General features: G+C 58.0%; 53 protein-coding genes, 2 tRNA genes and 2 other RNA genes (2 of these 57 cut by a window edge). 26 read left to right on the top strand and 31 right to left on the bottom strand.

What is annotated here, in order from left to right; all coding sequences use genetic code 11:
- The 4 genes from ACJ8IN_RS00505 to sppA all read right to left on the bottom strand — a co-directional run.
- A protein-coding gene (locus ACJ8IN_RS00505; protein ID WP_308325781.1) for a glycoside hydrolase family 18 protein crosses the window boundary here: on the bottom strand, positions 1-641 show its 5' portion. 637 nt of this gene lie to the left of the window's left edge; only the first 641 of its 1,278 coding nucleotides appear in the window; it begins with the start codon at positions 639-641; the stop codon falls past the left edge of the window.
- Between the two features lie 230 nt (positions 642-871).
- A complete protein-coding gene (gene pncA / locus ACJ8IN_RS00500) occupies positions 872-1,504 on the bottom strand; it encodes a bifunctional nicotinamidase/pyrazinamidase (protein ID WP_197846321.1) in 633 nt (210 codons plus the stop codon).
- A gap of 22 nt (positions 1,505-1,526) precedes the next feature.
- Complete coding sequence (ansA, locus tag ACJ8IN_RS00495; protein ID WP_033638505.1) at positions 1,527-2,543, bottom strand: asparaginase; 1,017 nt, start codon at positions 2,541-2,543, stop codon at positions 1,527-1,529.
- 93 nt (positions 2,544-2,636) lie between these two features.
- A complete protein-coding gene (gene sppA / locus ACJ8IN_RS00490; protein WP_033634806.1) occupies positions 2,637-4,493 on the bottom strand; it encodes a signal peptide peptidase SppA in 1,857 nt (618 codons plus the stop codon).
- Positions 4,494-4,653: 160 nt separating this feature from the next.
- Between sppA and ACJ8IN_RS00485 the strand changes: the two genes are divergently transcribed.
- The 5 genes from ACJ8IN_RS00485 (at position 4,654) to ACJ8IN_RS00465 (ending at position 9,742) form a co-directional block, all read left to right on the top strand.
- Positions 4,654-5,205, top strand: coding sequence for an NAD(P)H nitroreductase (locus ACJ8IN_RS00485; protein WP_004932204.1), 552 nt, complete (start codon positions 4,654-4,656; stop codon positions 5,203-5,205).
- Positions 5,206-5,362: 157 nt separating this feature from the next.
- The gene (selD, locus tag ACJ8IN_RS00480) at positions 5,363-6,406 is read left to right on the top strand and encodes a selenide, water dikinase SelD (protein WP_060421347.1); all 1,044 of its coding nucleotides are present in this window, start codon (positions 5,363-5,365) and stop codon (positions 6,404-6,406) included.
- Complete coding sequence (gene mnmH / locus ACJ8IN_RS00475) at positions 6,406-7,524, top strand: tRNA 2-selenouridine(34) synthase MnmH (protein ID WP_308325780.1); 1,119 nt, start codon at positions 6,406-6,408, stop codon at positions 7,522-7,524. Before selD ends, mnmH begins: the two co-directional genes overlap by 1 nt.
- Positions 7,524-9,449, top strand: a complete 1,926-nt coding sequence (locus ACJ8IN_RS00470) for a DNA topoisomerase III (protein ID WP_308325779.1) — start codon at positions 7,524-7,526, stop codon at positions 9,447-9,449. The genes mnmH and ACJ8IN_RS00470 overlap by 1 nt, the downstream gene beginning before the upstream one ends.
- On the top strand, positions 9,446-9,742 hold the full coding sequence (locus ACJ8IN_RS00465) for a YnjH family protein (protein ID WP_041035422.1): 297 nt from the start codon (positions 9,446-9,448) through the stop codon (positions 9,740-9,742). The genes ACJ8IN_RS00470 and ACJ8IN_RS00465 overlap by 4 nt, the downstream gene beginning before the upstream one ends.
- A gap of 21 nt (positions 9,743-9,763) precedes the next feature.
- Here ACJ8IN_RS00465 and ACJ8IN_RS00460 read toward each other — a convergent pair whose 3' ends face one another.
- The 9 genes from ACJ8IN_RS00460 to ACJ8IN_RS00420 all read right to left on the bottom strand — a co-directional run bounded on the left by ACJ8IN_RS00460 (position 9,764) and on the right by ACJ8IN_RS00420 (position 14,162).
- Positions 9,764-10,165: a pyrimidine (deoxy)nucleoside triphosphate diphosphatase gene (locus tag ACJ8IN_RS00460; protein WP_197846345.1), complete on the bottom strand. Its 402-nt coding sequence runs from the start codon at positions 10,163-10,165 to the stop codon at positions 9,764-9,766.
- A gap of 44 nt (positions 10,166-10,209) precedes the next feature.
- Entirely contained in the window at positions 10,210-11,016 is an 807-nt protein-coding gene (gene xthA / locus ACJ8IN_RS00455; protein WP_164038906.1) for an exodeoxyribonuclease III, read from the bottom strand.
- A gap of 101 nt (positions 11,017-11,117) precedes the next feature.
- The gene (locus ACJ8IN_RS00450; protein ID WP_004932190.1) at positions 11,118-11,690 is read right to left on the bottom strand and encodes a TIGR00730 family Rossman fold protein; all 573 of its coding nucleotides are present in this window, start codon (positions 11,688-11,690) and stop codon (positions 11,118-11,120) included.
- Between the two features lie 185 nt (positions 11,691-11,875).
- A non-coding RNA gene (locus tag ACJ8IN_RS00445) (RtT sRNA) lies at positions 11,876-12,002 on the bottom strand.
- Between the two features lie 46 nt (positions 12,003-12,048).
- A non-coding RNA gene (locus tag ACJ8IN_RS00440) (RtT sRNA) lies at positions 12,049-12,175 on the bottom strand.
- Between the two features lie 47 nt (positions 12,176-12,222).
- A tRNA-Tyr gene (locus ACJ8IN_RS00435) sits at positions 12,223-12,307 on the bottom strand.
- Between the two features lie 213 nt (positions 12,308-12,520).
- Positions 12,521-12,605 (bottom strand) — tRNA-Tyr (locus ACJ8IN_RS00430).
- Between the two features lie 175 nt (positions 12,606-12,780).
- Positions 12,781-13,629 carry a formyltetrahydrofolate deformylase gene (gene purU, locus ACJ8IN_RS00425; protein WP_016927485.1) on the bottom strand — a complete coding sequence of 283 codons (849 nt, stop codon included), beginning with the start codon at positions 13,627-13,629 and terminating at the stop codon, positions 12,781-12,783.
- A 68-nt stretch (positions 13,630-13,697) separates the two neighbouring features.
- Positions 13,698-14,162 carry a YchJ family protein gene (locus ACJ8IN_RS00420; RefSeq protein WP_033634796.1) on the bottom strand — a complete coding sequence of 155 codons (465 nt, stop codon included), beginning with the start codon at positions 14,160-14,162 and terminating at the stop codon, positions 13,698-13,700.
- A gap of 118 nt (positions 14,163-14,280) precedes the next feature.
- On the opposite strand from ACJ8IN_RS00420, the gene rssA reads away from it, so the two are divergent.
- The 5 genes from rssA (at position 14,281) to ACJ8IN_RS00395 (ending at position 19,834) form a co-directional block, all read left to right on the top strand.
- On the top strand, positions 14,281-15,183 hold the full coding sequence (gene rssA, locus ACJ8IN_RS00415) for a patatin-like phospholipase RssA (protein ID WP_060421082.1): 903 nt from the start codon (positions 14,281-14,283) through the stop codon (positions 15,181-15,183).
- 103 nt (positions 15,184-15,286) lie between these two features.
- Complete coding sequence (rssB, locus tag ACJ8IN_RS00410) at positions 15,287-16,300, top strand: two-component system response regulator RssB (RefSeq protein WP_043147565.1); 1,014 nt, start codon at positions 15,287-15,289, stop codon at positions 16,298-16,300.
- 212 nt (positions 16,301-16,512) lie between these two features.
- The gene (gene galU, locus ACJ8IN_RS00405; protein ID WP_033634792.1) at positions 16,513-17,430 is read left to right on the top strand and encodes a UTP--glucose-1-phosphate uridylyltransferase GalU; all 918 of its coding nucleotides are present in this window, start codon (positions 16,513-16,515) and stop codon (positions 17,428-17,430) included.
- Positions 17,431-17,470: 40 nt separating this feature from the next.
- Positions 17,471-18,814 (top strand): UDP-glucose dehydrogenase family protein, encoded by a 1,344-nt coding sequence (locus tag ACJ8IN_RS00400; RefSeq protein ID WP_033634791.1) that lies wholly within the window; start codon positions 17,471-17,473, stop codon positions 18,812-18,814.
- Positions 18,815-18,823: 9 nt separating this feature from the next.
- The gene (locus ACJ8IN_RS00395) at positions 18,824-19,834 is read left to right on the top strand and encodes an NAD-dependent epimerase (protein ID WP_033634790.1); all 1,011 of its coding nucleotides are present in this window, start codon (positions 18,824-18,826) and stop codon (positions 19,832-19,834) included.
- Between the two features lie 186 nt (positions 19,835-20,020).
- Here ACJ8IN_RS00395 and hns read toward each other — a convergent pair whose 3' ends face one another.
- Entirely contained in the window at positions 20,021-20,428 is a 408-nt protein-coding gene (gene hns, locus ACJ8IN_RS00390; RefSeq protein ID WP_004932170.1) for a histone-like nucleoid-structuring protein H-NS, read from the bottom strand.
- Positions 20,429-21,128: 700 nt separating this feature from the next.
- Here hns and ACJ8IN_RS00385 point away from each other — a divergent pair.
- On the top strand, positions 21,129-21,713 hold the full coding sequence (locus tag ACJ8IN_RS00385) for a thymidine kinase (RefSeq protein WP_033634789.1): 585 nt from the start codon (positions 21,129-21,131) through the stop codon (positions 21,711-21,713).
- A 119-nt stretch (positions 21,714-21,832) separates the two neighbouring features.
- Here ACJ8IN_RS00385 and adhE read toward each other — a convergent pair whose 3' ends face one another.
- Positions 21,833-24,505 (bottom strand): bifunctional acetaldehyde-CoA/alcohol dehydrogenase, encoded by a 2,673-nt coding sequence (adhE, locus tag ACJ8IN_RS00380; RefSeq protein ID WP_038877249.1) that lies wholly within the window; start codon positions 24,503-24,505, stop codon positions 21,833-21,835.
- Positions 24,506-25,036: 531 nt separating this feature from the next.
- On the opposite strand from adhE, the gene ACJ8IN_RS00375 reads away from it, so the two are divergent.
- Positions 25,037-25,681: a YchE family NAAT transporter gene (locus ACJ8IN_RS00375; RefSeq protein ID WP_015378089.1), complete on the top strand. Its 645-nt coding sequence runs from the start codon at positions 25,037-25,039 to the stop codon at positions 25,679-25,681.
- A gap of 124 nt (positions 25,682-25,805) precedes the next feature.
- Here ACJ8IN_RS00375 and ACJ8IN_RS00370 read toward each other — a convergent pair whose 3' ends face one another.
- The gene (locus tag ACJ8IN_RS00370) at positions 25,806-26,045 is read right to left on the bottom strand and encodes a hypothetical protein (protein WP_154611585.1); all 240 of its coding nucleotides are present in this window, start codon (positions 26,043-26,045) and stop codon (positions 25,806-25,808) included.
- 332 nt (positions 26,046-26,377) lie between these two features.
- On the opposite strand from ACJ8IN_RS00370, the gene ACJ8IN_RS00365 reads away from it, so the two are divergent.
- The 6 genes from ACJ8IN_RS00365 to oppF all read left to right on the top strand — a co-directional run bounded on the left by ACJ8IN_RS00365 (position 26,378) and on the right by oppF (position 33,755).
- The gene (locus tag ACJ8IN_RS00365; protein ID WP_308325778.1) at positions 26,378-28,015 is read left to right on the top strand and encodes an ABC transporter substrate-binding protein; all 1,638 of its coding nucleotides are present in this window, start codon (positions 26,378-26,380) and stop codon (positions 28,013-28,015) included.
- Positions 28,016-28,164: 149 nt separating this feature from the next.
- A complete protein-coding gene (gene oppA / locus ACJ8IN_RS00360; protein WP_308325777.1) occupies positions 28,165-29,802 on the top strand; it encodes an oligopeptide ABC transporter substrate-binding protein OppA in 1,638 nt (545 codons plus the stop codon).
- 83 nt (positions 29,803-29,885) lie between these two features.
- On the top strand, positions 29,886-30,806 hold the full coding sequence (gene oppB, locus ACJ8IN_RS00355; protein ID WP_033654356.1) for an oligopeptide ABC transporter permease OppB: 921 nt from the start codon (positions 29,886-29,888) through the stop codon (positions 30,804-30,806).
- Positions 30,807-30,820: 14 nt separating this feature from the next.
- A complete protein-coding gene (gene oppC / locus ACJ8IN_RS00350) occupies positions 30,821-31,729 on the top strand; it encodes an oligopeptide ABC transporter permease OppC (protein ID WP_033634783.1) in 909 nt (302 codons plus the stop codon).
- Between the two features lie 11 nt (positions 31,730-31,740).
- Positions 31,741-32,757: an ABC transporter ATP-binding protein gene (locus tag ACJ8IN_RS00345; RefSeq protein WP_308325776.1), complete on the top strand. Its 1,017-nt coding sequence runs from the start codon at positions 31,741-31,743 to the stop codon at positions 32,755-32,757.
- Positions 32,754-33,755, top strand: a complete 1,002-nt coding sequence (gene oppF, locus ACJ8IN_RS00340; protein ID WP_025303071.1) for a murein tripeptide/oligopeptide ABC transporter ATP binding protein OppF — start codon at positions 32,754-32,756, stop codon at positions 33,753-33,755. The genes ACJ8IN_RS00345 and oppF overlap by 4 nt, the downstream gene beginning before the upstream one ends.
- Before the next feature lie 73 nt (positions 33,756-33,828).
- On the opposite strand, the gene ACJ8IN_RS00335 is transcribed toward oppF, so the two are convergent.
- Both ACJ8IN_RS00335 and cls read right to left on the bottom strand, forming a co-directional pair.
- Entirely contained in the window at positions 33,829-34,152 is a 324-nt protein-coding gene (locus ACJ8IN_RS00335; RefSeq protein ID WP_004932139.1) for an HI1450 family dsDNA-mimic protein, read from the bottom strand.
- 56 nt (positions 34,153-34,208) lie between these two features.
- Entirely contained in the window at positions 34,209-35,669 is a 1,461-nt protein-coding gene (gene cls, locus ACJ8IN_RS00330; RefSeq protein WP_033634781.1) for a cardiolipin synthase, read from the bottom strand.
- A gap of 242 nt (positions 35,670-35,911) precedes the next feature.
- On the opposite strand from cls, the gene ACJ8IN_RS00325 reads away from it, so the two are divergent.
- The gene (locus ACJ8IN_RS00325; protein WP_025159792.1) at positions 35,912-36,088 is read left to right on the top strand and encodes a YciY family protein; all 177 of its coding nucleotides are present in this window, start codon (positions 35,912-35,914) and stop codon (positions 36,086-36,088) included.
- 45 nt (positions 36,089-36,133) lie between these two features.
- On the opposite strand, the gene ACJ8IN_RS00320 is transcribed toward ACJ8IN_RS00325, so the two are convergent.
- Both ACJ8IN_RS00320 and smfY read right to left on the bottom strand, forming a co-directional pair.
- The gene (locus tag ACJ8IN_RS00320; protein WP_004932132.1) at positions 36,134-36,625 is read right to left on the bottom strand and encodes a Dps family protein; all 492 of its coding nucleotides are present in this window, start codon (positions 36,623-36,625) and stop codon (positions 36,134-36,136) included.
- A 200-nt stretch (positions 36,626-36,825) separates the two neighbouring features.
- Entirely contained in the window at positions 36,826-38,298 is a 1,473-nt protein-coding gene (gene smfY / locus ACJ8IN_RS00315; protein ID WP_033634780.1) for a multidrug efflux MFS transporter SmfY, read from the bottom strand.
- Positions 38,299-38,425: 127 nt separating this feature from the next.
- Here smfY and ACJ8IN_RS00310 point away from each other — a divergent pair, with 127 nt between their 5' ends.
- Positions 38,426-38,989, top strand: a complete 564-nt coding sequence (locus tag ACJ8IN_RS00310) for a TetR/AcrR family transcriptional regulator (protein WP_308325775.1) — start codon at positions 38,426-38,428, stop codon at positions 38,987-38,989.
- Positions 38,990-39,131: 142 nt separating this feature from the next.
- Here the strand turns inward: ACJ8IN_RS00310 and ACJ8IN_RS00305 are convergent, their stop codons facing one another.
- From ACJ8IN_RS00305 to ACJ8IN_RS00285, 5 genes are all read right to left on the bottom strand, one after another.
- Positions 39,132-40,139 (bottom strand): substrate-binding domain-containing protein, encoded by a 1,008-nt coding sequence (locus ACJ8IN_RS00305; RefSeq protein WP_033634778.1) that lies wholly within the window; start codon positions 40,137-40,139, stop codon positions 39,132-39,134.
- Positions 40,140-40,172: 33 nt separating this feature from the next.
- The gene (locus ACJ8IN_RS00300; RefSeq protein ID WP_369783701.1) at positions 40,173-41,150 is read right to left on the bottom strand and encodes an ABC transporter permease; all 978 of its coding nucleotides are present in this window, start codon (positions 41,148-41,150) and stop codon (positions 40,173-40,175) included.
- A 76-nt stretch (positions 41,151-41,226) separates the two neighbouring features.
- Positions 41,227-42,732 (bottom strand): sugar ABC transporter ATP-binding protein, encoded by a 1,506-nt coding sequence (locus ACJ8IN_RS00295; protein WP_094859895.1) that lies wholly within the window; start codon positions 42,730-42,732, stop codon positions 41,227-41,229.
- Positions 42,729-44,246, bottom strand: coding sequence for a xylulokinase (gene xylB, locus ACJ8IN_RS00290; protein WP_308325774.1), 1,518 nt, complete (start codon positions 44,244-44,246; stop codon positions 42,729-42,731). The genes ACJ8IN_RS00295 and xylB overlap by 4 nt, the downstream gene beginning before the upstream one ends.
- A 4-nt stretch (positions 44,247-44,250) precedes the next feature.
- Positions 44,251-45,285, bottom strand: coding sequence for an NAD(P)-dependent alcohol dehydrogenase (locus tag ACJ8IN_RS00285; protein ID WP_060421048.1), 1,035 nt, complete (start codon positions 45,283-45,285; stop codon positions 44,251-44,253).
- Positions 45,286-45,513: 228 nt separating this feature from the next.
- On the opposite strand from ACJ8IN_RS00285, the gene ACJ8IN_RS00280 reads away from it, so the two are divergent.
- From ACJ8IN_RS00280 to ACJ8IN_RS00270, 3 genes are all read left to right on the top strand, one after another.
- Positions 45,514-46,068, top strand: a complete 555-nt coding sequence (locus ACJ8IN_RS00280) for a D-lyxose/D-mannose family sugar isomerase (RefSeq protein WP_060421182.1) — start codon at positions 45,514-45,516, stop codon at positions 46,066-46,068.
- Positions 46,069-46,138: 70 nt separating this feature from the next.
- Complete coding sequence (locus tag ACJ8IN_RS00275; RefSeq protein ID WP_151265055.1) at positions 46,139-47,140, top strand: LacI family DNA-binding transcriptional regulator; 1,002 nt, start codon at positions 46,139-46,141, stop codon at positions 47,138-47,140.
- Positions 47,141-47,311: 171 nt separating this feature from the next.
- Positions 47,312-49,198: a hypothetical protein gene (locus ACJ8IN_RS00270; RefSeq protein ID WP_080431995.1), complete on the top strand. Its 1,887-nt coding sequence runs from the start codon at positions 47,312-47,314 to the stop codon at positions 49,196-49,198.
- A 213-nt stretch (positions 49,199-49,411) separates the two neighbouring features.
- On the opposite strand, the gene ACJ8IN_RS00265 is transcribed toward ACJ8IN_RS00270, so the two are convergent.
- Both ACJ8IN_RS00265 and ACJ8IN_RS00260 read right to left on the bottom strand, forming a co-directional pair.
- The gene (locus ACJ8IN_RS00265; RefSeq protein ID WP_308325773.1) at positions 49,412-50,362 is read right to left on the bottom strand and encodes an amidohydrolase family protein; all 951 of its coding nucleotides are present in this window, start codon (positions 50,360-50,362) and stop codon (positions 49,412-49,414) included.
- A 171-nt stretch (positions 50,363-50,533) separates the two neighbouring features.
- Complete coding sequence (locus ACJ8IN_RS00260) at positions 50,534-50,830, bottom strand: YciI family protein (protein ID WP_033634770.1); 297 nt, start codon at positions 50,828-50,830, stop codon at positions 50,534-50,536.
- Positions 50,831-51,005: 175 nt separating this feature from the next.
- Between ACJ8IN_RS00260 and ACJ8IN_RS00255 the strand changes: the two genes are divergently transcribed.
- Together ACJ8IN_RS00255 and tonB are read left to right on the top strand one after the other, a co-directional pair.
- Positions 51,006-51,659: an epoxyqueuosine reductase QueH gene (locus tag ACJ8IN_RS00255; RefSeq protein WP_033634769.1), complete on the top strand. Its 654-nt coding sequence runs from the start codon at positions 51,006-51,008 to the stop codon at positions 51,657-51,659.
- 236 nt (positions 51,660-51,895) lie between these two features.
- Positions 51,896-52,639, top strand: coding sequence for a TonB system transport protein TonB (tonB, locus tag ACJ8IN_RS00250; protein ID WP_016927510.1), 744 nt, complete (start codon positions 51,896-51,898; stop codon positions 52,637-52,639).
- A 67-nt stretch (positions 52,640-52,706) separates the two neighbouring features.
- Here tonB and yciA read toward each other — a convergent pair whose 3' ends face one another.
- Together yciA and ACJ8IN_RS00240 are read right to left on the bottom strand one after the other, a co-directional pair.
- Positions 52,707-53,135 carry an acyl-CoA thioester hydrolase YciA gene (yciA, locus tag ACJ8IN_RS00245; RefSeq protein ID WP_004932085.1) on the bottom strand — a complete coding sequence of 143 codons (429 nt, stop codon included), beginning with the start codon at positions 53,133-53,135 and terminating at the stop codon, positions 52,707-52,709.
- A 76-nt stretch (positions 53,136-53,211) separates the two neighbouring features.
- Positions 53,212-53,751, bottom strand: coding sequence for a septation protein A (locus ACJ8IN_RS00240; RefSeq protein WP_004932082.1), 540 nt, complete (start codon positions 53,749-53,751; stop codon positions 53,212-53,214).
- Positions 53,752-53,972: 221 nt separating this feature from the next.
- Between ACJ8IN_RS00240 and ACJ8IN_RS00235 the strand changes: the two genes are divergently transcribed.
- Complete coding sequence (locus tag ACJ8IN_RS00235; RefSeq protein WP_103772335.1) at positions 53,973-55,676, top strand: SulP family inorganic anion transporter; 1,704 nt, start codon at positions 53,973-53,975, stop codon at positions 55,674-55,676.
- A 52-nt stretch (positions 55,677-55,728) separates the two neighbouring features.
- Here the strand turns inward: ACJ8IN_RS00235 and ACJ8IN_RS00230 are convergent, their stop codons facing one another.
- Together ACJ8IN_RS00230 and ACJ8IN_RS00225 are read right to left on the bottom strand one after the other, a co-directional pair.
- The gene (locus tag ACJ8IN_RS00230; RefSeq protein WP_033647584.1) at positions 55,729-56,481 is read right to left on the bottom strand and encodes a YciC family protein; all 753 of its coding nucleotides are present in this window, start codon (positions 56,479-56,481) and stop codon (positions 55,729-55,731) included.
- 34 nt (positions 56,482-56,515) lie between these two features.
- Positions 56,516-56,648: the end of a YkgJ family cysteine cluster protein gene (locus ACJ8IN_RS00225; RefSeq protein WP_033634766.1), read on the bottom strand. It continues 308 nt past the right edge of the window; only the last 133 of its 441 coding nucleotides appear in the window; its start codon lies beyond the right edge, outside the window — the gene reads right to left on this strand; its stop codon occupies positions 56,516-56,518.

The raw sequence follows: 56,648 nt of genomic DNA, 5'->3' as shown, positions 1-56,648 counted from the left end.
CTTTTCACATCAACCCATTCCTGTGGGCTTTTGACGTTGGCCCCGACGGCGATGGTTAACAGCTTGCCTTTATCCAGCGCCTGATGAAGCTCTTTCAGCAGCAGGGTGAAGTTGTCGCGATCCGCTGGTTGGCTTTCCACCAGCCCCCAGGCGCCGTTCACCGGATATTCCCAGTCCAGATCGATGCCATCCAGCTGATACTGGGCGATCACCTGCAGCGCGGAGCGGATGAATATCGCCCGGTTTTCCGCAGTTGCCGCGGCACCGGAGAAACCGCGTGCGCCCCAGCCGCCGACCGACAGCAGCACTTTCAGCTCGGGGTTCTGTTTACGCAGTATCGGCAGCCGTTGCAGATCGGCCGTGACCTTCGGCGACAGGTAGATCTGGTGGCGGCGAGCGGGGTCTTTCAGCGCTGCATTGGCTTCGTCTTTCTCGCCGTTGTAGATCAGGCCGAACGAATAGTTGAGGTGGGTGATTTGCGTGACGTCCAGCTTGTCGATGTCGCCACCGGGGCCAGCGGTGACGTCGCCGCCGCCGTTGAAGTAGCCGACGGAGAGATAAGCCGCCTGGGCCGTGCCTGCGCCGGCCATAGCCAACTGCACCGCCGCCAGCAAAGGCAGCAGTTTTCGGGTTATTTTCATGTCTGTCTCCTTGGGTCGGCAAGGCCGACCGTACCGCCAGGGGCGGTCACAATAAAACCGGGCTCAGCGGGCCCCGGATGCGTATAACCGATTGACGCCAAAAGCGTCGCAGCCATAACAGCAAAAGCGCCTGCTGCTCACAAGCGGCTGGCGGAGAAGAAGGACGATATTGTGAGCGGCGTCGAAGTTTCGCCGCCGCTCGGAGAAGGCGCCGCTGGCGCCCGGGAGGGTTAGTGGGCGAGAAACTGTGACAGGGTAACTAATTGTGCGCCGGCGCGCGCCATGTCCTGCAGCGCCCGCTCGCTGTCGTCCGGCTGCAGATTCACGCCGCGGCAGCCGTCGACGATCACCTGCGTTGGATAGCCGGCAGCCAGCGCATCCAGCACGCTGAACTTCACGCAGTAGTCGGTCGCCAGGCCCATGATTGCCAGCCGCCGGACGCCCTGCGATTGCAGCCAGCCGTGCAGTTCGGTCTGCGCTCGGTGGCCGTTATCGAAGAATGCGCTGTAGCTGTCGATATCGGTATCCTGCCCTTTGCGAAAAACGGCATTGATATGTTGCCGCTGTAACTGGGGGTGAAAATCGGCGCCGTGGCTCCCTTGCACGCAGTGCACCGGCCACCACACCTGCGGCAGGCCTTCCAGCTCGCCGAGGGTGCCGACCTGCGCATGGGAGTTCACCGCAAAACTGCGGTGATTAGCGGGATGCCAGTCCTGGCTGGCCACCACCGGCTCGCCACGCGCCAGACAGGCGGCGATCGCCTGATTGGCCACCGGGATGACGGCGTCGCCCGCCGTGACCGCCAGCGCGCCGCCGGGGCAGAAATCGTTTTGCAGATCGATCAACAACAGGGCCGTTTTCATCGCCGCTCCAGAGTTCAGTAGGTTAACCGTTGATGCTCAGTTCGCCGCGCAGGTCTTGCTGCATCAGGGCGCGGATTTGTTCCGGCGTCAGCGGCTGGCTCAGCAGGTAGTGCAGCTTGGTCAGGGCGGCTTCCACCGTCATGTCGAAACCGCTGATCACCCCGGCGTGCGCCAGCGCGTTGCCGGTGGCGTAGCCTTCCATATTGACGCGCCCGGAGATGCACTGCGTCAGGTTCACCACCACGATGCCGCGTTCTGAGGCCGCGCGCAACTCGTCGATCAGCTCGGCCTTCTGCGGCGCGTTGCCGACGCCGTAGGAACGCAGGATCAGCGCTTTGACCGGCTGCAGCAGGAAGTTGCGCACCACCGCGCCGGAAATGCCCGGATAGATAGTGACCACGCCGATCGGCTGCGGCGTAATGTCGTGCACCCGCAGCGCGCCGTTGCATGGCGGGCTGTCGATGCCTTGCTGGCGGCGAATGTGAATACCGGCTTCCAGCAGCGGCGGCAGATTCGGGGAGGCGAAGGCGTCGAAGCCGTCGGCGTGCGCTTTGGTGGTGCGGTTGCCGCGGAACAGCTTGTTGTTGAAGAACAGGCTGACTTCATTCACCGGATGGTTGGCCGCCAGATACAGCGCGTTGAGCAGGTTGGTCTGGCCATCGGAACGCAGCTCCGCCAGCGGAATCTGCGAGCCGGTGACGATCACCGGTTTAGCCAGGTTTTCCAGCATGAAGGAGAGTGCCGACGCGGTGAACGCCATGGTGTCGGTGCCGTGCAGGATCACGAAGCCGTCGTAGCGATCGTAGTTCTGCTTGATGTCGTCGGCGATGTGCTGCCAGTCTTCCGGTGTCATATCCGAAGAGTCAATCAATGGCGCATATTCATGAATGGTGAAATCCGGCATTTCCGGGCGATGGAATTCGGGCATCAGCGCCAGCTGGCGCTGCAGGTGGCCGGAAACCGGGATATAGCCGTGATCGGAACGCTGCATGCCGATGGTGCCGCCGGTGTAGGCGACGTAAATGGATTTCTTTTGCATGGTCATGATTTTAACAAAGATAAGATGGGCTGAATTATAGGGGCATGGCGGCAGAAAAAAAGCCCGGCGATGGCCGGGCTGCAGAATTATTTGTTAGCGGACTTCTCCGCAGGTGAGACAGATCGCATAACGGTTTTGCGGATCGTTCAGGTTATTGAACAAGCCCGGCTGTTCTTTCACCGCGTTGGCGACCGAGGCCAGCGGAGCGGGCAGCATGGCCTGAATCGCCGCCGGCAGCATGGCGTGAACGGAAACGCCGAACTGGCTGAGCACCATATCGCTCAGGCTTGGGGTATCGACGAACCAGTTGAGCTGCCACTGCTGCAGCTTCGCCAGCTCGGCGGCTTTTTTCACCGCGTCGTCGAAATCGCCCAATTGATCGACCAGGCCGTTGGCCTTGGCGTCGCTGCCGAGCCAGACGTGGCCCTGGGCGATTTGGTCAACCTGCTGCGGGGTCATCTTGCGCGATTTGGCGACCAAATCGAGGAAGTTCTTATACCCGTTTTCGATGTTCAGCTGCATCATCTGCGAGAACTCCTGCGGCAGCGCCTTGGTGACCGCAATGTCGGCCAGCGGCGAGGTCGCCACGCCATCGGTGTGCACGCCCAGCGTATCTAGGGTTTTCTCGTAGGTGTTGATGATGCCGAAAATGCCGATGGAACCGGTCAGGGTGCTCGGGCTGGCGATGATGTAGTCGGCCGGCGTCGAAACCCAGTAGCCGCCCGACGCGGCCATGCCGCCCATCGAAACCACCACCGGTTTGCCGGCGGCGCGCACGGCGGCCAGTTCGGAACGGATCACTTCGGATGCGCTGACGCTGCCGCCCGGGCTGTTGACGCGGAACACCACGGCCTTGATGGCCGGATCCAGACGGGCCTGACGCAGTTCGGCGGCGGTGGTATCACCCCCGACGTTACCCGGCGTCTGCGGGCCGTCCATGATGGCGCCATTGGCGAAGACCACGGCGATCTTGCCGCCCTGATTGGCGTCCGGCTTCGGCTGATAGTCGTAGATGCTGATGGCGTTGAAATCGTTCGCCTGTTTATCCCAGCCGAAGGTCTTGACCAGCTGATTTTCGATCGCGGTGCGCGAGGCCAGCTCGTCCACCAGCTTATTGTCCAGCGCATAGCGAGCGGTGTCGCCACCGGCTGCCTGCAGGCCGCTCAGCACGCCGGCGGCGCCCGGGAACAGCTGCTGTGGCGTCAGCTGGCGGTTGGCCGCGACGGTTTCCAGATAGTTCTGCCACAGGCCGCCAATCCAGCGGCTGTCCGCTTCGCGCGCCGCCGGAGACATATCGTCGCGGATCAGCGGTTCCACCGCCGATTTATAGGTGCCGACGCGGAAGATATTGGTGGTGACCTTGAGCATGTCCAGCAACGACTTGTAATACAGGTTGTTGGTGGCGAAACCGTGCAGATCGACCGCGCCCTGCGGCGACAGATAGACCTTGTTGGCGTAGCTGGCCAGGAAGTATTGCGTCTGGTTGTAGCTGTCGCCGATGGCGAAGATCGGCTTGCCGCTGTCGCGGAACTCGCGCAGCGCCTTGCCGATATAGCGCAGCGACGGCTGATCGGCGCCGACGAAGTCATTCAGCTGCAACACCATGCCGGTAATGTTTTTATCGTCTTTGGCCTTGCGGATGCTATCGACCACGTCGAACAGCGAGTTTTCCTGCAGACGGCTGCTGGAGGCGCCCAACAGCTCGCGGCCCCATTGCCGCACCCGGTTGTTTACCGAGGGCTGATCGACCACCACGCCGCTTAAATCGACCAGCAGCGCACCGCGCGCCGGGGCCGTCGTGGTGGAGGAACTTTGGAAGGACAGATAGATGCCGACCCCAACCAGGATCAGCAAGACCAGGAACAGGTTAAGGATCAGTTCCCTGATAAAATTCAGCAGACGCCATGTCCACCGGAAAATGCCGGCAATAATTTGCCACAATGTGCGCATGTGCTCTCCAACAAGAGTCGAGAATGTTCCGCTATCCTAATGAGCGGCCGGGGAAATGTCAGCTTTAAATCGTGGCACACAGACGCTATCGCCGAGGCTGTAACTCGTCGTTTAGCTATGTTAACGTGGCCGGAATGAAAATTGTTATCAGGAGTTTACGATGGATGCTCTGGATCTTTTATTGAATCGCCGCTCGGCTTCGCGCCTGGCGGAACCGGCGCCGGCGGGGGAAGTGCGCCAAAATATCATCAACGCGGGCCTGCGTGCGCCCGATCACGGCGCGCTGCAGCCGTGGCGTTTCGTGATGATCGAAAATCAGGGTCTGGAGCGCTTCAGCCAGCTGCTGCAGGCGGCGGCGAAACAGGATCAACTGGACGAAGCGGCGATCGAAAAGGCCACCAAGGCGCCGTTCCGCGCGCCGCTGATCATCACCGTCATTGCGCACTGCACTGAAGAGACCAAGGTGCCGCGCTGGGAGCAGGTGGTTTCCGCCGGTTGCGCGGTGCAGGCGATGCAGATGGCGGCGCTGGCGCAGGGCTTTAACGGCATCTGGCGCACCGGCGCCTGGACCGAGCATGCGCTGGTGCGCGAAGCCTTCGGCTGCCGCGAGCAGGACGAGATCGTCGGTTTCCTCTATCTGGGCACGCCGCAGCTGAAGGCCGCCACCAAGGTGACCCCGCCGGACAGCACGCCTTTCGTCAGCTATTTCTGAGTTTTCTCCCGCGGGGCGCGGCGAAAATGCGCCAAACCCCGCAAAATCGCATGGTTTCTGAGCAGGCCGTTCGCTTATCGCTGGCGCGCTCTTATCAATCCCTTCGGCAAGCGCTACCCTATGTTATCTTGAGTGCCGTTACCGAAGGGAGTGGACTATGACATCGCCAGCGATCCGTTTAACCCAGTACAGCCATGGCGCTGGCTGCGGCTGCAAAATCTCACCGAAAGTTCTCGAAACCATCTTGCACAGCGAGCGGGAAAAGTTTGTCGATCCGCGCCTGCTGGTCGGCAATGAAACCCGCGACGACGCGGCGGTGTACGACATCGGCAACGGCGTCGGCATCATCAGCACCACTGACTTTTTCATGCCGATCGTCGACGATCCGTTCGATTTCGGCCGCATTGCGGCCGCCAACGCCATCAGCGACGTGTACGCCATGGGCGGCAAACCGATCATGGCGATCGCCATTCTCGGCTGGCCGATCGCCAAGCTGCCGCCGGAGGTGGCGCAGCAGGTGATCGACGGCGGCCGTTTCGCCTGCCAGCAGGCGGGGATCGCGCTGGCCGGCGGCCATTCCATCGATGCGCCGGAACCTATTTTCGGCCTGGCGGTCACCGGCGTGGTCAATACCGAGCGGGTGAAGAAAAACAGCGCGGCACAGGCCGGGGCGAAACTCTATCTGACCAAGCCGCTGGGCATCGGCGTGCTCACGACCGCCGAGAAACAAAGCAAACTGCGCACTGAGCATCAGGGCCTGGCGACCGAAGTGATGTGCCGCCTGAACAAGCCGGGCGCCGACTTTGCCGAGGTGGCGGGCGTCACGGCGATGACCGATATCACCGGCTTTGGCCTGCTGGGCCACCTGAGCGAGGTGTGCCAGGGCTCCGGTCTGCAGGCGACGGTCTGGTTCGATCGGGTGCCGAAGCTGCCGGACGTCGAAGCGTATATCGCCGAAGGTTGCGTGCCGGGCGGCACCGGGCGCAACTTCGACAGCTATGGCCATCTGGTGGGCGAGATGAGCGATTTGCAGCGCCAGCTGCTGTGCGATCCGCAAACCTCCGGCGGCTTGCTGTTGGCGGTATTGCCAGAGGCGGAAGCGCAGGTGCTGGCGATTGCCGGGCAGCACGGTATCACCCTCAACGCCATCGGTGAGCTGCATGTGGCATCGGCCGGTAAGCCGCTGATCGAGGTCGTGTAGTGTCCAACATCCAAGGAAGGCCGGACAGCGACGATTACCCACGCATTTTCCTGCAGGACGTGCCGCTGATTGACGTGCGCGCACCGATCGAATTTCAGCAGGGCGCCTTCGCACAGGCGGTGAATTTACCGCTGATGATCGACAGCGAACGCCAGGCGGTCGGCACCTGCTATAAGCAGCATGGGCAGCAGGCGGCGATCGCGCTCGGCCACAGCCTGGTGAACGGCAAACTGCGCGAACAGCGCACCGCCGCCTGGCTGGCGGCCTGCTCAGCGCGGCCCGAAGGCTATATTTACTGCTTCCGCGGCGGGCTGCGCTCGCAGCTGGTGCAGCAATGGCTGCACGAGGCCGGCGTGGATTATCCGCGTATCACTGGCGGTTATAAAGCGCTGCGCAATTATCTGCTCGGTGTACTGACGCAAAGCGCGCAATTGCCGATGGCCCTGGTGGGCGGTAATACCGGCAGCGGCAAGACGCTGCTGGTCAACGAACTGGCCGACGGCGTCGATCTGGAAGGCGCGGCGCGCCATCGCGGTTCATCTTTTGGCCGAACGCTGGCGGGGCAGAGCTCGCAGATAGATTTTGAGAATCGTCTGGCTGTGTTATTGCTGAAAAAACAGCATGGTGGCAGCCGCCGTTGGGTGCTGGAAGACGAAGGGCGGATCATCGGCAGCAACAATCTGCCGTTGCCGTTGTTCAACGGCATGCAGCAGGCGCCGGTGGCGGTGATCGACGATCCGTTCGATATTCGTCTGGCGCGTCTGCAGGCCGAATATATCGACGGTATGCGCGAACAGTTCGAACAGGCCTATGGCATGGAAGAGGGCTGGCGGCAGTACGACGACTATTTGCATCATGGCCTGTTCGCCATTCGCCGCCGTTTGGGCCTGGAGCGCTTCCAGCAGTTGACGCAGCGGCTGGAGGCGGCGCTGCGGGCGCAGCGCCTCAGCGGCGAGGGCGACGCGCACCGCGAGTGGTTGGCGCCTCTGTTGCAGCAGTACTACGATCCGATGTATTGCTATCAGTTGGAAAAGAAAGCCCAGCGGATCGTCTTCCGCGGGAACTATGCAGAAGTAAGAGAATTCTTGATGACGTTCAGCCAGAAAAACGGTGATTAATGCGACTGTTCATAGCCGAGAAACCGAGTTTGGCGCGCGCCATTGCCGACGTCTTGCCCAAGCCGCATCGCCGCGGCGACGGCTATATCGCCTGTGGCAACAACGACGTGGTGACCTGGTGCGTCGGCCATCTGTTGGAGCAGGCCCAGCCTGACGCCTATGACAGCCGCTATGCGCGCTGGTCGTTGGCGGATCTGCCAATCATCCCCGAAAAATGGCGCTTACAGCCACGCCCTTCGGTCAGCAAACAGCTCAACGCCATTAAAAAGCTGCTGCTCGAAGCCGATGAAGTGGTTCACGCCGGTGACCCGGATCGCGAGGGGCAACTGCTGGTGGATGAGGTGCTGGACTACCTGGATTTGACGGCGGAGAAGCGCCAGAACGTGCGCCGCTGTCTGATCAACGATCTCAATCCGCAGGCGGTGGAGCGTGCTGTCGGGCGTCTGCGCGACAACCGTGATTTCATTCCGTTGTGCGTGTCTGCGCTGGCGCGTTCGCGCGCCGACTGGCTGTACGGCATCAATATGACCCGCGCCTACACGCTGTTGGGCCGCAACGCCGGTTACGACGGCGTGCTGTCGGTGGGCAGGGTGCAGACCCCGGTGCTCGGATTGGTGGTGCGCCGCGATGAAGAGATCGAAAACTTTGTGCCAAAAGACTTCTTTGAGGTCAAGGCGCACATCGTCACGCCGAAAGAAGAACGCTTTGTGGCGCTGTGGCAACCCAGCGAGTCCTGCGAACCTTATCAGGATGAAGAGGGGCGTTTGCTGCACCGGCCGTTGGCGGAGCACGTGGTCAAGCGCATCGAGGGGCAGCCTGCCCTGGTCACGTCCTATAATGATAAACGGGAATCAGATACCGCGCCGCTGCCGTTCTCGCTCTCTACGCTGCAAATCGAGGCGGCCCGGCGCTATAACCTCAGCGCGCAACAGGTGCTGGACGTTTGCCAGCGGCTGTACGAAACCCACAAATTGATCACCTATCCGCGTTCCGACTGCCGCTATCTGCCGGAAGAACATTTCGCCGGCCGCCACGCGGTGCTGAACGCCATCAGCATGCACCAGCCTGAGCTGTATCCGCAGCCGGTGATCGACAGCGATCGCCGCAACCGCTGCTGGGACGATAAAAAGGTCGATGCGCACCACGCCATTATTCCCACCGCCCGCGCCGGCAAGGTGAATCTGACGCAGGATGAACGGAATGTGTATGGGCTGGTGGCGCGCCAGTACTTGATGCAGTTCTGCCCGGATGCGGTGTTCCGCAAATGCGTGATCGAGCTGGATATCGCCGGCGGCAAATTCATCGCCAAGGCGCGTTTCCTGGCGGAGGCCGGTTGGCGTACGCTGCTGGGCAGCAAGGAGCGCGACGAGGAAAACGAAGGCGCGCCGCTGCCGGTGGTGGCCAAGGACGATGAGCTGCTGTGCGAGCGCGGTGAAGTGGTGGAGCGCCAGACGCAGCCGCCGCGGCCGTTTACCGACGCCAGCCTGTTGTCGGCCATGACCGGCATCGCGCGTTTTGTACAAGATAAAGCGTTAAAGAAAATCCTGCGGGCGACCGATGGTTTAGGTACGGAAGCGACGCGAGCGGGGATCATCGAATTGCTGTTCAAACGGGCGTTTCTGTACAAGAAGGGGCGCTATATTCACTCCAGCGAAACCGGGCGCGCGTTGATTCACTCGCTGCCGGATCTTGCTGCGCGTCCTGATATGACGGCCAACTGGGAAGCCACGCTGACGCAAATCAGCGAGAAATCCTGCCGCTATCAGGACTTTATGCAGCCGTTGGTCGGCACGCTGCAAGAGCTGATTTATCAGGCCAAGCAGAGCCGGGCGAGCATGGCGTTTCGTGGGTTGCCGCCGCCGCCTTCCAGCGGGGGCAAAAAACGCAGGAAAAGCGCCGGCAAGGCGCAGGAGAAGAGTGAATGAAGCATGGACTCAGTGGGGTTTTAGCCGCCGCTGTCTTGGCGTTTTCCGGCCTGGCCGCCGCCAATCGCGGCGATGTGGACGTGGTGTTGCCGGTTTCGCCGGAGATTTGGGGCACGGCCAAAAGCGGCGTCAACCCGCCGCCGGCGCAGCCCTGCAACCGCTGTTGTGTCTACCAGAACCAGAATTATTCCGAAGGGGCGGTGCTCAAAGTCGAAGGGGAAGTGCTGCAGTGCGTGCGTGAGCCTAACACCATCGGCACCAATCCCTTGATTTGGGTGCGATTGAAGAAGTGACGATGTAACCTATCGCCGCGCTCAGCGCGCATCGCCTTGCGCGGCGATATAGTCCGCCAGCAGTGGAACGTCGGCGGGCGCCAGGGCGTATTCCTGCGCCTGTTGCGGCGTGACCCAGACCAGCGCCGAGTGGCAATGCAACTGCAATTCACCGGAGAACTCTGCGACTCGCCAGGCATGCAGCCGGATGAGGCGTTCGCCTTGCTGCCACTGATTGCTGCCCACATGGTCGCCGATACGGGCGCAAATCCCCAACTCTTCATCCAGCTCGCGCGCCAGCGCCTCTGGCTGGCTTTCGCCGGCTTCAACCTTGCCGCCGGGAAACTCCCACAGACCGGCCTGATCGCTGCCTGCGCCGCGCTGGGCCAGTAAAATGTGGCCGTTCTGTTCCAGAATAGCGGCTACCACGTCGATAATTTTCATTGGCTTCACAGAGTAAAACCCCGGCGAGCGCCGGGGTGATGGGTTTACAGCGTAAATTCCGCCCAGACCGGCGCATGGTCGGAAGGTTTTTCCATGCTGCGGGTTTGGTAATCGATGCCGGTGGCGATGCAGCGCGAAGCCAGAGGGGTGCTGGCCAGCAGCAGATCGATACGCAGGCCGCGGTTGTCGTCGAACCCTTTGGAACGGTAGTCGAACCACGAGAATTCGTCGCTGCGCCCCGGGTTGGCGTGGCGGTAGGTGTCCACCAGCCCCCAGTTCAGCAGGCGGTCCATCCATTCGCGCTCTTCCGGCAGGAAGGAACACTTGCCGGTGCGCAGCCAGCGTTTACGGCTGTCTTCGCCGATGCCAATGTCATAATCGCTCGGGCTGATGTTCATGTCACCCATGATCAATACCGGGGATTCCGCCGACAGCTGCTGCTCCAGGTAGTTTTGCAAATCCTGATAAAAGCGTGTTTTAGCCGGGAATTTGATCGGGTGGTCGCGGCTTTCACCTTGCGGGAAGTAGCCGTTGATCACCGTCAGCGTGCCCTGCGGCGTAGCCAGATCGGCCATGATGATGCGACGCTGCGCATCTTCTTCATCGGTCGGGAAACCGCGGCGCACGGCCAGAGGCTCCGCTTTGGTCAGCAGCGCTACGCCGTAATGGCCTTTTTGCCCGTGATAGAACACGTGATAGCCGTGCTGGCTGACTTCTTCCAGCGGGAACATGTCGTCGTGAACTTTCGTTTCTTGCAGGCCGATCACGTCGGGCTGGTGCTGTTCGATAATTGCCGCCAGCTGATGCGGACGCGCGCGCAGTCCATTGATATTAAAAGAGACAAACTTCATGAGCGGTGCCGTTTTCACGAGAAAAATGTGCTGTGATAGTAGCAGAGTTTGGCGGGAAATGTAACGCAGACAGCGGCGGGACCGCTGGTTGCGCAGCGGCTTTATTTCGCCCAGCGGTCGTAATTTTTGGGTTGATAGTCGTCAAACTGTTGCAGCAGCGTTTGCGCCGATTCACTGATGTGCAGGGTGCCGAGGTAGTCGTGGCGCATAAAGCCCTGATCGGCGACGTGCTCGAGGAACTGGCTCAGCGGGCGGTAGAAGCCGTTGACGTTGAGCAGGCCGACCGGTTTGTTGTGATAGCCGATTTGCCCCCAGGTCCAGATTTCAAACAGCTCTTCCAGCGTGCCGATGCCGCCGGGCAGGGCGATAAAACTGTCCGCCAGCGCCGCCATACGGGCTTTGCGCGTATGCATATCCGGCACCACTTCCAATTCAGTCAGGCCGCGATGCGCGGTTTCCGCTTCAACCAGGCGCTCGGGGATAATGCCGACAGCTTCACCGCCCGCCGCCAACACCGCGTCCGCCACGATCCCCATCAATCCTTTTTTGCCGCCGCCGTAGATTAAACGGCGCCCCTGTGCGGCCAGCAGCTGCCCCAGTTGACGAGCCTGCTCGGCATAAGCGGGATTGACGCCTTCGCTGGCGCCACAAAAAACGCAAATATTGTTTCGCATCCACCTGTTCCTTACTGCACTAAAGAAGCCAGTGGTATAGCGAATTGTCGGCCGGAGTTCAAGTTACGGCTGGGAGGCGGAAATAAAACGCTGGATGAGAGCGCCGTTCGACGGTGTGAGTTTTCCCGAAGCGCGAGTGATAGATGCGATGTGCTTTGATGAGGTTTGGGGGATTTTATAAAAGATGGTGGTGGGGGAAGGATGATTCGTCGCTGCACGACTCACCCTGCGGGCCGCGCTGAAGCGCGTTGTCTCACTGCGTGAGACTCGAACCTTATCGAAGCTTCTCATCCTTCCCCAGTGCGGAGCATTATGGGTGCGATGTGCTTTAAGTTTATTTGGGTTTTCTATAAAGAGATGGTGGTGGGGGAAGGATGATTCGTCGCTGCGCGACTCACCCTGCTGGCCGCGCTGAAGCGCGTTGTCTCACTGCGTGAGACTCGAACCTTGTCGAAGCTTCTCATCCTTCCCCAGTGCGGAGCATTATGGGTGCGATGTGCTTTAAGTTTATTTGGGATTTTCTATAAAGAGATGGTGGTGGGGGAAGGATTCGAACCTTCGAAGTCTGTGACGGCAGATTTACAGTCTGCTCCCTTTGGCCGCTCGGGAACCCCACCATGGTATTCATGGATTTACAAATTGTCGTTCCAGTTTTATCCGGAAGAAACCTGGCCGGTTTCTTTACTGCGTCCTCGCTCCTGGCGGAGAGAAGATGGTGGTGGGGGAAGGATTATTCGTCACTTCGTTCCTCACCCTTCGGGCCGCGCTAAAGCACGTTATCCTTCCCTTTCTGATTCGCTTTAACCCAATGCGTATCAGCAACGAAAAGATGGTGGTGGGGGAAGGATTCGAACCTTCGAAGTCAGTGACGGCAGATTTACAGTCTGCTCCCTTTGGCCGCTCGGGAACCCCACCATATACATGGCTATTTAACTGGCCTTGCTTGCGAGAGCGCTGTCTCGGTAAGCGGGGCGCATCATATCAAATGAAGCGGATGTGTAAAGCATTGAAATGCAGAAAATGAATCGTTTGCCGTTTTTTTATTCTTGGCGGTGCATCCCTGAACGAAATGCACCGATTTATTGAGCGATTACAGAATAACGGTGCGGTTGCCGTAGACGAAGACGCGCTGCGCCAGCACCTGATACAGCGCGCGGCTGAGCACATTTTTCTCCACGTCGCGGCCGGCGCGCATCATATCCTCGGCGGAATAGGTGTGATCGACGTGGATCACGTCCTGCATGATGATCGGGCCTTCGTCGAGATTGTCGTTAACGTAGTGGGCGGTGGCGCCGATGATTTTTACCCCGCGCTCATAGGCCTGGTGATAAGGGCGCGCGCCGATAAACGCCGGCAGGAACGAATGGTGAATGTTGATCACCTGATTCGGATAATGTTGCACGAAGGCCGGGGTCAGCACGCGCATATATTTGGCCAGCACCACGTAATCCGGCTGATATTGATCGATCTTGGCCGTCATTTCGCGGTCATGCTGTTCACGCGTCAAGCCTTCGTGGCTCACCAGATGGAAAGGAATATCGAAACGCTCCACCAGCGATTGCAGCGTGTCGTGGTTGCCGATCACGGCGGCGATTTCAACGTCGAGGCCGCCATAGGCGCTTTTCATCAACAGATCGCCCAGGCAGTGGGCCTCTTTGGTGACCAGCACCACGATGCGACGGCGCCCGGTGCTGTGCAGCTCACGCAACGAACCTTCCGGCAGCGCGCTGTCCAGATCGGCCAGCAGCGTGTTGTCGTTGAAAATGCCTTCCAGCTCGGTGCGCATGAAGAAACGCCCGGTGCGGTGATCGACGAACTCATTATTCTGCACGATATTGAGTTCGTGCTTGTAACAGATGTTGGTGATCTTGGCGATCAGCCCTTTGGCGTCCGGGCAGATGGTGCGTAACACTTTCCGTTGTACATTTTGGTGTGGCATGGGTTTGAGGATCCTGTCTGATACTGAACGGCCTGTCTGCGCAGGCGTAAACGTGAAGCGCCGGCCGGCTAGCGCCCGCAGCACTTCTTGTATTTTTTCCCTGAGCCACAGGGACACATCGCATTTCTGCCGGGCTGGGGTTTGGTGCCATCGATATAATACCAACGTTGATCGCGACGAAGGAAGCGCGAGCGCTCATGCATCGCCTGTGGTTCGCCGCTTTCGCCATCGATAAAGCGGGCGATGAATTCGACGAAGCCTTCATCCGGCTCATGACCGGCTTTCTCTTCCACGATCGTCAGGCCTAACCATTCGGTATTTTTAAAGCTGTCGACGATTGCATTGCGCCACGCTTCGGCGCCGCAGTCGGGGTGCCAGGTGGCGATCAGATAGTCGACGTTATGACTCACGTAGGCGGTGAAGCGTGAACGCATCAGCTGACCGGGCGTGGGCGCCGGCTGATTGCCGCTGATAAAAGGGGCGCAGCACGCGTTATACGCCTGTCCGCTGCCGCATGGGCATGATTCGGGCAAAATAACTCCTGAGAACACGAGGCAGAAAATGAATTTAGCGCATATGTTACCTAACAACATTCGTCAGTGACAATCTACCCTGAAAGCAGAGAACACCTTTCACCGCGAGGATGGCGCTATGCGGCAAATCAAGATCGGACTGGCGCTGGGGGCGGGCTCGGCCAAAGGCTGGGCGCACATCGGCGTGATTAATGCGATAAAGAAACTGGGGATTGAGGTTGATATCGTGGCCGGTTGCTCCGTCGGCGCGTTGGTGGGGGCGGCGTTCGCCAGCCACCGTCTGCCGGCGATGGAGCAGTGGGTGCGATCGTTCAGCTATTGGGACGTGATTCGCCTGATGGATTTTTCCTGGCACCGTGGCGGCCTGTTGCGCGGCGAGCGGGTGTTTAACGCCGTCGGACAGTTGTTGAAGATCAATGATATCGCCGAATGTGCGCTGAAGTTCGGCGCCGTGACGACCAATCTCAGCACCGGGCGTGAGCTGTGGCTGACCGAAGGCGATATTCATCAGGCGATACGCGCCTCCTGCAGCATGCCTGGGCTGTTGGCACCGGTGTGGGCCGACGGCTATTGGCTGGTGGATGGCGCGGTGGTCAATCCGGTGCCGGTGTCGCTTTGCCGCGCCATGGGCGCCGATATCGTCATCGCGGTCGATCTGCAGCATGACGCGCACCTGATGCAGCAGGATCTGTTCTCGATACGTATCGAGGAAGAAAGCCCGGACGATGCGCCAGCGGCCACCTGGCGCGGGCGTCTGCGGGAGCGCATCGGCAGAATGCGGCAGCGCAAACCGGCGACGGCGCCCACGGCGATGGAGGTCATGGGCACCTCGATTCAAATGCTGGAAAATCGCCTGAAACGCAACCGGATGGCGAGCGATCCGCCGGATGTGCTGATTCAACCTTTTTGCCCGCAAATCTCGACGCTGGATTTCCACCGCGCCGATGAAGCGATCGAAGCGGGATTGCTGGCGGTGGAAAAACAACTGGATCGGTTGTTGCCGTTGATAAAAAATAGATAATTCTCGGTTCTCGGTTGGCATTGCGCGGTCAGTCTGTTTCAGACGAGCATAAGTGACCTTTTTGAGCCACTATTACACTATGGAAAGGGACGAGGCTCGGCTGATGGCATTACCACTTACTCACAAGCGCATCTTGATCGTTGAGGACGAACAGGTTTTTCGTTCGGTGCTGGTCGGTTATTTGGCCTCGCTGGGCGCTGAAACCGGCGAGGCGACCAACGGTTTACAGGCGTTGAGTGCCGTCGATGACTTCAAGCCGGATCTGATTCTGTGCGATCTCGCGATGCCGGAAATGGGCGGTATCGAATTCGTTGAACACCTGCGTTTACAGGGGGTACAGATCCCGGTGCTGGTGATCTCGGCCACCGACAAGATGGCGGACATCGCCAAGGTGCTGCGGTTGGGCGTGCAGGATGTGCTGCTCAAGCCGCTGACCGATCTCAACCGCCTGCGTGAAGCGGTGCTGGCGTGCTTATACCCCAATATGTTCACCTCCCAGGCGATTGAAGAGGTTGAACTGTTTCAGGATTGGGACGCGCTGAGCAAAAATCCTTCCGAAGCCGTCAAACTGCTTAAACAATTGCAGCCGCCGGTACAGCAGACCATTGCGCATTGCCGGATCAACTATCGGCAGTTAACCACCGGCGAAAATCCCGGCCTGGTGCTGGATATCGCCGCCTTGTCAGAAAAGGATCTGGCATTCTATTGTCTGGACGTCACGCGCGCCGGCGATAATGGCGTATTGGCGGCTTTGTTGTTGCGCGCGTTATTTAATGGGCTGCTGCAAGATCATCTGGCTAATCAACAGCATCGTCTGCCGCAAATGTCGGCATTGTTAAAGCAGGTTAATCAATTATTGCGGCAGGGGAAATTAGACGGTCAATTCCCTCTGTTGTTGGGATATTATCACACCGAAAATAAAAACCTGATCCTGGTTTCCGCCGGGCTGCATGCCAACGTCAATACCGGTGACAATCAAATCCAGCTGAACAACGGCGTGCCGCTGGGGACGCTCGGAGCTACCTACATGAATCAGATCAGTCAGCGCTGTGCCGCCTGGCAGTGTCAGGTATGGGGCAGCGGGGGCCGATTGCGGCTGATGCTCAGCGCTGAATAACAGGCAGCGATCGGCGAGATCTTAAGCTATTCACTTATCGGTAATTAAACCGTTTATTTATTCTCCCGATTATCCGAACGGGTAATAGTCCTAAATGTTTTCTATTTGTGTTCCGGCTAATGCTCGGCGCGTATAAGCTGGTATACTCCGAAGGTTTTTTTATATCGAGCCAAGCTCATAAAATGAGCGTCTTAGCTTTAAGAGAGGAAATAATGCCTGCTGTAAATCGCAAAGTCAGAAAAGCCGTGATCCCGGTTGCAGGCTTGGGTACGCGGATGTTGCCGGCCACCAAAGCCATTCCGAAAGAAATGCTGCCGCTGGTTGATAAACCGCTGATCCAATACGTCGTCAATGAGTGCATTGCGGCGGGGATTAACGAGATTGTGCTGGTCACCCACTCCTCCAAGAACTCGATCGAAAACCATTTTGATACCAGTTTCGAACTCGAAGCGATGCTGGAAAAACGCGTCAAGCGCCAATTGCTGGATGAAGTGCAGTCGATCTGCCCGAAAGGCGTTACCGTGATGCAGGTTCGTCAGGGCAATGCCAAAGGCCTGGGGCACGCAATTATGTGTGCCTACCCGATGGTGGGCGATGAGCCGGTCGCGGTGGTGCTTCCTGACGTGATCCTCGACGAATACAGCGCCGATCCGAAAAAAGACAACCTGCACGAAATGCTGCAGCGCTTCGAAACCACCGGCGTTAGCCAAATCATGGTTGAACCCGTGCCGCATAAGGATGTCGGAAACTACGGCGTAGCCGACTGCAAGGGCGTCGATTTGCAACCGGGCGAAAGCGCGCCGATGGTCAGCGTGGTCGAGAAGCCGTCGCCGGATAAAGCGCCTTCCAACCTGGCGATTGTCGGGCGTTACGTATTGTCCGCCGATATTTGGCCGCTGTTGGCGAAAACGCCTCCAGGCGCCGGCGATGAAATTCAGCTGACTGACAGCATCGAAATGCTGATGCAGCAGGAAACGGTGGAAGCGTATCACCTGAAAGGCGTGAGCCATGACTGCGGTAACAAACTGGGTTACATGCAGGCTTTTGTAGAGTACGGCATGCGTCATGCCAGCCTGGGCAAAGAATTTTCTCAGTGGCTGCAACAGGTTGTTGCCGCTGACAAGAAGTAATTTGATCTTTCGTCTTAATTTGAAAAACTAGGATTTTCACATGAAAGTAACAGTTTTTGGTATTGGTTATGTGGGGCTGGTACAGGCCGCGGTGCTGGCTGAAGTTGGCCATGACGTTATGTGCATCGATGTTGATGAGCGAAAAGTCGAAAACCTGAAAAAAGGGAATATCCCGATTTTTGAGCCGGGCCTGGCGCCGCTGGTGCAGCAAAACTATGAGGCCGGACGCCTGCATTTCACCACCGATGCCAAAGCGGGCGTGGCGCACGGGAATATCCAGTTTATCGCCGTCGGCACGCCGCCGGATGAGGACGGCTCCGCCGATCTGAAATATGTCACCGCGGTGGCGCGCACCATCGCCGAGCACATGACCGATCGCAAAGTGGTGATCGACAAATCCACCGTGCCGGTCGGCACGGCGGACAAGGTGCGTCAGGTGATGGCGGAAACGCTGGCTAAGCGCGGCAGCAACGTGCCGTTCGACGTGGTGTCCAACCCTGAATTCCTGAAGGAAGGCGCTGCGGTGGCTGACTGCATGCGCCCTGAGCGCATCGTGATCGGTACCGATAATAAAGAGGTGATCGAACCTATTCGCGAGCTGTACGAGCCGTTTAACCGCAATCACGATCGTATGATCATGATGGATATCCGCAGCGCGGAGCTGACCAAATACGCCGCCAACTGCATGCTGGCGACCAAAATCAGCTTTATGAACGAAATGTCCAACCTGGCGGAAATGCTGGGTGCGGACATCGAGAAAGTGCGCCAGGGCATCGGTTCCGATTCACGCATCGGCTATCACTTCATCTACCCTGGCTGTGGCTACGGTGGCTCTTGCTTCCCGAAAGATGTGCAGGCCTTGATCCGCACGGCGGAGCAGATCGGTTACCAACCGAAGCTGTTGCAGGCGGTAGAGCAGGTCAACTACCAACAGAAAGACAAGCTGAGCAGCTTTATCAAAGACTATTTCGGCAGCGATTTGAAGGGCAAAACCTTCGCACTGTGGGGCCTGGCGTTCAAGCCGAATACCGATGACATGCGTGAAGCCTCCAGCCGCGTGCTGATGGAGCAACTGTGGGCTGCCGGCGCCACCGTTCAAGCCTACGATCCGGAAGCGATGAACGAAGTTCAGCGCATCTATGGCCAGCGTGACGATCTGAAACTGATGGGCACCAAAGAGGCTGCGTTGCACGGCGCCGATGCGCTGGTGATTTGCACCGAATGGCAGAATTTCCGCGCGCCGGACTTCGACGTGATCAAGGGTGCGTTGAAACAGCCGGTGATCTTCGATGGACGTAACCTGTACGATCCGGAGCGTTTGGCGAATCGTGGCTTTACCTACTATGCGATTGGCCGCGGCGCATCGATTAAACCGGTTATTTAAGGAGTGGCCATGAAATTCCTGGTTACAGGCGCCGCAGGGTTTATTGGTTATCACGTTGCAGAGCGTTTGTTGACCGCCGGGCATCAGGTTGTCGGCATCGATAACCTGAATGACTATTATGACGTGGGCCTGAAAACGGCCCGTCTGGACAGACTGGCGGATAAGCCGGGATTCCGCTTTATCAAGCTGGATTTGGCCGATCGCGAAGGCATGGCGGCATTGTTCGCCGAGCATCAGTTTCAGCGCGTCATTCATTTGGGCGCGCAAGCCGGCGTGCGTTATTCGCTGGTCAACCCGTTGGCTTATGCGGACGCCAACCTGATCGGCCATTTGAACGTGCTGGAAGGCTGCCGGCATAATAAGGTCGAGCATTTACTTTACGCGTCCTCCAGCTCTGTTTATGGCCTCAATCGCAAGCTGCCGTTTGCTACCGAAGATTCTGTCGACCACCCTGTGTCACTGTATGCGGCAACCAAAAAAGCCAATGAGCTGATGTCACACAGCTACTCTCATTTATACGGTCTTCCGACGACGGGGCTGCGCTTCTTTACCGTATATGGTCCCTGGGGGCGTCCGGATATGGCGCTGTTCAAGTTTACCAAGGCCATATTGGCGGGGGAGAGCATCGATGTATATAACCACGGTGAAATGCACCGTGACTTTACTTACATTGATGATATCACCGAGGCGATTGTGCGGCTGCAGGCGGTTATTCCGCAGGCAGATCCGTCATGGACCGTTGAACAGGGATCGCCGGCGACCAGTTCCGCGCCGTATCATGTTTATAATATCGGCAATAACTCCCCCGTTAAACTGATGGAATATATCACGGCATTGGAGCAGGCTTTGGGGGTAACGGCCCGCAAGAATATGCTGCCGATGCAACCTGGCGACGTGATGGATACCAGCGCGGATACCGCAGAGCTTTATCGTGACATTGGTTTTAAGCCGGAAACCAGCGTTGAAGAGGGTGTGAAGCGCTTTGTTGATTGGTATAAGGCATTCTACCAGGTTCAATAATTGAACGAGGGTAAATGCGATAAAGGGGCCTTAGGGCCCTTTTTTTTCACTGGGATTTCGTGCAAGGAGGAAAATGCGAATTAGGATATTTACTAAAAGAAAAGGGATGAGGCGGGATCACGGCTATAAGCTTTAAAATGAAAAGGCCCCCCGCAGGGGGCCTTTCAGATACGGACTGAATCGCTATTACAGCAGGAAATCATCCAGAGATTTACCTTGCTCTTCGATAGCTTTCTTAATCACCGCAGGGGTACGGCCTTGGCCGGTCCAGGTTTTCAGTTCGCCGTTTTCGTCTTTATATTGGTATTTAGCAGGACGTGCTGCACGTTTTGCTTTGCCGGCAGCCTTGTTGGCAGCCATGGTTTGCAGCAGTTCATTCGGATCGATACCGTCAGCAATCAGCATTTCGCGGTATTGCTGCAGTTTACGGGTGCGTTCTTCGATTTCTGCTTGAGCCTGGCTGTCTTCTTCGCGACGTTCGTTCACAACAACTTCCAGTTTCTCGAGCATTTCTTCCAGCGTTTCCAGTGTGCATTCTCTTGCCTGGGCGCGCAGAGTGCGGATGTTGTTCAAAATCTTTAATGCTTCGCTCATTGTCCTAGTCTCAAATTATATTGGTGGGGGGCGTCTCGATAATAATAGAGTGCTATTTTCCTTTCTGCAATAGCCAAATTGACTTGAATACTCAAATTTACCTTTTAAAAAACCGTTAATCGGATCTGTCCGACTAATATAGGAAGGGCTGTTAACTATTACCCTCACCGCACTTAAGTCAAAAATTCAGCAGGCATGCTTTAAAATGCGCGTGGCACAAGGCTTTCATCGATAAGTTATCGCTGTAATTTATATCAATATTACAATGGGTTCTGTGGGCTTAATCACGTCATGACCAGGCAGACATTGTAAACAATAGGGGTATCTGGGTAAAGATTGCGTCAGGAAACGTCGGGGGAGAACGAAGGTGATTAAATGCCCTGTATTGGCCTCACGTATAATAGGCAAGCACTCCGCCGCGGTTGCGGCGCCTGCCGAGGTGAAAGGGGGGATTATGCATTAATCGGCAAATGACCGGCTTAACCATTAGCAAGAATTAATAGTGATGACAGGCATACATTATCCTGTAAATAGCGGTAAAAAGAACGGGCCGACAGAAGGATATGTTTCGCTTGAAAGCGCATTATTACGGCGAACGCAATATTCGCTCGCTTTGGGCTGAGCCGGGGGGCGGGTTATGGTACACTCACCGTCCTAATCAACATTTGAATATTTCTTATACCATCGGAGTTGCGGGGCCATGGCTCAACTTTATTTTTATTACTCTGCGATGAATGCCGGCAAGTCCACCGCGCTGCTACAGTCTTCATATAACTATCAAGAACGTGGTATGCGCACGCTGGTGTTCACTGCGGAGATCGATCACCGCTTTGGGGTGGGCAAAGTCAGCTCGCGCATCGGTTTATCCTCGCAGGCCCAGCTCTATAACAACGACTCGATGCTGTACGCCATGATTCAGCAGGAGCATCAACAGCAGCCGGTGCATTGCGTGCTGCTGGATGAAAGCCAGTTTCTGACCAAGGCCCAGGTTGAGCAATTGTGCGATGTGGTGGACCAACTGGACATTCCCGTATTGTGCTACGGCCTGCGTACCGATTTTCTCGGTGAGCTGTTTATCGGCAGCCAATATTTGCTGGCCTGGGCTGATAAGCTGGTGGAATTGAAAACCATCTGCCACTGCGGGCGCAAAGCCAATATGGTGTTGCGGTTGGATGAAAACGGCCAGGCGATGCACGCCGGTGAGCAGGTGGTGATTGGCGGTAACGAGAGCTATGTCTCCGTCTGCCGCAAGCATTATAAAGAAGCGATTCACTCCCTGGAGTAGGGGAGAAAACGCCGCCAAAGCCCGCTGAAGCGTTTTGGTGACCTGAGTCGAAATGCAGCGCCTCGGGCGCAATAAAAAACCCGCCGTGTGGCGGGTTTTTTTATCGGTTCACGGAACCGTTATTTCTTGGGCTTCTTTACCGCGGTTTTGGCGGCAGCAGGAGCGGCAGCTTCCTCTTCTACCGCTTCGCTGAATTCGCGGCCGTAGAAGGTATCCAGCATGATTTGCTTCAGTTCGGCAATCAGCGGATAGCGCGGGTTGGCGCCGGTGCATTGGTCGTCGAACGCGTCTTCCGACAGCTTGTCGACTTTCGCCAGGAAGTCCGCCTCCTGCACACCCGCTTCACGGATGGAGGTTGGGATGCCCAACTCGGTTTTCAGCTCGTCCAGCCAGGCCAGCAGTTTCTCAATCTTCTGCGCGGTGCGGTCGCCCGGGGCGCTCAGGCCGAGGTGGTCGGCGATTTCAGCGTAGCGGCGGCGCGCCTGAGGGCGGTCGTACTGGCTGAAGGCCGTCTGCTTGGTCGGGTTATCGTTCGCATTGTAGCGAATAACGTTGGAAATCAGCATCGCGTTGGCCAGGCCGTGCGGAATGTGGAACTCCGAACCCAGCTTGTGCGCCATGGAGTGACAAACCCCAAGGAAGGCGTTGGCGAAAGCGATACCGGCGATGGTGGCGGCGTTGTGCACGCGTTCACGAGCAACCGGGTTTTTCGCGCCTTCTTTATAGCTGGCCGGCAGATACTCTTTCAACAGTTTCAGCGCCTGCAGCGCCTGGCCGTCGGAGTATTCGTTCGCCAGCACCGAGACGTAGGCTTCCAGCGCGTGGGTGACCGCATCCAGACCGCCGAAGGCACACAGGGATTTCGGCATGTTCATCACCAGGTTGGCGTCGACAATCGCCATGTCCGGGGTCAGCGCATAGTCGGCCAGCGGGTATTTCTGCCCGGTGGTGTCGTCGGTCACGACGGCGAATGGCGTGACTTCCGAACCGGTGCCTGAGGTGGTGGTGATAGCGATCATCTTCGCTTTCACGCCCATTTTCGGGAACTTGTAGATACGCTTGCGAATGTCCATGAAGCGCAGCGCCAGATCCTCGAAGTGGGTTTCAGGATGTTCGTACAGCACCCACATGATTTTCGCAGCGTCCATCGGCGAACCGCCGCCCAGCGCGATGATGACGTCCGGTTTGAAGGAGTTCATCTGCTCGGCACCTTTACGCACGATGCTCAGCGTCGGGTCGGCTTCCACTTCGAAGAACACTTCGGTTTCGATGCCGTGAGACTTCAGAACCTTGGTGATCTGGTCGGCATAGCCGTTGTTGAACAGGAAACGGTCGGTCACGATGAAGGCGCGTTTTGCCCCGTCGGTCGCCACTTCTTCCAGCGCGATAGGCAGCGAGCCACGGCGGAAGTAGATCGATTTCGGAAGTTTATGCCACAACATGTTTTCTGCTCGCTTCGCTACAGTTTTCTTGTTGATCAGGTGTTTAGGTCCGACGTTCTCAGAGATGGAGTTACCACCCCAGGAGCCGCAACCCAGCGTCAGCGAAGGCGCGAGTTTGAAGTTATACAGGTCGCCGATACCGCCCTGAGAAGCCGGGGTGTTGATCAGGATGCGAGCCGTTTTCATTTTATCGCCGAAGTAGGCGATGCGAGCCGTTTGGTTATCCTGGTCGGTGTACAGGCAGGAAGTGTGGCCGATACCGCCCATGGCGACCAGTTTTTCGGCTTTGGCGACGGCGTCTTCGAAGTCTTTGGCCCGGTACATCGCCAGCGTCGGCGACAGTTTTTCATGGGCGAAAGGTTCGGACTCGTCGACCAGCTTCACTTCGCCGATCAGCACTTTGGTGTTGGCCGGCACTTTGATGCCTGCCATCTCGGCGATTTTCGGTGCGGATTGCCCGACGATGGCCGCGTTCAGACCGCCGTTTTTCAGGATGATGTCCTGCACCGCTTTCAGTTCTTTACCCTGCAGCAGATAGCCGCCGTGGGAAGCGAAGCGTTCGCGTACCGCATCATAAATAGAGTCGACGACGATGACCGACTGTTCGGAAGCGCAGATAACGCCGCTGTCGAAGGTCTTGGACATCAGGATAGACGCGACCACGCGCTTGATGTCTGCGGTTTCGTCTACCACCACCGGCGTATTACCGGCGCCGACGCCGATGGCCGGTTTGCCGGAGCTGTAGGCGGCTTTCACCATGCCTGGGCCACCAGTGGCCAGGATCAGGTTGATGTCCGGGTGGTGCATCAGCTGGTTGGACAGCTCGACGGTCGGTTGGTCGATCCAACCGATGATGTCTTTCGGCGCGCCGGCGGCGATAGCGGCCTGCAGCACGATATCGGCGGCTTTATTGGTGGCATTTTTCGCACGCGGGTGCGGCGAGAAGATGATGCCGTTACGGGTTTTCAGGCTGATCAGCGCTTTGAAGATCGCGGTAGAAGTTGGGTTGGTGGTAGGGACGATACCGCAAATCAGGCCGATAGGCTCGGCGATGGTGATGGTACCGAAGGTGTCATCTTCAGACAGGATGCCACAGGTTTTTTCATCTTTATAGGCGTTGTAGATGTACTCGGAAGCGAAGTGGTTTTTGATCACTTTGTCTTCGACGATACCCATTCCGGATTCTTCCACGGCCATTTTGGCCAACGGGATACGGGCATCAGCAGCGGCGAGGGCGGCAGCGCGGAAAATTTTATCCACTTGCTCTTGAGTGAAGTTGGCATATTCGCGCTGGGCTTTTTTGACACGTGCGACAAGCTCGTTCAGTTCAGCGACATTCGTTACAGCCATAATGCTCTCCTGATAATGTTAAACTCTTTCAGTAAATAAGCCGTGCGAGCCACTAGTATAGTCATAACGGGAATAAACGGTGATTTGAATACCGGGGCTTTCCCGCGTTATTTCTTCGCATGCTGCTGATTTGCTTAAAGAGCTTCACCCTACGCCAACCGGAGGGGCAGGCAGTGAGGAGAAGGGAACCGGCTGGGCTGCCGCCGACTTTGTTCTACTCCCTGACTACGACTAAGAGCTTACCTACTGTTGGGTAGTCGATTTGTGATCTAAATCATGAAAAGTGCAAGCTGACACCTTTCAGCTTGCCGGTGTTGGGAATCATTCTTGATAACTGTGAGCGATGACTCTTTTTTCAACATAAAAAATCAAAAGGCCATACATCACTTTAACAAAGGGCATTTGTTTCGTTGCATAACTTGCTGACAGTCAAAAATGCTGCTTGGGCCGGATGGATTACCCGCGCCAATTCCATTACATTAGCGCGCATAGGCAGCACACCTTTTTTATAGCGATTAATGCGGAGCATCTGTGGGCCAATCTCTGTTGGATCTTTCCGGCTTTATCAAGTTCTTTGTCGGTCTGTTTGCGCTGGTCAACCCGGTGGGCATTTTGCCGGTGTTTATCAGCATGACCAGCTACCAGGCGGAAGCGGGGCGCAATAAAACCAACCTGACCGCCAACCTGTCGGTCGCCATCATTTTGTGGACGTCGCTGTTCCTGGGCGAAGGGATCCTGCGAATGTTCGGCATCTCTATCGATTCGTTCCGCATCGCCGGCGGTATTCTGGTGGTGACCATCGCCATGTCGATGATCAGCGGCAAGCTGGGGGAAGACAAGCAAAACAAACAGGAGAAATCGGAGAGCGCGATCCGCGAAAGCATCGGCGTGGTGCCGTTAGCGCTGCCGCTGATGGCGGGGCCGGGGGCGATCAGTTCCACCATCGTGTGGAGTTCCCGTTATCACAACTGGCAAAGCCTGCTCGGTTTTACGGTGGCGATCGCCTTGTTCGCCTTTTGTTGCTGGCTGTTGTTCCGCGCCGCGCCGCTGTTGGTGCGTTTGCTGGGGCAGACCGGCATCAACGTGATCACCCGTATCATGGGGCTGCTGTTGATGGCGCTCGGCATCGAGTTTATCGTTACCGGCATTAAGGCGATATTCCCCGGCCTGTTGTAATACCCTTTGTTTAGCCGCGTACCTTTCGCGTCGGCGCGGCTAAAATTAATTTTAAAGTTTAAATTATTTATTGGTTCGCATTATTATAGTGCACAGAGTGAATAAAAATTATGCCGTTGCACTCTTATGTTGCATAAATCTCATGTTGCTGCTCAAAAAAAACGCTGAGCGTTATTTCAAACACTTTTCCTCCCCCCTTTTCGCGCATTTTGCCCCCGTTCAACGGTAAAGCTGTTGTTAAATTAGTCACATCATTCTGTGGGGCTTGTCTCACTTTCATCCAGGTGTTATTAGTGATTAACCGCCCGTAGACAGGTGTTTGTTCTTTGAATGATTGGATTGTTAACTGAATGTTTCTTTTCACGGCAGTGAGATCGTGCTGACGGTTTCAATTGAAATGAATTCGGTTTTTTTGCCTTTAAAATCATATCAATGACATTGGTTTTTCTTGGCCTCGAACGCAGGGGTCGGATCGGGCTTCGTGCGATAAAAGAGAATTGCTTAACATTTTCGTAAAATTTATTGGCTATGGAATTTGGCTTCTGCTAATTTCCGAGCAACTTTCCCGTGGTCAATTAACTGAAATGCGCCATAAAAACGGGAATGATTTTTGCTGGTATCCGTTTATTTAGAATTCTTATAAACACTTCACAAACTTCGATAAGCGATGCTTGTCGGTGAAAAGGAGCCTCGATTATGCAGCAAACCCTGAAGCGTACTTCTTTGACCTTGTTGATTAGCGGCGCGCTGAGCGTCGGCGCCGTAAATAGCGGTTGGGCGGCGCAGGTGCCGGCCGGCGTTCAGTTGGCGCAGCAGCAGAATATTGTGATCAATAACGGCAGCGAAGTGGCTTCATTGGATCCGCATAAGGTCGAGGGCGTACCGGAAAGCAATATCATTCTTAACCTGCTGGAAGGGCTGGTGAGCACCGACGCCAACGGGCATGTGGTGCCGGCGGCGGCGGCGAGCTGGGAAAACCAGAATTATCAGCAATGGACTTTCCACCTGCGTCCCGGCGCGGTGTGGAGCGACGGCAGCCCGGTGACCGCGCAAGATTTCGTCTACAGCTGGCAGCGTCTGGCCGATCCGAAAATCGCCTCGCCCTACGCCAGCTACCTGCAATACACCAAAGTCGAGAATATCGACGACATCCTGACCGGTAAGAAGAGCCCGCAGACCCTCGGCGTCAAGGCGCTGGACGATCAAACGCTGCAGGTGACGCTGAGCGAGCCGGTGCCGTATTTCATCAGCATGCTGAGCCACACGTCGCTCAAACCGGTCAAGCGGGCGGTGGTGGAGAAATTCGGCGATAAATGGACGCTGCCCGTCAACTACGTCGGCAACGGCGCTTACCGCCTGAAAGAGTGGGTGGTGAACGAGCGCATCGTGCTGGAGCGCAGCCCGAGCTACTGGAACAACAAGCAGACGGTGATCAATCAGGCGACCTTCCTGCCGATTACCTCGGAAGTCAGCGACGTTAACCGCTTCCGCAGCGGCGAGATCGATATCACCAACAGCGCCATTCCGCCATACCTGTACGTCAAGATGAAGCGCGAAATGCCTGAACAGCTGCACGTTAACCCTTATCTGTGCACCTTCTATTACGAGCTCAATAACAAGCAGGCGCCGTTCACCGATGCGCGCGTGCGTACGGCGGTGAAGATGACGCTGGATCGCGACATCATCGCCAACAAGATCATGGGCCAGGGGCAGATCCCGGCCTACAGCTTCACGCCGACCTTCACGGAAGGCGCTAACTTCACGCAACCCGCGTGGGCCGGCTGGAGCCAGGAACAGCGCAACGCCGAAGCCAGGAAACTGCTGGCGGAAGCGGGCTACAGCGACGCCAAGCCGCTGAAATTCTCGCTGCTGTACAACACCTCCGATCAAAACAAACAGCAGGCGATCGCCGCCGCGTCGATGTGGAAGAAGAACCTGGGCGCTGAGGTCACGCTGCGCAACCAGGAATGGAAAACGTCGCTGGAGAGCCGCCATCAGGGGCAATACGACGTGGCGCGCGCCACCTGGTGCGGGGATTACAACGAGCCCAGCGCGTTCCTGAACCTGGTGCTGTCCAACAGCAGCATCAATACCGTGTTCTATAAGAGCCCGGCGTTCGACGCCATCATGGCCGCCACGCTGAAGGCGCCGGATGAGGCCGCGCGCGCCGCGCTCTATCAGCAGGCGGAAGCGCAGCTGGACAAAGACTCCGCGTTGGTCCCGGTTTATTACCGCGTCAGCGCGCGGTTGATCAAGCCGACGGTGGGCGGGTTCACCGGCAAAGATCCGCTGGACTATACCGACGTTAAAAATCTGTACATTATCAAGCAGTAAAAGGGGTATTCCTGGCGCTAGTTCGCTGAGGAATATAGGGAAGGCCGGCCGCCGCATTCGTTCCGCGGCGGCGGGAAAACAGAGTCCGCTTACGGGCAACGCAGGCTCCACGAAGAGCCTGTGATAATAAAAAACTGGAGTTGATAAGTATGACCAACATCACGAAGAAAACGCTCATTGCCGCCGGCGTCATCGCCGCGCTGGGCATCACAGCAACCACCTCCGCCTTTGCCGCCGAGGTTCCTGCAGGCGTGCAACTGGCCGACAAACAAGAAATCGTCAAAAACAACGGTTCCGAAGTGCAGTCGCTGGATCCGCACAAAATCGAGGGCGTGCCGGAAAACAACGTCACCCGCGATCTGATGGAAGGCCTGGCGAACAACAGCCCGGACGGTTCCATCGTGCCGGGCGTCGCGGAAAGCTGGGATAACAAGGATTTCAAAGTCTGGACCTTCCACCTGCGTAAAGACGCCAAATGGTCCAACGGCAAGCCGGTAACGGCGCAAGATTTCGTCTACAGCTGGCAGCGCGTGGTGGATCCGAAAACCGCGTCGCCTTACGCCAGCTACCTGCAATACGCCCACGTGGAAAACGTCGATGACGTCATCGCCGGTAAAAAAGACAAGTCGACGCTGGGCGTGAAGGCCATCGACGACCACACCTTCCAGGTGACCCTGAGCGAGTCGGTGCCTTATCTGGTTGAAATGACCCCGCACTACGCCATGAAGCCGGTTTACAAAGACGCGGTGGAGAAGTTTGGCGAGAAGTGGACGCTGCCGGCCAACTACGTCAGCAACGGCGCCTACAAACTGAAAGACTGGATTGTCAACGAACGCATCGTACTGGAACGCAACCCGGAATATTGGGATAACGCCAAAACCATCATCAATAAAGTGACGTTCCTGCCTATTTCGTCGGAAGTGACCGACGTTAACCGCTACCGCACCGGCGAAATCGACATGACCTACAACAACATGCCGATCGAACTGTTCCAGAAGCTGAAAAAAGAGATCCCGAAAGAGGTGCATGTCGATCCTTACCTGTGCACCTATTACTACGAAATCAACAACCAGAAGGCGCCGTTCACCGATGCGCGCGTGCGTGAAGCGCTGAAGCTGGGCATGGATCGCGACATCATCGTCAACAAGGTGAAAAACCAGGGCGATCTGCCGGCCTACAGCTTTACGCCGCCATACACCGACGGCGCCAAGCTGACCCCGCCGGAGTGGTTCGGCTGGACGCAGGAAAAACGCAACGAAGCGGCGAAGAAACTGCTGGCGGAAGCCGGCTACGGCCCGGGCAAACCGCTGACCTTCTCCCTGCTGTACAACACTTCAGACCTGCACAAGAAGCTGGCGATCGCCGCCGCCTCCATCTGGAAGAAAAACCTGGGCGTGGACGTGAAGCTGGTGAACCAGGAGTGGAAAACCTTCCTGGATACCCGCCATCAGGGCACCTATGACGTGGCGCGCGCCGGCTGGTGCGCCGACTACAACGAGCCGAGTTCGTTCCTGAACATGATGTTGTCCGACAGCAGCAGTAACACCCCGCACTACAAGAGCGCCGAGTTCGACAAGCTGATGGCCAACGTGCTGACCGCGAAGACCAAAGACGAGCGCGCCGATCTGTATCAGAAAGCGGAAGTTCAGCTGGATAAGGATTCCGCCATCGTTCCGCTGTATTACTACGTGAACGCCCGTTTGGTGAAACCTTACGTCGGTGGCTACACCGGCAAAGACCCGCTTGATAACGTGTACGACAAAAACCTGTACATCATCAAGCATTGATACGGTAAGAGCCGGCGGCGCAGGCCGCCGGCCCATGTTGAGAATAATAAGCCGTCATCAGGCTGTCGCACAGGGTTAGGGCAATGCTTAAATTTATACTTCGTCGCTTGCTGGAAGCGATCCCGACACTATTTATCCTTATCACCATCTCATTCTTCATGATGCGCCTGGCGCCCGGCAGTCCATTTACCGGGGAGCGCGCATTGCCGCCGGAAGTTATGGCGAATATCGAGGCCAAATATCATTTGAACGACCCGATCTGGAAACAGTACGGTCATTATCTGGCGCAGCTTGCGCAGGGAGACTTCGGCCCGTCCTTTAAATACAAGGACTATTCGGTCAACGATCTGGTCGCCGGCTCTTTCCCGGTGTCCGCCAAACTCGGCCTGGCCGCGTTTCTGCTGGCGGTGGTGCTGGGGGTGAGCGCAGGCGTGATTGCCGCGCTGAATCAGAACACCAAATGGGACTACACGGTGATGGGGTTCGCCATGACCGGGGTGGTGATACCCAGTTTCGTGGTGGCGCCGCTGTTGGTGCTGATCTTCGCCATCACGCTGAAATGGCTGCCGGGCGGTGGCTGGAACGGCGGCGCGCCTAAATTCATCATCCTGCCGATGGTGGCGCTGTCGCTGGCCTATATTGCCAGCATCGCCCGTATCACGCGCGGCTCGATGATTGAAGTGCTGCACTCCAACTTCATCCGCACCGCGCGCGCCAAAGGCTTGCCGATGCGTCGCATCATTTTCCGCCACGCGCTGAAGCCGGCGCTGCTGCCGGTGCTGTCCTACATGGGCCCGGCGTTCGTCGGTATCATCACCGGTTCGATGGTGATCGAAACCATCTACGGTCTGCCGGGGATCGGCCAGCTGTTCGTTAACGGCGCGCTGAACCGCGACTACTCCCTGGTATTGAGCCTGACCATTCTGGTGGGCGCACTGACCATTCTGTTCAACGCGATCGTCGATGTGCTGTATGCGGTCATCGATCCGAAAATCCGTTATTAATCTGGAGCACGCGAATGATGTTGACTAAAAAGAACAGCGAAGCTCTGGAACACTTCAGCGAGAAGCTGGAAGTGGAAGGACGCAGCCTGTGGCAAGACGCGCGCCGGCGCTTTATGCACAACCGTGCGGCGGTCAGCAGCCTGTTCATTCTGGTGTTGATCACGCTGTTTGTGGTGCTGGCGCCGATGCTGTCGCAATTTGCCTACGACGATACCGATTGGGCGATGATGTCCGCCGCGCCAAGCGTGGAATCGGGGCACTATTTCGGCACCGACTCCTCCGGGCGCGATCTGCTGGTGCGGGTGGCGATCGGCGGGCGCATCTCGCTGATGGTCGGCGTGGCGGCGGCGCTGGTGGCGGTGATCGTCGGCACCCTGTACGGCGCGATGTCCGGCTATCTGGGCGGCAAGGTCGACTCGGTGATGATGCGCCTGCTGGAGATCCTTAACTCCTTCCCGTTCATGTTCTTCGTGATCCTGCTGGTGACCTTTTTCGGCCAGAACATCCTGCTTATCTTCGTGGCGATCGGCATGGTGTCGTGGCTGGATATGGCGCGTATCGTGCGCGGCCAAACCCTCGGTCTCAAGCGTAAGGAGTTCATCGAGGCGGCGCTGGTGTGCGGCGTCTCCACGCGCAATATCGTGCTGCGGCATATCGTGCCGAACGTGCTCGGCGTGGTGGTGGTGTATGCCTCGTTGCTGGTGCCGAGCATGATCCTGTTCGAATCCTTCCTCAGCTTCCTGGGGCTGGGCACGCAGGAGCCGCTCAGCAGCTGGGGCGCATTGCTCAGCGACGGCGCCAACTCAATGGAAGTTTCACCGTGGTTGCTGCTGTTCCCGGCGGGTTTCCTGGTTGTCACTCTGTTCTGTTTCAACTTTATCGGCGATGGCCTGCGTGACGCCCTCGACCCGAAAGATCGTTAAGGAGTGCAATCATGAGCACCATTGAACATCCTCAACTGCAAACCGGCGCCGGGGTCAAAACGTCGCCGCTGCTGGACGTGAAAGACCTGCGCGTCACGTTCTCCACCCCGGACGGCGACGTGACGGCGGTGAACGATCTGAACTTCGACCTGCGCGCCGGCGAAACGCTGGGCATCGTCGGTGAGTCCGGTTCCGGCAAATCGCAGACCGCGTTCGCCCTGATGGGGTTGCTGGCCAGCAATGGCCGCATCGGCGGCTCGGCCAAATTCAACGGCCGCGAAATCCTCAATCTGCCGGAAAATCAGCTCAACAAGCTGCGGGCGGAAGAGATCTCGATGATCTTCCAGGACCCGATGACCTCGCTCAACCCTTATATGCGCGTTGGCGAACAGCTGATGGAAGTGCTGATGCTGCATAAGAAAATGAGCAAAAGCGAAGCCTTCGAAGAGTCGGTACGCATGCTCGACGCGGTGAAAATGCCGGAAGCGCGCAAGCGCATGCGCATGTATCCGCACGAGTTTTCCGGCGGCATGCGCCAGCGCGTGATGATCGCCATGGCGCTGCTGTGCCGGCCGAAGCTGCTGATCGCCGACGAGCCGACCACCGCGCTGGACGTGACCGTCCAGGCGCAGATCATGACGCTGCTCAACGAGCTGAAGCGCGAATTCAACACCGCGATCATCATGATCACCCACGACCTGGGCGTGGTGGCCGGCATCTGCAACAAGGTGCTGGTGATGTACGCCGGCCGCACCATGGAATACGGCAGCGCGCGCGAGGTGTTCTACCAGCCGAGCCATCCGTACTCCATCGGCCTGTTGAATGCGGTGCCGCGCCTTGACGCCGAAGGCGAAGCGTTGCTGACCATTCCCGGCAACCCGCCGAACCTGCTGCGGCTGCCGAAAGGCTGCCCGTTCCAGCCGCGCTGCCCGTACGCCATGGAACAGTGTGCGAGCGCTCCGCCGTTGGAGCAATTTGGGGAAGGGCGCCTGCGCGCCTGCTTTAAACCGGTGGAGGCGATGGTATGACAGCGGTAACCGACAAGAAAGTGCTGCTCGAAGTGGCCGATTTGAAAGTGCACTTCGACATTCATGACGACAAACAGTGGTTCTGGCAGCCGCCGAAAACCCTGAAAGCGGTCGATGGCGTCACGCTGCGGCTGTTCGAGGGGGAAACCCTGGGCGTGGTCGGCGAGTCCGGCTGCGGCAAATCCACCTTCGCGCGCGCCATCATCGGCCTGGTGAAGGCCACCAGCGGGCGCGTCGCCTGGCTGGGCAAAGATCTGCTGGGCATGAGCGACGCCGACTGGCGCAAAACCCGCAGCGATATCCAGATGATTTTCCAGGATCCGCTGGCTTCGCTCAACCCGCGCATGACCATCGGCGAGATCATCGCCGAGCCGCTGCGCACCTACTACCCGAAAATGCCGCGTCAGGAAGTGAAGGACAAGGTCAAGGCGATGATGCTGAAGGTCGGCCTGCTGCCTAACCTGATCAACCGCTACCCGCACGAGTTTTCCGGCGGCCAGTGCCAGCGTATCGGCATCGCGCGCGCGCTGATCCTCGAGCCGAAGCTGGTGATCTGCGACGAGCCGGTCTCCGCGCTGGACGTGTCGATTCAGGCGCAGGTGGTGAACCTGCTGCAGCAGCTGCAGCGCGAGATGGGGCTGTCATTGATCTTTATCGCCCACGACTTGGCGGTGGTGAAGCACATTTCCGATCGCGTGCTGGTGATGTATCTGGGCCATGCGGTGGAGCTGGGCACCTATGACGAGGTGTACCACAATCCGCAGCACCCGTACACCAAAGCGCTGATGTCGGCAGTGCCGATCCCGGATCCGGACAAGGAGAAGGAAAAGCAGATCCAGTTGCTGGAAGGGGAGCTGCCTTCGCCGATCAACCCGCCGACCGGCTGCGTGTTCCGCACCCGTTGCCCGATCGCCGGGCCGGAGTGCGCCAAGACGCGCCCGCTGCTGGAGGGCAGTTTCCGCCATGCGGTGTCCTGCCTGAAGGTCGATCCGCTGTAATCCGCCGCTAGCCGGCAACAAAAAGCCCCGCTGAATGAGCGGGGCTTTTTTTATCCGACATGCTATCGGCGAATCACTCTTTCCACAGAATGTGGCACAGCTTGTGGTCTTTCTCGCGGCAGATTAGCACGCGGGCGAACACGTCGTTGATCGGCTCGCCGTCGCTGTCCGCCAGACCGATCACTACCTCGGCGAAGAAGTCCGGGTTCAGATCGTAATCCACGTGCTCGCTCCAGTCTTCGGAGGGGTCGTACAGTTCGGCGCCGCCGCGCTCTTCAAACTGCAGGTTGAACAGCAGAATATCCGCCGGATCCAGATTGTCGCCGGCCAATTCGAGGAAGATGTCGTAGGCCTGTTCCAGCGTTTCGTCTTCGGTAAGGCGGTTATTCAAATCCATAAAAAAATCCTGATAACAAATGATTTGGCGCTATTAAAGCACGCTCGTCGCGGCTTTTACAGCAGCGGGCTGAAAAAGTAGAACAGGCGCTCGACCAGGCGATGCCAGAATGGCCGCTTCAGCCACTCTTTGGCGTTCAGCAGCTTGGAACGGGCGATGTAATCTTCCTGCACGCAGGCCAAATCGCTGCCGAAGCCGTCATCATCGATCACCAGCGTGATCTCGAAATTCAGCCACAGGCTGCGCATATCCAGATTGACGGTGCCGACCAGGCTGAGTTGCCCGTCCACCAGCACGCTCTTGGTATGCAGCAGGCCGCCTTCGAACTGATAGATCCTGACGCCGGCCTCCAGCAGCTCGGAGAAGAACGCGCGGCTGGCCCAGCGCACCATCATCGAATCGTTGTCGCGCGGCACGATGATGCTGACCTCGACGCCGCGCAGGGCGGCGGTACAGATGGCGTGCAGCAGATCGTCGCTCGGCACGAAGTACGGCGTGGTCATGATCAGCTGCTCGCGGGCGGAATAGACCGCGGTCAGCAGCGCCTGGTGGATCATCTCCTCGGGGAAGCCGGGGCCGGAGGCGATCACCTGAATGGTGTGGCCGCTCTCCTGTTCGAACGGCATGATGTTGACGTCCGGCGGCGGCGGCAGAATGCGCTTGCCGGTTTCAATCTCCCAGTCACAGGCATAGACGATGCCCATGGTGGTGGCTACCGGGCCTTCCATGCGCGCCATCAGGTCGATCCACTGGCCGACGCCCGCATCCTGCTTGAAGTAGCGCGGGTCGACCATGTTCATGCTGCCGGTATAGGCGATGTAGTTGTCGATCAGCACCACTTTGCGGTGCTGACGCAGATCCATGCGGCGCAGGAACACGCGCAGCAGGTTGACCTTCAGCGCTTCCACCACTTCGATGCCGGCATTGCGCATCATCGCCGGGTAGGGGCTGCGGAAAAATTGCAGGCTGCCGGCGGAGTCGAGCATCAGGCGGCAGTGTACGCCGCGCCGCGCGGCGGCCATCAGCGATTCGGCCACCTGATCGACCAGGCCGCCGGGCTGCCAGATATAGAACACCATTTCGATGTTGTGGCGCGCCAGCTCGATGTCGCGGATCAGCGCTTTCAGCGTGTCGTCGGTGGTGGTGAGCAGCTGCAGCTGGTTGCCCTTGACGCCGTCGATGCCCTGGCGGCGGTTGCACAGCTGGAACAGCGGTTCGGCGACTTCGCTGTATTCGGTGGCAAAGATGCGGCGGCTCTCTTTCAGCTCCTTCAGCCAGCGCGCGGTCGACGGCCACATGGCCTTGGCGCGCTCGGCCCGGCGCTTGCCCAGATGCAGCTCGCCGAACGATAAATAGGCCACGATGCCGAACAGCGGCAGAATGTAGATAACCAGCAGCCAAGCCATGGCAGAGGGAACCGCACGGCGTTTCATCAAAATGCGCATCGTCACGCCGGCGATCAGCAGCCAGTAGCCGAACACCATGAGCCAACTGATTACGGTATAAAATGTTGTCATAAAGGCGAAAAATCCCGTTCGCAAACCACCAATGATGAGTGTACGCACAGATCGGGCAAGGCGAAACCTTTTATCGGCGCTTATGTTACATAAATATGATGAAGTTAAGGCACTTGCTGAAAATGAAAGGGTAGCTTTTGCCCGCACGGCGTCCGCTGTGCCGCCGATAACGGCGGCTTGGATCACGGGCGGAAAGGGCTATAATGCCCGCGGTTGGCATTAGACGAACGAGTGACGGAATTATGAGACGCAGTAGAAATGAAGTGGGCCGCTGGCGCATGTTGCGGCAGAGCCAACGCCGCCGGCATCGCTGGCTGGAGCGCCAGTCGTGCAGCAATCGCCATATCATCCGGGTGCGGCGCCGCCTGGACGATCAGCATCGGCGCGCGCTGCTGTTTGCGGTATCCTGCGAGTGGTAAAACGAAAACAGTCCCGTAAGGGACTGTTTTGTTATGGCGCCAGGCTTATTTGCCCAGATAGGCGTTGAGCATCCAGACCTGTTTTTCCTGCTCTTTGATGTAATCGCTCATCAGCGACGCGGTGCCTTCGTCGCCGGCGTCCGCCGCCACCGTCAGCAGTTCACGCTGCTGTTGCAGCAAGATTGAATACCCTTCCAACAGGCCGCGCAGCGTGCCCTTATCATCGGTCACGTTGGTGTGTTCCTTGATGTCGGCGGTTTTCAGATAGTCGCTGAAAGCGTGACGCGGCTGCGAGCCCAGCGTCAGAATACGTTCCGCCAGCTCGTCCACCTTGGTCAGCAGATCGTTATATGTCTCTTCGAACTTCGCGTGCAGTTCAAAGAACTGCGGGCCGGTAATGTTCCAATGATAGCCGCGCACGTTCATATACAGCACCTGATAGTTCGCCAACAGCGCGTTCAGCGCTTCGGCGAGTTTTGCCGATTGTTTACTGTCGAGGCCGATATGGGTTTTCGCTGCTTTCTTTGCCGTTGCCATAATAATCTTCTCCTGATTATCTGTTCCGATAGTAGACAGAATCAATTTCCATAGGGGATACAGTAACCGGATTTATCGCAGGGTTAAATACGATAACAGGCATTATTGCCATCGTTCAAACCGATGACGACAAATCCGTCGAGCAAATTGCCGAATTAGTTTACGCAGGTTCCGCCGGCGAAAAAAGCCGCTTTTATCGGTTACTTGCGCAGCGCCAGTTTTACCGCCCCGGCGCCCAGCGCCATTAACAGCGCGGCGGCGATCAGTACCGTAATAAACGCGCGATCAAAGGCCAGACGCGCCAGCTGCGTCAGCTGCTGCGCGCGATCGGCCGCCATCCCGGCCGCCAGGCGCAGGGCTTCGTCGATGCTGTCGTATGCCAGCGGGTTGACCGGCAGCTCCGCCGGCAGCGCCAGGCTATGGCTGTAAACCGCCGTCATCAACCCGCCGAGCAGCGTCACGCCCAGCACGCCGCCCAGCTCGTAGGAGACGTCCTCGATCGACGCCGCCATGCCGGATTTTTCCTCCGGCGCGTTCAGCATGATGGCGGTGGAAGCGGCGGTGATCACGCCACCGAGGCCAAAACCCACCAGCGCCAGGCTGACCAATTGCAATGCCATGCCGCTCTGGTATAACGCGGCAAGACCGGCGATGCCGAGAGTGGTCAGGACAAAACCGCCGAGGATGATGCTGCGTTCGCCGTAGCGCGGCAACAGCAGGCCGGCTACGGGCCCCGCCAGCGCCGAGGCCAGCGGGATCGGCAAAATAAACAGCGCCGCCTGCAGCGGGCTGAGGCCGAGCACCAGCTGCAATCGCTGGCTGAGCACCAGTTCGATGCCGATCAGCGCCACCATCGACAGCAGCGCCACGCCGATGCCGCCGGCGAACAGCCGGTTGCGGAACAGAGAGAAATCGATCATCGGGTGGGCGCTGCGCTGCTGACGACGCACGAACAGGGCCAGGAACAACACGCCGATCAGGGCTGCCACAAGCAAGGCACTCACATCAGGCGTCGGCTTGCTCAGCTCCTTCAGCGCATAGATAGCGCCGACCAGACCAATCATGATCTGCACCGAGCCGACGATGTCCGAAGGGCGCGGGTTATCGCCACCGCAGCGCGGGATCAGTTTCCACGCCAGCGGCCAGACCAGCAGCACGACCGGCACATTGATCAGGAACACCGAACCCCACCAGAAATACTCCAGCAGCAGGCCGCCGACCACCGGGCCGATGGCCGCGCCGCCGGAGGCCACCGAGGCCCAGATGCCGATCGCCAGCGCGCGTTCGCGTTCGTCGGTAAAGACGTGGCGCACGATGGACAGCGTGGCGGGCATCATCATCGCCGCGCCAACGGCGAGGAACACCCGGGCGGCGATCAGCCACTCGGCGGTGGGCGAGAACGCGGCGCACAGCGACGCGACGGCAAACACCGGCAGTCCGGCGAGAAACAGCCGTTTATGGCCGATGCGATCGCTCAGCATGCCGGCGCCGGGCAACAGGCCGGCCACCACCAGCGGGTAGGCGTTGACGATCCAGAGTTTTTGCGAAGCGCTGGCGTCCAGCGCCTGGGTTAAGCGCGGCAGGGCGGTATATAACACCGTCATATCGATGACGATCAGGAACAGGGCGCTGGCGACCATCGTCAGGATCAACCAGCGGTTCTTGGCGTACATAAGTCATAATCCAGTTAAAGTGGGCCGCGCGGAGGCGCCGCCATTCGGGTAACCCACCGGCGATGCCGGGTGGTATACTGGTGATAATATATATCCATACGTTCGTATTGAAAAGAAGGGTTTCTTAATGGGACGTCAACGCAGCATCGATCGCGACAAGGTTTTGGACACCGCCGAAGAGATCGTCGCCACCCAGGGCGCCGCCGGCTTGACCATCGACGCCGTCGCCAAAGCGATGGGGATCTCCAAGGGCGGGGTGCAGTATTGCTTTGGCAGCAAAGACGCCCTGATTGATGCCATGTTCGATCGCTGGGGCAGTGCCTACGAGACGCTGTTCACGGCGATCGCCGGCGACGAGCCTTCGCCGCAGACCGCTGTGCGGGCGCATATGCTGGCCACCCACAGTTCGGATCAGACCGCCAGCGCCAAGGCCGCCGGGCTGATGGCGACGCTGATTCAAACGCCGGAGCATCTGGTGAGCACGCGCGAATGGTATCGCAGCCGCATCGCCGGGCTCGATTTGACCACCGAAGAGGGCAAGCGCGCGCGCCTGGCGTTTCTCGCCACCGAAGGCGCCTTTATGCTGCGTTATTTTGGTTTGATGGATATCGACCAGGCGGAATGGGAAACGATGTTCACCGATATGCAGGCGTTGATTTTAACTGAGGATGCCTATCGCACTGATAGCTAGTAAAGCCCGCAGTGAAGGGCGTATGGTTATCGAACAAGATATTCCCTCGAAGAACTTTTAAGCCAGCCACTCCGTGCTGGCTTTTTTTTTGTTTGCAGGCAAGCGCCCAAGCGGTGCCCCCTGGAGGCAGGGGGCGGGGGGATTATTTACGGGCGTCCAACAGCGATTGGGCGTTCTCTGCGGTGACGACGGTCCACGGAATGTAATAATGCTTCTGCGTGCCGCCTTCCCATTTCAGATCCTTGGCGTACTGTTTCCAGATATCCGACTGCGGCTGATAGCTTTCACCTTTCACGGCGCGCAGCGCGACGTCGATGGACCCCTGCATCTGGCCTTTGGCATCTTGCAGGATAGAGACCATTTCACCGGCCTGCACCGCATGAATCGCGTCGGAAACGCCGTCAACGCCGGCAATCGCGAAGTCCTTCACATTCAGGCCGGCGCCTTTAATCGCCTCGATAGCGCCCAGCGCCATCTCGTCGTTTTGGCCAATCACGCCGTTGATTTTGCCCCGATGTTTCTGCAGCCAGTTTTCCATCAGCGGCTGCGCTTCCGCGCGTGACCAGTTGGCCGTTTTGCGTTCAAGCACGGTGACCTGGCCGGCGCCGCACTCGGCTATCGCTTTATCATTGCCCTTGCCGCGCTGGATCTCGCCGCTGCCGCCTTTCGGGCCTTCGATAATCACCACGTTCACCTTATGGTTCTTGCAGTCGAGTTTGTCCAGTACGGCTTTGGCTTCCAGATATCCCCCCAACTCGTCGTTAGACACCACTTCAGACGTCATCGCGTCCGTGTTCAGGCGCGCGTTGGTGACCACCACCGGGATTTTGGCCTCGTTGGCATTGGTGACGATATCGATATTGGCCTCAAAATCCATAGGGTTGACGATAATGGCATCGGCGCGTGTCTGGATAGCGGTGGCGGCCTGATCGTTTTGCACCGATGCATCATAACGCCCATCGTAGAAGGTCAGCACGGCTTCGCCGCTTTTCACCGCCGGGTGTTCCTTCCCGAACCTTTCCATCAATTGCACGAACTCGGCTTTGTTGCCGTACATCAATACCGCGATTTTCACCGGGGCGGCCTGGGCTGCCGACAGGCTGCCCAGCATCAGGGCAGAGGCAAACAACGCTATCTTGGTCTTATTCATGGTTTTCTCCTGGTAGAGTTGGGTCTGATGTTATTAATCGCGCTGTTGCTTACGCGAGGGGTCGAGCAATACGGCAAGGACGATCAATGCGCCTTTGATAATTTGTTGGTAATACGACTGCACGCCGAGCAGATCGAGGCCGTTATTCATCACCCCGATAATCAGCACGCCGAAGAAGGTGCCGACCAGCGTACCGACGCCGCCGGCCATGCTGGTGCCGCCGATCACCACCGCTGCGATGGCGTCCAACTCATACCCTGCGCCGGCATTGGTCTGCGCCGAACCGGTGCGCGCCGTGAGGATCAGGCCGGCGATGCCGGCCAGCGCGCCGCACAGCGTATACACCAGTATTTTGATGCGGGTCACGTTAATCCCCGAGGTGCGCGCGCTCTTCGGGTTGCCGCCGACGGCGTAGATGTAGCGCCCGAAGAGGGTTTTATTCAGCACGAGCCAGGCGAGGGCGAACAGCACGATGAAGATGATGACGGGCACCGGAACGCCGCCGACATAGCCATTGCCTAACCAGCGGAAATCGCTGTTCAATTGCGATACCGGATTGCCGTTGGTGGTCAGCATGGTTAAACCGCGCGCCGCGGAGAGCATGCCCATGGTGACGATAAACGGCTGCAGCCGATAACGGGCTAACACGGTGCCGTTCATCAGGCCGCAGACGATGCCGATGCCCAGCGCCACAATCAGCGGCGCCATGACGGCGGTCGCGGTGTCGCCGATAGCCAATCCGCTGTTGTTGGTGGCGAAGCGAGCGGCGACGATCCCGCTTAACGCCAGCACCGAGCCCACGGAGAGATCGACGCCTGCCGTGATAATGACGAAGGTCATGCCGATCGCCAGAATGCCGTTGATCGAGACCTGGCGCAGGACGATCAGGGTGTTTTCATTGCTGAGAAAATAGTTGCTGCTCCAGGCCCCCTGAGCGACCTGATATTCGCCAATCAGCGCCACGATCAGGCACAGGGCGAAAAAGGCGATGATAATGCCGTATTTGTGCATACGGCGCTTATTGCGGGTGAAAAATGAAATTCCTGGTGATAAGGAGTGGGCGCTGCTCATTTTTTTTCTCTCTCTGTTAAACCGCAAGTTTCATCAGTGCTGCCTGGGTCGCATCGGCTGCCGAAAGCTCGCCGGCCAACTGCCCGTCACGAAACACCAATATGCGATCGCTCATGCCGATAATTTCCGAAAGCTCGGAGGAAACCATAATGATCCCTTTGTTTTGCAAGGCGAACTCCGACATAAATCGATAGATCTCTTTCTTGGCCCCGACGTCGATACCGCGCGTCGGCTCGTCGAGCAGCAAAACCTCCGGATCCAGCAGCGCCCAACGGCCCAGCACGACTTTTTGCTGGTTGCCGCCGCTCAGGTTGCCCACCGGCTGTTCGCCGTCGTGGGTTTTAACGTTGAAGCGCTGGATCATGTCGCGGGTTCGCGCCTGCTCCCGTTTCTCGCTGACAAACCCCATCCGGCTGATGGCGGCAAAAGAGGCGATATTGATGTTTTCACTGACGGAACGGCACAGCACCAGGCCGGTTTCCTTGCGATCTTCCGTCACGTAGGCAATACCGCTGTCGATGGCCTCGCGCGGAGAGTGGCGGTTCAGCGTCTTGTCGCCCAGGCGAATCGTGCCGCTGTCGGCATGCTGAATGCCGAAGATAAGATCGAGAAATTCACTGCGGCCCGATCCCACCAGCCCATAGATGCCCAGGATCTCACCGTGCTTCAGCTGCAGGCTGATATCTTTTATCTTGCTGCGCCAACACAGGTTATTGACCGCCAGCAAGACCTGTTCGCCGGGCTGGTTGAATTTGGCGAACTCGCTGTCGTACTCGCCGCCAATAATGTGTTCGATCAGCTGTTCACGGGTAATGTCGGCGATATAGCCTTCATGGATATAGGCGCCGTCGCGGAAAATGGTGTAGCTGTCCGCGATTTGGAATATCTCTGACAAACGGTGAGAGACGTAAATAATGCCTTTACCTTTTGCCGCCAGTTGCTGAAGCGTCTGAAAGATTTTCTGCGCATCCTCTTCGCCAATCGCCGAGGTGGGTTCATCCATGATGATGATGTCGGCATTGGCATGCGACAGCGCCTTGGCGATCTCGACCAGCTGCTGTTCGGCGACGCTCAGGTTGCGCATTTTTTCTCGGGCGTCGATCTTGAAATCGAGTTCTTTGAGCAGGCTGGTCGTGCGTTGATTGAGCGTTGCGAAATCGACGAACCCCAGGCGTCTCGGCTCGCGGCCCAGCCAAATGTTTTCGGCCACCGTCAGATCCGGGATCGCGCTCAGCTCCTGCTGCACGATGGCGATGCCGGCATTGAGGGCTTCCCGCGGATGATGAAATTCACAGCGTTGGCCATTGATAAAAATGTCGCCGCCGTCGGGTTGAATAAAGCCCATCAGAATGCTGAGAAAGGTGGATTTACCCGCGCCGTTGCCGCCGCACAGGGCATGGATGGATCCGCGCCGCAGGCAAAACTCCGCATTCTTGAGCGCCACGACCGGGCCGAAGGCTTTCCTGACGCCGCTGACCTCCAGCAGGTAGGCGGGCGTTGGCGTATGGGGATCTCGCGTCACAGTTGCACCTCCGGGTAGGTCTGCTGCAAGCGTTGCAGGTAGCGTTGATAAAGCGTCTCGTATTGCGCCTGCCTGCCGGCGTTTGGCGGCGTGCGCGTGGCCTCATCCAGCGCAACGAAGCGTTGGCACAGTTCGGCCAGCAATGCGGCGGCGTTCCGGCGCGGATCGTCGGCCAACATCGTCGCCCACATCGCCTGAATGGCGCCGCCTAGCGCCGCGGTCTCTTTGGCTTTCAGACAGACCACCGGGCATCCCATTACGTCCGCGACGATTTGTCGCCAGGCGGCGCTGCGGGCGCCGCCGCCGGTGAGGCGGATTTCGCGCGCTTCGATGCCCTGACGGCGAAACAGCTCGATGCCATAGCGCAACCCATACGTGGCGCTTTCGACCACCGCCAGGCAGAGATTGGCGCGGGTAAAGTTGTCGCTATCGAGGTTATGCAGGCTGGCGCGCGCGTGGGGCAATGGCGGAACGCGTTCGCCATTGAAGAATGGCAGCATCTCGACACCGCCTGCGCCGGGCGAAGCCTGCGCCAGCAAAGCGTTAAAGCCGGTAAGATCTTGGTTCAGCAGCGTTTGTACCGCGGTGGTGGCCGAGGTGACATTCATGGTGCAAATCAATGGCAGCCACCCGTTGGTGCTGGAGCAGAAGCCGGCAATCATGTCCGATTCCGCCGTGACGGGGGCGGCGGACCAGGCGAACAGCGTGCCGGAGGTGCCCAGGCTCAGGGTGAGGGTGCCGGCCTTGATGTTGCCGGAACCGATGGCCGCCATCATGTTGTCGCCGCCGCCGGTCGAGACCCGCACTGCCGGGCCGAGGCCGAGTTTTTCCGCCGCGGCGGGGCGCACCGTGCCGATGCAGCACTCCGCGCTTTTGAGCGGCGGCAGGGCTTGCCACAGGCGGCCGCTGTCGTCGATGAGATCGACGGCGGTTTTGCTCCAGCGACGGGTGCGCACATCGAACAACCCGGTGCCGGAAGCGTCGCCATATTCCGCTACGCGCTCCCCGGTCAGCCAGAAGTTCAAGTAGTCATGGGGCAACAACACGGTATGCAGTTGTGCCCACAACGCCGGATGGTGCGTCTTGAACCAAAGGATTTTTGACGCGGTATAGCCGGTGGCGATCCTCAGGCCAAGCGTTTCCAGCGAGCCGTTGGCTCCGCCGAGCTGTTGCAGGAGCCGTTCGTTTTCCTCAGCGGTTTCGGTATCGCACCACAGCTTGACGCTGTGCAGCACGTTGCCGTCTGCGTCCAGCGGCACAAACCCATGTTGTTGGCCCGAGACCCCCAGAGCGTGAATCTCCCGTGCATCAACGCCGGCGTGAGTCACGGCTTGGCGAAAAGCGATGACTAGCGCCTCAATCCACCAGTCGGCCTCCTGTTCGCGCCGGCCATTGGCTTGGCTGATGAGGCGGTGAGGGGCATTGCCCTCACCGAGGATCACGCCCTGTGTGCTGTCGACAATCACGACTTTCGTGCCTTGCGTACCGCAGTCTATGCCAGCATAGAGCGCCATAGGATCACTCCATCTCCAGCATGATTTTGATGTCTGAGGCATGTCCCGCCGCCGCGCGCTCGAAGGCCGCCACGCTGTCGGAGAACTTGTAGGTTTGGCTTATCAACGGCTGGACGCGCAGCTTGCCGCTGCTCAACAGCCGCAGCGTGCGTGGGTACATGTTGGCGTAGCGGAAAATGGTCTTGAAGGTAATTTCCTTGGCCTGCGCGGCGACGATATCCAGCGGCGCGGCATCGATCGGCATGCCGACCAGCACGGCGGTCGCCCCGGGCGCCGCATGTTCGGCCAGCGTAGCGATAGCCGGTTTCGCGCCGCTGCATTCAAACACGACATCGGCGCCATTGCCGCTGGTGAGGGCGGCCACTTTCCCCGCCAGGTCGCCGGTTTTGATATTGACGGCGTGCAGCCCCTCGTAACTGGCCGCAACGGCGAGTTTTTCGTCGAACAGATCGCAAATAATGACGTCCGAGCAGCCGCCCGCCAGCGCCGCGAGGGCGGTGACCACGCCGATCGGCCCGGCGCCGATCACCAGCGCGATATCGCCGGGTTTGATCCCGGCTTTGGTGGCCGCTTGCATGCCGATGGCTAAGGGTTCCACCATGGCGCCTTCAGCGAAACTGACGTTGTCCGGCAATTTGAACGTGAAGGCGGCAGGGTGGATGACGGTTGCGCGCAGGCAACCGTGCACCGGCGGCGTCGCCCAGAAGCGAACGGCTGGGTCAAGGTTGTAAATACCGGCGCGCGTCTGCGCCGAGTTGAGATCGGGAATGCCGGGCTCCATGCAAACGCGATCGCCGATGCTGAGGTGAGTGACGTTTTTACCTGTCGCGAGCACCACGCCGGAGGCTTCATGGCCGAGCACCATCGGGGCGTTAACCACGAACGGGCCAATGCGGCCATGTTGGTAATAGTGCACATCACTGCCGCAGATGCCCACGGAATGAATTTTTATCTGCACATCATCAGGGCCCAGCGTTTCGGCAAGCTGGACGTCCTCGATAGCGATTTCCCCCGCTTTGGCCAACACTAATGCTTTCATATTGCCTCCTGGTGAATCATTTTTATGGTAACGGTATCATTTCAATGCGGCGATATTGGGCCAAAGCGAGGGGGTAAACTGTGATCGATGTTGGAATTACTCGACGAGAGTTAATTTTGCTGGTGGGTTGTTATTCAATATGGGGATAGCGATCACAAAATCGGCGATGCAATGACGGTTTTAATATCAGCGTGCTGATATCGATACCGTTACTTTGCAGGGGAAATGATGAACAAACAACAAAGCGCCATAGCCGCTACGCTGGAATATTTGCGCAAGGCGGACATTATTCTGACTGAAGAAGAACAGCAACGTATTGAAATTGCGACATTTGGCCTGGCCGACTATCCCGTGTCAGGGCTGCAACTGCTGACCTATGTCAACTCGCCTCGCTATTGTGCGAAAGAGTTGGTGCTGTTTCCAGAGCAGACTTGCCCGGAACATTTGCATCCTCCTTTCGCCGGCACGCCGGGCAAGCAAGAGACGTTTCGCTGCCGTTGGGGCGAGGTGTTTCTGTTTGTCGATGATGAAAACCTGACGCTTAATGACGCCGGCGGTGAACCGGTATGCCGGGTGCCAGAGGGCGCGGAGCCTTGGTATGCCTGCAATCGCTATATCCTCTTGCGGCCGGGCGAGCAATACACCATCGCGCCCAATACCCGGCACTGGTTTCAGGCTGGAAAGCGGGGGGCGGTGGTGTCCGAGTTCTCTTCCGAGAGCCGTGACGAGCTGGATATCTTTACCGATCCCCGGATTAACCGCCTGGCGGGCGTAAACCATTAGCGCCACGATGAAAGTTCTGTCATGATGTTGTTAATGGTACAAAATGATACTCAAAGCTAAGGAGCTGCATTTGGCAGTGGGTCGAGGACGGAAAGCGACGCTGGCTAGCGTGGCCGCACAGGCAAACGTCAGTAAAATCACCGCGTCGCGGGCATTTTCACAGCCGGACAAGGTTCATCCGGAAACGCTGCGTCGCATTCGGGAGACCGCTGCCGAACTCGGTTATGTGGTCAATGCCGCGGCGCGCAACCTGCGGGCGAAAAGCAGCAGAACCATCGGTATCGTCAACCCTGATATGGCCAACCCGTTCTTTGGCGGCCTGACGCGGCTGATGACGCTTGAAGCGCAAAAAATGGGATACGACACCCTGGTGTTCGACTCCTATGAGTCTCAGGAAAGCGAAGACAGAATCATCGACAAACTGATTGGCTACAACGTCGATGCGATCATTCTCTCGGTCATTTCCAACGATCATCTGTACCAGCCTTCCTATCTAAAACGGTTGGAAACATTGAATATCCCGGTGGTTTTGATCGACCGGGAGCTGGATAATCGCCACTGCAGCGGGGTGTATATCGATAACCTGGACTGCGGCCTCCAGGCGGGGCGCTGGCTGCTGGAACAGAAGGCGCAGCGGGTGGTGGTGGTGTCCGGGCCGGAGAACTCCAATGTCGCACGGGACAGGGTCACAGGGCTGCAGGCGGCTCTGCAAGGGAAAGTGGCGTCGTTTGAAGTGCTGTATGCCGATTTCTTTATGGATGTCGCCTGGCAAGAGACGAGCCGTTGGTTGGCCAATAACCGCGCACCGGACTTTTTCGTCGGCTGCAATAACCAGATCTCCCTGGGCATTATCAAGGCCTGCATTGAACACCGGCTGCCGTTGATGCAGGACGTGTCGCTGTTCAGCATCGATGAGGTTTCACATGCTGAGATCTACGGTTTTCATTTCCCCTGCGTGTCGCATGATTTGCAAGAGATCGCCTGGCAAGCGTTGAATCTGGCGATCCGGCGCATTGCCGACCCCGATATCAAGCCGGGCAAGGTGGTGGTGCGGGGAAAACTCATCGCGTAGCGGCCTTTCTCTGCCTTTGTATGGGGATAACGGGAGCGAAAGGAAGCGTTATATCCAATTGACCGGTATGTTCGGTGGGTAATAGAACAACATCCCCGCTATTGATGCACGGTTCATTCGCTTATAGAGTCACATGGCTGTATGTATATACAGTAATTACATGAGGATAATATGATGAATACCTGCCCTGATATCGCTACGTTGCGAAACACTCTTCCTGGCGCGGTCGGCGAATTGATCGCCGTGACCGCATACTACGGCGATTGGAATGTCAGCAATCGTCAGCCCATCGGCGGCGGTATCTTCGTCGCCAAAGCACAATCTACACCGATGGATGACGGCGGGATGTTCATCCGCCCTAACGCCGCTTGGTTGTGGGTGCGCGTTCTGGACGTGGCCGGCACAGTGTCGCCTTATATGTTCGGCGCGAAAGGTGACGGTATTTCAGAGGATGCCACTGCCATTCAGGCTGCTCACGATTATGCCAGTTCACAGGCTGTCTCCAGCGGTTCTCGCATATTGAAAAACGGCAATCTGCAGTTCGGGAGCGGACAATTTAAATGTACGAAAACGCTGAAGCTGGATTTGAAAACCGTTGATTACGATTTTTCCGGCGCCTTGTTGGATTTTAGCGCCATGACACAAGGCAACAGCATCGACCGCAACGTCGCGATTCAATGGCAAAACAACGCCGGTTATACCCAGGGCAATCTCAGCGTGAAAAATTTGCGTATGATTGGACCTGGGGCCAATTCATTTGTCGATGGCATGACGTTTTCTACTTCGCTCTCGGCAAGCTATGGTCGCAATTCGCTGACCTTTATCGGCGGCGGGATCGAAGGTTTTGCCTATGGCATAACAGGCACCACCGATTTTTACTTCCTGCGCATGTACGGCTTTAGTTTCAATCACTGCGACATTTGCTATTACTTCCCCGACAATACTTCCAATTCCGGTGAAGAGATGAATTTCCATAGCTGCATTTTCGCTCAGAGTAATTGCGGGGTGAAATTACAGGGAGGGTACAGCTATTTCTTAAACTGTTCCTTCGATTACATTTACGGTAAAAACGGACCGCAAACCTCCTCCAGCCATGTCGGAAAGTATATGCATATCGAGGGTGGGCAACATATTTTCCGCGATTGTCACGTTGAAGGCTATGGCCCACAAAATTACATCCTGAACATACCGGATGCTAAACGTTGCAAGGTCAATATTATCGGCGGTCTGTTTACCTTCAAAGCCGGCGGTAGCCCAACGGCCTATCCGACAACCTCTAACCCATTCTATGTGGGGGATTTGGCGCGAGTGGTGTTTGATAAAGTCAATATCGGTCAGATGCAACAAGGTGGTGACACCAACGTCAGTGGTTGGATTGATGGCACGGGTTCTGTCTCTTTGCGTAATACGCAATTGCCTATCGCCTGGCCTTATCTGTTAACTCAGGTGCGAACCGATACCGCCGTAGAGGACAATTGGCTGGATGGCACGACGTATAGCAACGGTAGCGACAAATGGACTGAGGAAGTTTGGGTTCTGCCGCCGGGAGGTGTTAATACGGTACGCAAATCTCGCTACGGGTGGGGTACGGCTAACAGCACCAATTTTAGCCTTATTCGCCAGGCCGATTTCGTTTCATTGGGGCGCAACGCGGCCGCTGGTGATGGTGTGTTCCAAGCGGTGCTGGGAACCCTCAGCCTGAAAGGTTACGGCAGCGTTATTCACCATGTTCGCGCCAACACTTACGCGGGTGATGGGCAACGCTGCCAGGTCAAAATCTTATGGGCGAAACTGCGCGAATATGGTCCGCACCAGGACGTTGAACCCCAAATTCTCAAGCAGCAAACCGGTCACGTTTATACCTATCAATTTAGCGGCAATGAATCTGATCTGAAGAGCGTTATCATCCCAGGCCAAATGCAGGGCTATCCTACGCAGCCTCCCGCCTTCGAGCGAGCGCCGGACTGGGCTACGCACGCTTTCTTGCTTATTGACGTCACCGAAATGAAAAGCAACTTTGACCTGCGCATTACGGATGTTTATCTGCGACAGGTCTGACGCAGTTTCCCAACATTAACCTGTCACGGCATGTCGCACACCCCGTTATTACGAGGGGGTGTGCGACATTGACGCCGCAGCGCTTTACGCGGCTGTCGCTGGCGCTACGTGAAGCGCGACTTTTTAAAGAGCCGCATAAAAAACCCACTTGAGCTAACCGGAATCCGGGGCTGGAATGGAGTCTCCTGCCCGTTACTGAATGAGGACGGATCTTCAGTCCGCGCCCAGCCCAAACACCGCCGCCGCATTGCGATCCAAAATGGCGTTCACGTCTGCCTCCGGCAATCCCGCTCGGCGGATGTAGTCCACTGTGGTTTGAAACAGGTCGCCCGGCTGGAACGGGAAATCGGTGCCGAACAGCAGCCGCTCTGCGCCGAAGGTCGCCGCCGCCGCTTGCAATGCGGGCACCTGATCGTGGCCTACCGTGTCGTACCACATGCGCAGAGCGGCGCGGCTCGGCGGTTCCGGCGTATGCGGCGCTTCCCATGCGACGGTTTGGTCGAGACGCTCCAGCGTCATCGGCAGCAGGCCGCCCAGGTGCGGCACAATGATTTTCATCTCCGGAAAGCGTTGGGGGATGCCGTGGAGAATAAAGTGCATGGCGGAGACCGTGTCTTCGATCGGCGCGCCAATCGACCAGGTCAAAGCGTAATCGGCGATCAGCGGCGAATGCGCACCGCGGCCGGCGGGATGAATGGCCAGCACGCTGTGGCGGCGATTGAGTTCCTGATAGAGCGGCTCGAACAGCGGGTTGGCAATAGACAGCCCGAACACCGAGGTGGTGATGCAGGCGCCCAGCATATTGAGCTGGGTAAAGGCCCTTTCAAGCTCGAGCAACGCCGCGTCGATATGCGGCAGCGGCAAAGAAGCGATAGCCCGAAAGCGGGTGGGATAACGCGCTACCAGTTCCGCATATTCATCATTGATCCGGCGCGCGGCATCAACGGCCGCCTGTTCGTCTTCCAGATGCGGCGACAGCGGCGTCGCCGACAGGATTTGCATGTCGATGCCGGCGCTGTCCAGCAGGGCGAAGCGGGCGTCGAGTTCGCGCTCGGTGCGGCCGGCGCCCAGTTGCCGATAGGCGGCGACGTCGTGCACGCCATGCGCTTGCAAAAGATCCAGATACTCTGTGCTCCACAGGTGAGCGTGTACGTCGAGTCGCATCGGTCTATCTCCCGGCTTCGCGGCGATGCCGCGGGTTCAGGAGAGTATAGGCGGGCGACGCGACGCCTCCTGAAGGGAGAGCATTTTTTCTACCGACGGGTTAGGGTGAGAGCACGCATTGATCCGGGAACGGCGCGCGAACGGGCGTTCCCGGTATTGGGGGGCTGGAGATCAGAACACCTGCTTGAACGGTTTCACCGTCACGTCGGCATACACACCGGCGGCGATATAGGGATCCTGTTGCGCCCAGGCCTGGGCTTGCGCCAGCGACTCGAATTCGGCGATCACCGTCGAACCGGTAAAGCCGGCGGCGCCGGGATCGTTGCTGTCGATGGCCGGGTTAGGGCCGGCGACCACCAGGCGACCGGCGTCGCGCAGCGCCTGCAGGCGCGCCAGGTGTGCCGGACGCACCGCCAGACGATTTTCCAGCGAGTTGGGGACGTCTTGCGCGTAGATCAGATAAAGCATGTTTCACCTTTAAAATCATGGCTATAAAACGGTGCTACCAAGGTAGCGCAAAAGGCGCGGCAGGGGAACGGCGTAGGGCGAATTTCCCGGCGGATTGGCGCTTATGCCTTGAAGCCGCTACTTTTTATTCGTATAGTGCGGCGCGCTTAAACTGATATGCCATTGAGGTGAGGACATGACGGAACTGGTAAGGGAAAAACTCGATTTGCCGGCGGGCAAAAGCAAACTGCTGCTGCATTCGTGCTGCGCGCCCTGTTCCGGCGAGGTAATGGAAGCGATCCAGGCCTCCGGGATCGAGTACGCCATTTTCTTCTATAACCCCAATATTCATCCGCAAAAAGAGTATCTGCTGCGCAAGGAAGAGAACATCCGCTTCGCCGAAAAGCACGGGGTGCCGATCATCGATGCCGATTACGATACCGACAACTGGTTCGCCCGCGCCAAGGGGATGGAGAATGAGCCGGAGCGCGGTATCCGCTGCACCATGTGTTTCGACATGCGTTTCGAGCGCACGGCGCTGTATGCGCATGAGCACGGTTATGACACCATCTCCAGCTCGCTCGGCATTTCGCGCTGGAAGAACATGCAGCAGATCACCGACTGCGGCATTCGCGCGGCGGAAAAGTATCCTGACCTGGTGTACTGGGATTACAACTGGCGCAAGAAGGGCGGTTCGTCGCGCATGATAGAGATCAGCAAGCGCGAACGCTTCTATCAGCAGGAATACTGCGGCTGCGTCTATTCGCTGCGCGACACCAACCTGCACCGCAAGGCGCAAGGGCGGCCGCTGATCAAGCTGGGCGTGCTTTACTATGGCGATGAAGAATAACGCTTAATCACCGCAATCAACCCGCTACGGCGGGTTTTTTACTTTTTGACGCCAGGCGAAACGTTAATGAAGCGTGGTGTTCCGGCGATAAAAAAGCAACGGCCAGGTTAATATCCTTATGAGTTTGCTGGTTTTAGCCGCGCATACTGACGATTAAAGCGATAGTTTGCCTTTCGTTATTGAATATGATTGCTATTTGCATTTAAACTTGGCGAACCAGAGGAAACAGAATCATTATGCCGCTAAAAAAGATGTTCCTTAATCGCCGTATATCCGTGCCTTTCGTCTTGTCCGTAGGCCTGCACAGCGCCCTGGTGGCGGGATTGCTTTACGCTTCGGTAAAAGAAGTGGTGGAGCTGCCGAAGCCAGAGGACGCGCCGATCAGCGTCATGATGGTCAACACCGCCGCGATGGCTGAACCGCCACCGCCGGCGCCGGCCGAGCCGGAGCCGCCGCAGGTCGAACCTGAGCCGGAGCCAGAACCGGAGCCTATCGTGGAGCCGCCGCCGAAGGCGATCGTGAAGCCGGAGCCGGTCAAGCCGAAACCGAAGCCTAAGCCGAAGCCGAAGGTCGAAAAACAGGTCAAACCGGAGCCGAAGAAGGTCGAGCCGCGCGAGCCGTCGCCGTTCAACAACGATTCGCCGGCCAAGCCGATCGATAAAGCGCCGGTGAAACAGGCGCCTGCTGCGCCGGTGCAGGGCAACTCGCGCGAGGTCGGGCCAAGGCCGATCAGCCGCGCCAATCCGCTCTATCCGCCGCGGGCCCAGGCTTTGCAGATCGAAGGCAACGTGCGGGTACAGTTCGATATCGACAGCGACGGGCGCGTGAGCAACGTGCGCATCTTGTCGGCCGAGCCGCGCAACATGTTTGAGCGTGAAGTGAAGCAGGCGATGCGCAAGTGGCGCTATGAAGCCAAAGAAGCGAAAGATCGCACGGTCACTATCCGCTTCAAGCTGAACGGTACGACTGAATTGAACTGAGTTCGGTCAACACAAAAAGAAAGGGTCGCCTCGGCGACCCTTTTTGCATTTGCGGCGTAGCGTCAGTTTATTCTTCGAAGCCGACGCGGAAATTCATTTTGCCCTCAGGCAGCGCGCGCGAGTTGCCTTCCGCATCGACCGCCACATAGGTGAACACCGCTTCGGTCGCCCGGTAGCGCTGGCCGATCGGGGCGGAGGAGACTTTCTTGACCCACACTTCGATATTGATGGTGATCGAGCTGCGCCCGGTACGGATGCAGTGCGCATAGCAGCAAACCACATCACCTACCGCCACCGGTTTCAGGAAGGTCATGCCGTCCACGCGCACGGTCACCACGCGCCCTTCGGCGATCTCTTTTGCCTGGATGGCGCCGCCGATATCCATTTGCGACATCAGCCAGCCGCCGAAGATATCACCGTTGGCATTGGTATCGGCCGGCATCGCCAGCGTGCGCAGCACCAGCTCGCCGCTGGGTAAAGGTCGTTGTTGTGTCATAGCAGTCTGCTTTTAAAAGGAGGAAATAACATCATACTGCCCGCGACAAGCGCCGCAGGCATTAACAATTTTGTAACTATTTTTTCTGTTCTTCCGGCATGTGCCGGTAAATATAGATACCGCTGAGGAGGGTGAAGACCAGCGTCAGCACCGTCAGGCCAAAGACTTTGAAATTGACCCAGACGCTTTGCGGCAGCCAGAAGGCGACATAGATGTTCGCCAGGCCGCAGGCCAGGAAAAAGACCGCCCAGGCCAGGTTAAGGTTGCTCCACACTTTGTCCGGCAGCGTCAGCTCTTTGCCCAGCATGCGCTGAACCAGCGGTTTTTTGAGCACCCATTGGCTGATCAGCAGCGCCAGCGCGAACAGCGCGTAAATCACCGTGACCTTCCATTTGATGAACAAATCGTTGTGGAACACCAGCGTCAGGGTGCCGAACACCAGCACCATCAGGAAGGTGATCAACGTCATCTTCTCGACCTTGCGGTATTTAACCCAGGTGAACACCAGCGCCAGTGCGGTAGCGACGATCAACGCGCCGGAAGCGACGTAAATATCGTACAGCTTGTAAAAAGCGAAAAAGACAATTAACGGGAGGAAATCAAGAAACTGCTTCATAAATCAATCCATCATCTGTTCATCGGCCGACTATACCGGATTCGGCGAGCTCTGTGTACCGCCGGGCGCTGCCGATTATCGGCGTTTGGCCGGCGGATTTCTGCCGCGAAAGCAGGAATTTGCATAAACTTACGCGAGAAAGCGCGGGCGCATTGCCAGCGCGTGCCGCAGGCCGCATAGTAAGTAGCATAATAACCAGATAATTTACCGCGGAAAACAGCATGCAGTGGAAATCTCTCCAGGCCCTGACGCCGGGTTTGACGCATTTATTGGGCTATCAACGCAGTTGGCTCAAGCCGGATATTCGCGCCGGCCTTTCCGTCGCCGCCGTCGCCTTGCCGGTGGCCATCGCCTATGCCGAACTGGCCGGGGTCAGCCCGGTGGTGGGGCTCTATTCCTGTATTTTGCCGATGGTGGCCTATGCGCTGTTCGGATCGTCACGCCAGCTGATCGTCGGGCCCGACGCCGCCACCTGTGCGGTGATCGCCGCGGTGGTGACGCCGCTGGCGGCGGGCAATATGGAGCGCCATTGGCAACTGACCATCATGATGACCGCCATGATGGGCGGCTGGTGCCTGCTGGCCAGCCGGTTCAAGCTGGGGGCGCTGGCGGATCTGCTGTCGCGGCCGATCCTCAGCGGGTTGCTGAACGGGGTGGCGATCACCATTATGGTCGATCAGATCGGCAAGGTGTTGGGGTTCACGGTGCGCCCGGCGCAGCTGATCGAGCGCATCTACGCGCTGCCCGGCAACCTGCTGCACAGCGACTGGCTGACGATGGCGGTGTCGTTATTGACGCTGGTGACGCTGCTCGGATTTAAAAAATGGCGGCCTAACTGGCCGGCGCCGCTGTTCGCCATCGTGCTGGCGGCGTTCGTGACCTGGGCGGGCGGCCTGCAACAGCATGGCGTGGTGACGGTGGGCGGTTTCAGCGGCGTGTTGCCGATCGTCCAGTGGCCGGATTTCCAGCCCGGTTTACTGCGCGACATGGTGATCCCGGCGCTCAACCTGGCGGTGGTGAGTTTTGTCAGCATGATGCTCACCGCCCGCAGCTTTGCCGCCAAAAACGGTTATGAGGTGAACGCCGACGCCGAGTTTCGCGCGCTGGGGCTGGTGAATATCGTCTCTGCGCTGTCGCAAGGTTTCGCCATCAGCGGCGCAGACTCGCGCACCGCGGTGAATGACGCCAACGGCGGCAAGAGCCAGCTGGTGTCGATCATCGCCGCCGCGGTAATCGCCTTCGTCTTGCTGTTCCTGATGTCGCCGCTGCAGTTTATTCCGGTGGCGGGATTGGGGGTGGTGCTGATGTATGCGGCCTGGTCATTGCTGGACATCCGCGGCATCTGGATCTTGCGCCGTCGCAACGTGCAGGCGTTCCGCCTGGCGCTGTTTACCTTCCTCAGCGTGCTGCTGGTGGGGGTGATCAGCGGCATCGGGCTGGCGGTGTTGCTGGGGTTGATGCAGTTTCTGCGCACCGTCTTCCGGCCGACGGAACAGCTGCTGGGCGTCAACGACGAAGGCATGATCCACTCCATGGGCAACAACAATGGGGTGAAGGCGGTGCCCGGCGTCATGATGTATCGTTTCAATTCGCCCCTGACCTATTTCAACGTGGCGTACTTCAAACGCCGCATTCTCAATTTGGTCGACGGCACGCCGTTCCAGCCGCGTTGGGTGGTGGTGGACGCGGTGGCCAGTTTTACCCATGCCGATATCAGCGTGTTGGCGGCCATCGACGAACTGAAACGCGATCTGTTACAGCGTAACGTTAGGCTGGTGCTGGCGGGGCGTCGCACCGAACTGACGCGTTGGTTCCGCATCAACCGCTTAGGGCGCGACAAAGAGCTGATTTTGGTGCCGGATCTGTATCTGGCGCTGAAGCTGATTCAGAGTAAGGAGCAGGCGGAAACCGCCGTGATGGGGTAAACAAAAAAGGGGCGCGCCGAAGCGTGCCCCTTGATTTTCGCTGACGCCGGCGTTAGCCGCGCAGCAGCATATACAGGCGGAACAGGTAGATCAGCAGCAGGGCAGACACCAGGTTGCTCAACGCGGTCAACACCACGCTGGCGACGTTCGGCGTCAGCACCGACAGATGGCTCACCAAAAACAGCACCAGCAGTTTGGCCGCCAGCCACAGCATCATCGCCGGCACGATCACGCGCGCATTGGCGAAGGCCAGTTTGCTGCTCAGCTTGAGCGAAGCGAACACGCCTTTCTTGTCGACCGAGGCGATCACCGGCGCCAGCGCGAAGGCGATCGCCATCAGCACGCCCGGCACCACAAACAGCGTCAGGCCAAGCTGGATCAGCAGGGTGCAGATAAACAGCAGCAGCAGCAGGCGCGGCAAGTCGGGCGCCGAGGCGCCGAGCGCGCGCAGGGCGCTGGTGCGTTGCCCTTGCGACACCAGACGAATCAGCGTCAACATCCCGCCGACCAGCAGCACGTTGCCGACCAGCGCGGAGAAGGTGGCGGCCGCCGACACTTTCAGCAACACCATCTGCTGTTCCGGCGTCATCTGCTGGATCACTTCCTGAATGCCCATACCGGTAGACGAAGCGAAATCGCTGGTGGTGGCAGCGAGCGTCGCCAACTGTTCGGCATCGGGGCTGAAGGCCTGATTCAGCAGCACGGAGATAAACGCCGTCAACAACGCCAGCATCAGGATGCTGGCCAGTTGGTTGCGTAAAAAGTTAAAACTGTCACGGTACAAAGCGTTGGCCGTGATAGACATGCAGACTCCTTGGCGTCGGGAAAACAGAGATAAATCAGTGGGTGATTGTACCCTGTTCCACGCCGCTGTGGCACCCCGCGAATTGCACTACGCCTATTTCTTCAACGATCGTCGTCTCAGGCAGCGACAGCGGCAGGGGCACCGGCAAGGGCGGCAGGCCGTAGCGT

Origin of the sequence: Serratia sp. CY31944 (assembly GCF_052169175.1) — a bacterium.
Lineage (GTDB): Bacteria > Pseudomonadota > Gammaproteobacteria > Enterobacterales > Enterobacteriaceae > Serratia > Serratia sarumanii.
The sequence above is the reverse complement of the archived record's forward strand: the minus strand, read 5'-3'. Positions and strand labels throughout refer to the sequence as shown.

Coding starts and splice junctions, on each gene's coding strand:
- pncA (WP_197846321.1), bottom strand. CDS start 1,504: ATGAAAACGGCCCTGTTGTTGATCGATCTGCAAAACGATTTCTGCCCC.
- ansA (WP_033638505.1), bottom strand. CDS start 2,543: ATGCAAAAGAAATCCATTTACGTCGCCTACACCGGCGGCACCATCGGC.
- sppA (WP_033634806.1), bottom strand. CDS start 4,493: ATGCGCACATTGTGGCAAATTATTGCCGGCATTTTCCGGTGGACATGG.
- ACJ8IN_RS00485 (WP_004932204.1), top strand. CDS start 4,654: ATGGATGCTCTGGATCTTTTATTGAATCGCCGCTCGGCTTCGCGCCTG.
- selD (WP_060421347.1), top strand. CDS start 5,363: ATGACATCGCCAGCGATCCGTTTAACCCAGTACAGCCATGGCGCTGGC.
- ACJ8IN_RS00470 (WP_308325779.1), top strand. CDS start 7,524: ATGCGACTGTTCATAGCCGAGAAACCGAGTTTGGCGCGCGCCATTGCC.
- ACJ8IN_RS00465 (WP_041035422.1), top strand. CDS start 9,446: ATGAAGCATGGACTCAGTGGGGTTTTAGCCGCCGCTGTCTTGGCGTTT.
- ACJ8IN_RS00460 (WP_197846345.1), bottom strand. CDS start 10,165: ATGAAAATTATCGACGTGGTAGCCGCTATTCTGGAACAGAACGGCCAC.
- xthA (WP_164038906.1), bottom strand. CDS start 11,016: ATGAAGTTTGTCTCTTTTAATATCAATGGACTGCGCGCGCGTCCGCAT.
- ACJ8IN_RS00450 (WP_004932190.1), bottom strand. CDS start 11,690: ATGCGAAACAATATTTGCGTTTTTTGTGGCGCCAGCGAAGGCGTCAAT.
- purU (WP_016927485.1), bottom strand. CDS start 13,629: ATGCCACACCAAAATGTACAACGGAAAGTGTTACGCACCATCTGCCCG.
- rssA (WP_060421082.1), top strand. CDS start 14,281: ATGCGGCAAATCAAGATCGGACTGGCGCTGGGGGCGGGCTCGGCCAAA.
- rssB (WP_043147565.1), top strand. CDS start 15,287: ATGGCATTACCACTTACTCACAAGCGCATCTTGATCGTTGAGGACGAA.
- galU (WP_033634792.1), top strand. CDS start 16,513: ATGCCTGCTGTAAATCGCAAAGTCAGAAAAGCCGTGATCCCGGTTGCA.
- ACJ8IN_RS00400 (WP_033634791.1), top strand. CDS start 17,471: ATGAAAGTAACAGTTTTTGGTATTGGTTATGTGGGGCTGGTACAGGCC.
- ACJ8IN_RS00395 (WP_033634790.1), top strand. CDS start 18,824: ATGAAATTCCTGGTTACAGGCGCCGCAGGGTTTATTGGTTATCACGTT.
- hns (WP_004932170.1), bottom strand. CDS start 20,428: ATGAGCGAAGCATTAAAGATTTTGAACAACATCCGCACTCTGCGCGCC.
- ACJ8IN_RS00385 (WP_033634789.1), top strand. CDS start 21,129: ATGGCTCAACTTTATTTTTATTACTCTGCGATGAATGCCGGCAAGTCC.
- adhE (WP_038877249.1), bottom strand. CDS start 24,505: ATGGCTGTAACGAATGTCGCTGAACTGAACGAGCTTGTCGCACGTGTC.
- ACJ8IN_RS00365 (WP_308325778.1), top strand. CDS start 26,378: ATGCAGCAAACCCTGAAGCGTACTTCTTTGACCTTGTTGATTAGCGGC.
- oppA (WP_308325777.1), top strand. CDS start 28,165: ATGACCAACATCACGAAGAAAACGCTCATTGCCGCCGGCGTCATCGCC.
- oppB (WP_033654356.1), top strand. CDS start 29,886: ATGCTTAAATTTATACTTCGTCGCTTGCTGGAAGCGATCCCGACACTA.
- oppC (WP_033634783.1), top strand. CDS start 30,821: ATGATGTTGACTAAAAAGAACAGCGAAGCTCTGGAACACTTCAGCGAG.
- ACJ8IN_RS00345 (WP_308325776.1), top strand. CDS start 31,741: ATGAGCACCATTGAACATCCTCAACTGCAAACCGGCGCCGGGGTCAAA.
- oppF (WP_025303071.1), top strand. CDS start 32,754: ATGACAGCGGTAACCGACAAGAAAGTGCTGCTCGAAGTGGCCGATTTG.
- ACJ8IN_RS00335 (WP_004932139.1), bottom strand. CDS start 34,152: ATGGATTTGAATAACCGCCTTACCGAAGACGAAACGCTGGAACAGGCC.
- cls (WP_033634781.1), bottom strand. CDS start 35,669: ATGACAACATTTTATACCGTAATCAGTTGGCTCATGGTGTTCGGCTAC.
- ACJ8IN_RS00325 (WP_025159792.1), top strand. CDS start 35,912: ATGAGACGCAGTAGAAATGAAGTGGGCCGCTGGCGCATGTTGCGGCAG.
- ACJ8IN_RS00320 (WP_004932132.1), bottom strand. CDS start 36,625: ATGGCAACGGCAAAGAAAGCAGCGAAAACCCATATCGGCCTCGACAGT.
- smfY (WP_033634780.1), bottom strand. CDS start 38,298: ATGTACGCCAAGAACCGCTGGTTGATCCTGACGATGGTCGCCAGCGCC.
- ACJ8IN_RS00310 (WP_308325775.1), top strand. CDS start 38,426: ATGGGACGTCAACGCAGCATCGATCGCGACAAGGTTTTGGACACCGCC.
- ACJ8IN_RS00305 (WP_033634778.1), bottom strand. CDS start 40,139: ATGAATAAGACCAAGATAGCGTTGTTTGCCTCTGCCCTGATGCTGGGC.
- ACJ8IN_RS00300 (WP_369783701.1), bottom strand. CDS start 41,150: ATGCACAAATACGGCATTATCATCGCCTTTTTCGCCCTGTGCCTGATC.
- xylB (WP_308325774.1), bottom strand. CDS start 44,246: ATGGCGCTCTATGCTGGCATAGACTGCGGTACGCAAGGCACGAAAGTC.
- ACJ8IN_RS00285 (WP_060421048.1), bottom strand. CDS start 45,285: ATGAAAGCATTAGTGTTGGCCAAAGCGGGGGAAATCGCTATCGAGGAC.
- ACJ8IN_RS00280 (WP_060421182.1), top strand. CDS start 45,514: ATGAACAAACAACAAAGCGCCATAGCCGCTACGCTGGAATATTTGCGC.
- ACJ8IN_RS00270 (WP_080431995.1), top strand. CDS start 47,312: ATGATGAATACCTGCCCTGATATCGCTACGTTGCGAAACACTCTTCCT.
- ACJ8IN_RS00265 (WP_308325773.1), bottom strand. CDS start 50,362: ATGCGACTCGACGTACACGCTCACCTGTGGAGCACAGAGTATCTGGAT.
- ACJ8IN_RS00260 (WP_033634770.1), bottom strand. CDS start 50,830: ATGCTTTATCTGATCTACGCGCAAGACGTCCCCAACTCGCTGGAAAAT.
- ACJ8IN_RS00255 (WP_033634769.1), top strand. CDS start 51,006: ATGACGGAACTGGTAAGGGAAAAACTCGATTTGCCGGCGGGCAAAAGC.
- tonB (WP_016927510.1), top strand. CDS start 51,896: ATGCCGCTAAAAAAGATGTTCCTTAATCGCCGTATATCCGTGCCTTTC.
- yciA (WP_004932085.1), bottom strand. CDS start 53,135: ATGACACAACAACGACCTTTACCCAGCGGCGAGCTGGTGCTGCGCACG.
- ACJ8IN_RS00240 (WP_004932082.1), bottom strand. CDS start 53,751: ATGAAGCAGTTTCTTGATTTCCTCCCGTTAATTGTCTTTTTCGCTTTT.
- ACJ8IN_RS00235 (WP_103772335.1), top strand. CDS start 53,973: ATGCAGTGGAAATCTCTCCAGGCCCTGACGCCGGGTTTGACGCATTTA.
- ACJ8IN_RS00230 (WP_033647584.1), bottom strand. CDS start 56,481: ATGTCTATCACGGCCAACGCTTTGTACCGTGACAGTTTTAACTTTTTA.